Here is a 57,554-nt window from a genome sequence, read left to right on the forward strand (position 1 = left end):
CCATAAGATTCTTTCTAATGATGGTTTGGTCGCTTTTCATTATAGGTCTTATGGGACTTTTTTTCTACAACAAAATAGGCTCCATAATTCCTATGGTGGTTTTACCCACTACAGAAATTATAGAGCCTAAAAAATAAGATGGAAAAGTGAGACTTTTCCATCTTATTTTTTGATTTGATAATAAATTTTATCAGCTATATATCCTTTTCGTTCAACTGCATTTAGAATCGTCTTCCAAAAAGTCATACCCGCCTTTTCCATAACACGACCAGATGCTGGGTTTAGACTTACATAGCAAGCATCAACCTCTTTAAATCTAATCTCATCCAGACAGAATGATAAAACTGACTTCAAGGCTTCTGTCATGATTCCTCGTCCCCAGTAGTCCATCCCTAAGATATATCCTATCTCACAGCTAGAGTTTTCTTCATCCACACTGACCAGACTAATATCTCCAATGACATGTGTTGGACTTTCTTTGAGACAAATAGCCCATTTGTAATAATCTGGATCGTCATAGGATTTTACCCAATTGCCTATAGAATTTCGAGTCTGTTCGACATTTAGGTGTGGATCCCAAGTCACATAGGTCAGATTTTCTGAGCGTGAAGCCCAATTATCAAACATGTCTTGAGCATCATCTTCCACAAATCTCCTTAATATCAAACGTTTTGTCTCAATAGTTTGTGTCCCTACTACTCTCATAATGGTAACTCTCTTTCTATTTTATGGATGGCTTCAAACTTGCATTGACATATCTCAGTCTCCTATTTCAAGTTATAAAGCGAAAAAGGTCCTCCGGACCTTCTTCGCTTTATCATTCTAGGCTCAGGGTTAAAACACTACACTCATAAACATTGAGAAAACAACAGTTTCCTCTAATTTCATGACGCAGTCGCTGTCTGGCTCGAAATGCACTTTAGCAAGTTTTTTCAAGCCTAGTCAGCCTTGCGGGGGTGAGACAACGAAATCGAACTCTTCGAGTTACCGATTTCTGTCTCACTCCCAAAACTTATCAAATACGGTGATTGGTAGGTGGCGTTTGTGTTGGCCTTTGTACCACCATTTTTCAATGGTTGCTTGGGCTTCTAGGCTTACTTGTTTACCTTCGAGGTAATCATCAATTTCATTGTAAGTGACTCCCAAGGCTACTTCGTCTGCAATGCCTGGTTTTTCTTCTTCCAAATCTGCTGTAGGAACTTTTTCATAGAGGGCTGGATCAGCTCCAAGCTCCTTCAAAAGTTGTTTTCCTTGGCGTTTATTGAGGCGATAAAGCGGGAGAATATCTGCACCACCGTCACCAAACTTGGTAAAGAAACCTGTGATATTTTCCGCAGCATGATCTGTCCCGATAACAGCTCCGCTATGAGCACCTGCAAGGGCATATTGGGCAATCATACGACTACGAGCCTTGATATTTCCCTTGTTGAAATCGGAAACTGCACTTCCTGTTGCTTCAACAGCTGCGGCCATAGCATCAGCAGATTCCTTGATATTCACTACCAGACTGACATCTGGCTGTATAAAAGCTAGGGCTTTTTGAGCATCTGCTTCATCAGCTTGCACTCCATAAGGCAGGCGAACTGCGATAAATTTATAACTATCATCCCCTGTTTCAGCTCTCATTTCTTCTATAGCTAGTTGAGCCAAGCGTCCTGCCAAGGTCGAGTCTTGTCCTCCAGAAATACCCAATACAAAAGTTTTTAGGAAAGGATGTTTCTTTAAATATCTTTTTAGAAAGTCAATCGAACGACGGATTTCTTCTTGGGCATCAATGACTGGTTTAACACCTAATTGTTGGATAATGGTCTCTTGCAAACTCATTCTTCTTCTCCTTCGCCTAGGGCTTCTTTACGCATCTTATCAATCAAGTCCATCTTGTCTTGCCATACATCACGAGCCAAGTCCACAGGATAATGTTGTGGGTTAAGAACACGTTTGTACTCGTCCCAGAGCTTGTCAAATTCCTTACGAGCATAGGCTTGGATTTCAGGCAGACTCGGTAAATCATAGACCAGCTTACCGTCCTTGAAGATGTTTACCAAGAGAGGAACGGCATCAAAATTTCGGACAGTTTTCTTGATGTAAGTATAGGTCGGATGGAACATCTTAATCTCCGTCATACTAGTAACATCTACACCATCGTATGTAATGTAGTCACCTTCAGACTTGCCTTTTTCACGGCTGGTGATACGCCAAACTTGTTTCTTACCTGGTGTTGAAACCTTCTCTGCATTGTTTGAAAGTTTGATAGTATTGCGCATCTGACCATTTTCATCTTCAATGGCAACAACCTTATAAACTGCTCCTAGAGCTGGTTGGTCATAGGCTGTAATGAGCTTAGTCCCAACACCCCAGACATCAATCTTAGCTTTTTGCATTTTGAGGTTAAGGATGGTATTTTCATCAAGGTCATTGGATGCATAAATCTTAGCATCCGTAAATCCTGCCTCGTCCAGTTGTTGACGAACTTTTTTAGAAATATAGGCGATATCACCAGAGTCAATACGAACTCCCTTAAAGTTAATCTTGTCACCTAATTCTCTTGCAACCTGAATGGCAGCAGGAACACCGATGCGAAGAGTATCGTAGGTATCCACTAGGAAGACACAGTTTTTGTGAGTTGAGGCATAAGCCTTGAAAGCCTGATAGTCATTCCCATAGACTTGAACCAAGGCATGGGCGTGAGTCCCTAAAACCGGAATTCCAAAGAGCTTACCAGCACGTACATTACTAGTCCCATTGGCACCACCAATGACAGCGGCACGAGTTCCCCAGATAGCTGCATCCATCTCTTGCGCACGACGTGTTCCGAACTCCATCAAAGGCTCATCTTCAATGACCGAGCGAATACGAGCAGCCTTGGTCGCAATCAAGGTTTGAAAATTAACAATATTTAAAAGAGCTGTTTCAACCAATTGACACTGTGCCAAAGGACCTTCCACTTGAACAATCGGTTCATTGGCAAATACCAAGTCCCCTTCCTGAGCAGAACGTACGGTCAACTCTAGCTTGAGATTACGAAGATATTCCAAAAAGTCTCCATGATAACCCAGTGACTCTAGATAAGCAATATCGCTATCAGAAAAGCGTAGGTTTTCTAAGTAGTTCACAATTCGTTCCAAACCTGCAAAAACAGCGTAGCCGTTTTTAAACGGTTGTTGGCGGAAATAAACTTCAAAAACCGCTTTCTTGTTATGAATCCCTTGGTCAAAGTAAACCTGCATCATGTTAATTTGATACAAATCCGTGTGCAATGTTAAACTATCATCTGGGTACATATACTGTCCTTCTTCCTTATTTGTAAAAAGATGAAAATGTTTCTTCTTTTCTCATAAATTAGTACTATTATAACACATTTTTTCGATATTGATAAAAAGCTAACAAGCTATTCTATGCTCTCAAGTTCATCCATATCCTGCTCAAACTTTTTCTGAGCCCATTCACCATAACTTTTTAAGCCTAAGTTTCCAATAAAGACCCAAGGAAGATAAAGGAGATATGTAATGACCCAAGCAGACAGGTATTTAACGTTCAAAGGATTGTGCTGATAAATTTCGATATTGAACTGGTAGTTTTGGAGCATCAAGATAGCTGTAATCACTAGAGTTAATAACAGGCAGCCTAAAATTGTAAAATGAAAACGACTATAATAGGTCACACCTAGACTTCGAGCACGGTTGAAAAAATAAAAAGTCCCAATAATGATAATGATGAGCATCATACTCGGATTAAAAAGACTTGGTGCTAACACTGATATGAAATAAGCTAGAAACAACAATCCGATAGAAATATGAAAACTCTCTGCGCCAGCTTTATGAAGTTGTTGCTCTTCTCTTTCGTCTAATAATTGATAATAATAAAATCTATTTTTCATCTTCTTCCTCCCAAAATAGTTGATCTAGAGTTTTTCCCAAGCATCTACAGATAGACTGGCAAAGGGATAGACTAGGATTATATTTCCCAGCTTCTATCAAGCCGATAGTCTGTCTAGTCACACCTACAGCTTCTGCCAAGTCACCTTGGGTCATATCAAGCTCCACTCGAGCGAGTTTTAATTTTAAATTCTTAGCCACTTCTTACCTCCTTTTAGATTTTAAAAAGTTGCACTTCTTTCCAAGTTCATTATATCATATATTTTACATTATGCAATATATATCTAACGTTTTGTGCGATTTTTTTAACAAAAATTCTCTACCAACTAAATGATAGAGAGTTTTCTACTTATTCAAATTTTTTCAAAATATCTACAACATCACTTCTATGTTTGACTTGGTAGGGTTTGATGCCTAAAGTCTCAGCCATCTTAGTATTGTCTGCTATATCATCAAGAAAGACACAATTTGCTGGATCCAACTGATATTTACGGAGAATTTCTTCAAACATTTTTCGATCAGGTTTGACAGCCTTGATATCACAAGAAAGAACGAATCCATCTAAGATTTCATTTAAAGGAGAGAGTTGTTCCTCTAATAATTCATAAAAAACTGGTGATGTATTTGACAAAACAAAAATACGATGGCCTTTTTCCTTTAAACGTACAAGAAGAGGAAAGACTTCCTTGTAAATATCAATGTAAGCAGGCCAATTCCAAATCACTTCTTCGACCTTTTCCCGATAACAATCCCCTAATAAAGAAAGAACCTTATCAACCAGTTCTTCCCGAGTCAAAGTCCCTAAGTCCAATCTTTCCCAGAGCCCCGACTGGAAAATAGACTTGTCTAAGATCAGATAATCTTTCTGAGTTTTAGCTACAGCTTTCAAAATCTTATCCTTGTTCCATTCCAGTAGAACATTACCCATATCTAGTATGATATCCATTAAGCCAACTCCATTATGATGTGTCGATTTCTTCGATCGTTCATTTTCCATTTACAACTCTTTTTGATAATAGTGCCTTTGTCCAGTGTAGGGATAATCTTTTAAGGTAAAGACTTCCTTGTAGCCCTTCTTTTGATAAAAGGCTGGCGCTTGAAACTGATAAGTATTCACAAAAGCAAAGCGACAGTTTCTCTTTTTAGCTTCACTCTCTGCTTGCTGCAATAGTTGGGAACCAACTCCTTGTCCTCGCAAATCCTCTTTCACAAATAAATACTCAATTTCTAGCCAATTTCCAAAGGTCTCTGCTACTAAACCAGCCATGAGTTGACCGCTATCATCTTCGACATAAAGGTTAAGTGGCTCACTTTCAGCTGCTTCTCTCTTAGAACGATTATAGGAGCGAATCAAATTCCCTATTTCCTGTGCTTTCTGAGACTCTGTATTCTCCAATCTAATGTGCATCAAAACCTCCTCAAAGACACTCACGCCTTGATTATATTCCTATTTTGAAGAACTGTCAAACTAAAAAACTCACCAACCTAAGTTGATGAGAGTAAAACTTATTTTCTAAATTTCCATTGGCTATAAATACCAAATGCGACAATCCAGATAGCTGAACCTCTAGCTCCCATTACAGTTGATTCTTGTAAGAAGAGTGTTCCAAATACAAAGATAAAAAAGAGCATGGTCAGAGGGTTTAGCAAGCGGTATTGAGGCATGAGATAGCCATTTGCCATAAAGTCTTTAGACTTGCGATACTTGAGATGGGCTACCATGATCAAGATGTAGATGGCGATATAAACACCTGATGAAGAAGCTGTAATCAAAGCAAAGGCATCTGATACGCCAGGAAGTACATTGATGAAGGCTGCAAAACCAATCAATACGGCAGAAGCAATGATTGCATTCTGAGGAACGTTGTGACGTGAGAGCGTGTCTGCCTTAATAGCTTTCAAGAAACGATTTGGTGAATCATGCGCAATTTGGTACAAGTGACGACCTGTTGAGTAAAGGGTTGAATTCAAGGCTGACGCTGCTGAAGTCAAGACAACAAAGTTAATCAAGGCTGCTGCCCACTTAAGACCAACAAGTTCAAACACTGTCACAAATGGTGAATCTGTCGCAGAAAGCTCACGCCAAGGAATAATAGACATGATGGCTAAGAGAGCTCCACCGTAGAAAAAGATAATTCGCAAAGGAATTTCCTTAACAGCCTTAGGCAATACTTTTCGAGGATCCTTGGTTTCAGATGTTGTAACACCGATAAATTCAATCATCAAGTATGCAAAGAAAACCATCTGGAAGGCCATGACAAAGTTCATACCTCCATTTGGGAAAAGGGAGAAATGATCACTGATATTGGCAAGGCTTGCTGAACCATAAGGCGTTTCAAAGCCAGTCAAAACTAGAAAAACACCTGTTGCAATCATGGCAAGAATGGCCACAATTTTAATCATAGCAAACCAAAATTCCACCTCACCAAAGATTTTAACAGCAATCAAGTTCACCAAGCCGAGTATTGTCAGAAATACAACCTGAATCAACCAAGAGGGCCAAGATGGAAACCAAAACTGAACGTAGTGAGCAATAGCTGTAATCTCGGCCATTCCGATAAAGACTACTGAGAGCCAATATGACCAGACTGAGAAGTAACCCCATCCCTGACCAAGATAACGCGTAATAAAGTTGATAAAGGTGTGTTGCTCCGGATCTTGGTACAACATTTCCCCGATAGCGCGCATCATAAGATACATGAAGCCACCCGTAATCATATATACCAGTACAATCGAGGGTCCTGTTAAACTAATGGAGCGACCTGCCCCGAGAAATAATCCTGTCCCGATTGTACCAGCAATGGCCATAACCTGAACATGGCGATTGGTTAACCCACGTTCCATTTTATTTTTCTTTTTGTGCTTATTTTCTGAATTCATATAGTCTCCTCTAGTTTTTAGAATTAAGAAAAGGAGTGATGGGAAGCGCTTTCCCTGTATCTACTCCTTCTTTTCATTCCTATTAAACTGTTTTTTCTACTTTTAAGATTTTAACATCATAGCTTCCTACAGGTGTTTCAATCGTAGCAGTATCACCTGTTTTCTTACCAATCAAGGCTTGCCCAATTGGGCTTTCATTTGATACTTTACCTGCAAAGGCATCTGCACCCGCTGATCCCACGATGATATATACTTCTTCGTCGTCTTCACCAATTTCTTGGATAGTGACTGTTTTCCCGATAGCAACTTCATCTTGAGCAACCGCATCGCTATTGACAATTTCAGCATAACGAATTTTTGTTTCCAAGCTAGAGATTTGTCCTTCAACGAAGGCTTGCTCGTCCTTAGCTGCTTCATACTCACTATTTTCTGACAAGTCACCGTATGAACGCGCAATCTTGATGCGTTCTACAACTTCTGGACGACGAACTAGTTTCAACTCTTCTAATTCTTTTTCGAGTTTTTCCTTTTCTTCAAGGGTCATTGGATATGTTTTTTCTGCCATTTTTCTCAACTTTCTTTTGAATAAATTTAAATTTCTTTAGATAGTAAAGCAAAATTATGTGGTAAACCACATAATTTCACAATGAAGACAAAGTCTTTTTAAAGCTTTCCTTAAATGATTTTAGTCAGTATCGATCTTTTAAAATCTGTGCCTAAACCTAATGATTCTATCACTTCTAGACTCAGGTTCAAACAAGAGGTAAGTTTTTACTTTTGCAATTTCCGAACGCCTAAAACTTATAGATTTCAGGCGTTTCTGATCATAGTGGAAAGACCGATGTGACTTGCTATTCCTGTAAAAAGAAGAGATTCTCTTCTTTTTACGGATTTATTAGCAAATCTTGTTCTAAGAGTTAGTTTGAACTACTTGATTGTGTCAGTTTACTGTTGACATGCTCTGCAACGTTTCGATCATGTTCTTCTCGTGTCGTTGCAAAGTAAACCTTGCCATCTTGTACGTTGGCTACAAAGTAAAGATTGTCACTCTTAGTTTGATTGATACTTGCTTCAATTGCATCCAGACTTGGACTGTCTACTGGACCAGGCATTAAGCCAAGGTTTGTATAAACATTATATGGTGAATTGATTGTTGTATCAATTGCTGCATCATCTGCCAAGCTAATATTTTGTCCTAGCTTACCTTCTGCATAGAGAATAGCAATGTTACTTTGAAGTGGCATACCAAGGTTCAAACGATTATAGAAGACTCCAGCGATCAGTTTGCGATCGTCAGTTTTCAATCCTTCTTTTTCCACAAGTGATGCGATGGTGAGGAGTTCATTCACTGTCAAGTTCTTTTCTTTGATTGCAGTGTAATGTGCTGACAAGTTTTTGTCCATAGTTGCCACCATTTCATCAATCAAGCTTTCAATAGTTGTGCTTTCTTTGATAGCATAAGTTGCTGGGAATAGGTACCCTTCTAAACGATAACGAACACCACTTTCTTTAGTTGGTAGACTTCCGAGAAGGGTTGGGTACTTAGCAACTAATTGAGAGATGAAGGTTTCATCTTGCACTTTTGCCAAGAAGGCATCAGCAGTCAAAGGTTCTTTAAAGTCTCCTTGAAGCTGACCAACTGTTTGTGCGATTTGATCAAGGGTATATCCTTCAGGGATTGTAAGATTTGCAAGTGCAACTTCTTGAGGTTGAGGCGTTCCACCCTTTTGCAATTCTTTGATGATATCATCTGTACTCATGCTCTTTTGCAAATTATAGTAACCAGATTTCAAATCATTGTAGTCTTTATACTTAGCATAAAGGCTAAAGATAAAACCGTGTTTTACCAATTCAGATTTTTCTAAGGTATCACCAATTTGCTGAAGATTGGCCCCTTCTGGAATCTGAACCGTAACATACTGTTTTGAATTAGCATCAACCGGTTGGAGTGCAGATTCGACATAACGGTAACCAAAGAATCCACCCACACCTAGTAAAATCAATAAAACAAATACTGTTACGAAAAATCCTTTCAAGCGTGATTTTTTCTTTTTCTTGATTGGTTTCACTGATTCTTTACGACTTCTTCTAGGAAGTTCAGTTCTAGTTTCAACTGGAGCAACTGGTTCTTGACTTGGAGTTTCTTTTGCAAGAACTGTTGGTTTCGGTTGAGGTTTAATATTCTTTCGAGCAGGACTTGGTTTGGTCTGATTCGTACGATAAGAAACTGGAATCCTTGTCGAATTAGCATTGAACTCTTTCTCTTCTTGAACCGGCTGAGCAGGTACATGAGATTCAACTCGATCTACAGTAGGTACTACTGGTTCTGTAGCTACTGCGGATTCTGTAGGTGTAACTTCTGCTGGAACTACAGCTGGTTCTGCAGGTGTAACTTCTGCTGGAACTACAGCTGGTTCTGCAGGTGTAACTTTTTCTGGAGCCACAGCTGGTTCTGCAGGTGTAACTTCTGCTGGAACTACAGCTGGTTCAACAGGTTCTTCTGATGATAAAGATGGACGTGGTGGAACTGTTGGAGCATTAGCAAATAGTTCATCCACTAGTGAAACTGAATCTTCCATCAAATCTTCTACAGACGGCTCTTTCACTAATTCATCTGTCTTTGAAAGATTACTGAAATCAGAGAAAAGCTCATCCTTACCACTCTCGGTAGCGTTAACCTCTTCTTCTCTTTTCAATCTTTCTAAATCTCGTAAAATTTGTTCTTTAAAACTTAACTTTTCTTCTTCTCGAGAATTTTCGCTCAAAGGTATTACCTCCTTGTTGATAATCCATAATATTATATCTCAAAAACTAAAGAAAAGCAACCATAGATGCCTTTCTGATGCCTAATTCGTGTTTTCCCAGACCATATCATACCATTCTTCACCAGCAAAAGTCGACTTGGATTTTCCTTCATTCACAAAACCATGTTTCTCATAATAGCCAATGAGATAGTCATGGCAAGTCAGATTGATTCCCTCACGCTCATGCTCAAGAGCGAGATCTTTTAAAGCGGTCAATAATTTTCGTCCGACACCTAACGCTTGAGCTTTCTTAGCAATGGATAGACAAGTCACAGAGATATAGCCACCTTTTTGACGGCTGTAATCTTTAATGTCTTCTGTAAAGGACTGGTCTTGTAAATGTCGATGAGGAACTACTGGTCCCTCAATATAGCCTAGTATTTCCCCCTCTTTTTCAGCCACTAAAAAACTGGTCTTGATTTCCTTCAGATGAGCTTCAAAAACAGGACGAGGAATGGCTTCTTCAATTGAAAAATTTTCTAGTTCAATTTCAAAGATACGATCTAAATCTGTCAATCTAGCTTGTCTAATAATCATAGTTCCTCCTGATAATAGGGATTCTGCCATCGCATGAGAAAGGCAACTTCACTGCTCCTTTCTCCATCTACGATCCCTTGTTCCACAAATCCATTCATTTCAAAGTAGGCCAGCAACTCATCCTCACAAAGCAAATAAATACCTGGTCTATTTTGCTGACGGGTAACTTCCTTCAAAGCTGCTAGCAACAAGGTTCCAAAGCCTTGCCCTTGGTAATCTGGATGAACAGCTAAATCTTCAAGGATGATTGCGTTCTCACTAATGAATTCCTCATCTCCGATCTCAAGCATCCATTGTCTTAAAGAGGGAATAGGAGGTGTCGTCGCAGCGATATAAGCAATCTCTTGGTCATCCAGGCTAGCTAAGAGAAACGTACCCGCATGGTTGCGGATACGTTCTTCTATTATTTCTCTATTCAATACTTCTAGGGAGTTTGAAATACTTTCTTGTATCAAGCAAATCTGATTTATATCTGATTGCTGTGCTTCCCTGATTTTAATTGGAAATTCCATGCTCTTCCTTACTGAACATTACTTGTCAAATTAGACAAGAGACGTTCGAATGAATATTCATAAGTTTGGATATCGCCAGCTCCCATGAAAACATAAACAGCATTGTCATGGTCTAGGAGTGGAGAAACATTTTCAACTGTGATAACTTGATGTTTCTTATTGATTTTATTGGCAAGGTCTTCTACCTTGACATCACCATGGTCCACCTCACGAGCTGAACCGTAGATTTGTGCGAGGTAAACTGCATCAGCCTGATTCAAGGCTTGGGCAAAATCATCCAACAAGGCGATGGTACGAGTAAAAGTATGCGGTTGGAAGATAGCCACGATTTCCTTGCTTGGGTATTTTTGACGTGCAGCATCAAGAGTCGCTACGATTTCAGTTGGATGGTGAGCAAAATCATCGATGATAACAGTGTCATTGACAATCTTTTCTGTAAAGCGACGTTTCACTCCACCAAAAGTCTTCAAGTGTTCACGCACTAAATTCAAATCAAAGCCAGCAGTATAAAGCAAACCAATCACTGCTGTGGCATTCATGATGTTGTGGCGACCGAAAGTTGGAATGTGGAATTGGCCCAACTCTTGACCACGGAAGTGAACGGTAAAAGTTGAACCTGTTGTGGAACGAAGCAAGTCACTTGCTACAAAGTCATTACCTTCTGTTTCAAAACCGTAATAATAGATTGGGGCATTTGCTGTAATCTTACGCAACTCAGCATCTTCACCGTAAACGAACAAGCCTTTAGTAATTTGTTTGGCATAATCATTGAAGGCGTTGAAGACATCTTCCAAGCTTGTGAAATAGTCAGGGTGGTCAAAATCGATGTTAGTGATGATAGAGTACTCTGGGTGATAGGGCATGAAATGGCGCTCATACTCGTCTGATTCAAAGACAAAATACTTGGCATTTTCAGAACCACGACCTGTACCATCTCCGATCAAGTAGCTAGTATCAGTGATGTGTGACAAGACGTGAGAAAGCATCCCAGTTGTTGAAGTCTTACCGTGTGCACCAGCAACTCCCATACTGATAAAGTCACGCATAAAACTACCAAGAAACTCATGATAACGTTTATAGCTGATACCATTTTGGTCCGCATAAGCAATTTCAACATTGTTATCTGGACGGAAGGCATTACCAGCGATAATTTCTAAGTCACCTTGAAGATTTTTTTCATCAAAAGGTAAAATTGTAATCCCTGCTTGCTCTAGTCCACGTTGTGTAAAGTAGTACTTTTCAACGTCAGAACCTTGCACCTTGTGCCCCATTTGATGCAACATCAAAGCCAAGGCACTCATACCTGATCCTTTGATTCCGATAAAATGATAGGTTTTTGCCATTTTCTTCCCCTCTATTCGCTCATTCTAGTCAAGTTAAGCTCTTGAGCCACTTGACGTTCTTGTTCTTTTTGTTTACTTTTTTTGTTATAAATTTGGCTTTTCTTTAAAAAGTCATAATTGTTTTTCTTGGAATGACTTGTTTCACCATCTGAAATTGGATGTTCCACTTGAGAAACTGTTTCTGCCAAAATATAGTGAGATTGACCTAACTTCTGACTATATTTCGCAAATTCTCCTGGATTTTCCTTTTGAAAAGGTGCTGTCGGTTGATTTGCTGGACGCACATGGCTTGTCTTCGGTTGACGTCTCGTATGACTTACATCCTGAGTCAAATATCTAGCCGAGCGCTTCTTTTTCAAATCCGCGCGCGCTTCTTCACGCGCTAATTCAGCATAGGATTTTTCTTTTTTCTCACTCTGTTTTACAAGAGGCTTGGCTTCCTCTTGCTTTTTTTCTTCAGTGATTGGAGACCATTCCAAGTAGTTTTTGTCTTGGTAATCACCTTTTATATTACTGATGAAATCAGACTCATCGTAGAGATTCATAACTGGCATTTCTGTCAACATGACTTCATCATCTGCCACTATTGGAAATCGTTTTTGTGTCATATTTATTTCCTTTCAATACTCCATTATAGCGTAATGTCTTGATTTTTCAAGTATAGGCTCATGAAATCCCTAAAATTTCTCGTATTTCAGCTAGACTCAGACTGCCACGAGACTCTGTTCCATCCAAGATTTCAGAAACAAGATTTTTCTTTTTCTCTTGTAATTCTTGAATCTTTTCTTCAATTGTACCTCGAGTCACAAGGCGATAAACTTCAACAGCCTGCTCTTGCCCCATACGATGGGCTCGACCGATAGCCTGAGATTCAACTGCAGGATTCCACCATAAGTCTACTAGAATGACCGTATCCGCACCAGTGAGATTGAGCCCTACCCCACCAGCCTTTAGAGAAATCAAGAATACATCGCGCTCTCCTTGGTTAAAAGCCTTGGTCATTTCCTGACGTTCTTGAGAAGGAGTTGAGCCCGTAATTTTAAAGGAAGTCAAGCCTAAGTCAGGTAGCTCTTGCTCAATCCGATCCAACATACCTCTAAATTGTGAGAAGATGAGTACACGATGACCTCCTTCCGCAATCTGAACCAGCAAATCTCGTAAACTATCCAGCTTCCCGCTCTCTCCTTGGTAGTCCTCCATAAAGAGCGCAGGTGTATCACAAATCTGACGCAGACGCATGAGACCAGTAAAAATTTCGACGCGATTTCGTTGAAATTCCGAATCGCTTACCTGTCCCAGACGCTCCTGCATCTGTTGTAGCTGAGCAAGATAGATAGCTTTTTGTTGATCCTCCAGTTCATTCTTATAGACGACTTCAATCAAGTCAGGCAACTCTGTCAAAACCTCCTCTTTCTTACGTCTCATGACAAAGGGTTTGATAAATTGAGCCACTCTTTCAGTTGATAGTTTCATAAACTCCTTCTTAGCAGGTAAGAGGCCTGGTAAGACAATCTGAAAAATCGACCAAAGCTCTCCTAGGTGGTTTTCAATTGGAGTTCCTGAGAGGGCAAAAACAGATGGAACTACAAACTGTCGCAAACTTTGTGCTATCTTGGTCTGTGCATTTTTCATCACTTGAGCTTCATCTAGAAAAAGAAAATCAAAAGGTAGGTTTCGATAAATCTCACTGTCCTGACGGAAAGTAGCATAGCTTGTAACATAAATCTGATGATTTTCTGCCAAAATTGACTCTCGATGAGATTTTAAGCCATGCACAACCGCTACATCCAAATCTGGAGCAAACTTTTGAAATTCATCAGCCCAGTTATAGATTAAGCCAGATGGAGCAAGGATTAGGACACTAGTATCTGCTTGAACCTGACTACTTAAAAAGGCAATGGTTTGCAAGGTCTTCCCAAGCCCCATATCATCTGCTAAAATCCCACCAAAGCCATAATGGTGAAGCATCTGCAGCCACTGAATTCCCTTTTTCTGATAGTCTCTAAGTTCTGCTTGGATATTCAGCTCTTTCATCGGAAAATCTTCTGGATGCGTCAAATCATGGGCCAGATTGCGAAATTCTTCGGTGAAAGAAATTTGATCCTGATTCTTAAATAGATGAGATAGGGTATAAGCTAGGGATTTACGAGCTCGAAAAGCTCCATCTTGTAGGTCCTCTATCCCTAATTCTTCTAAATCCTGACGGATACGCTTGGTCTGATCATCGAAATAGTAAACCTGATTCGAAGAGCTGATATAATAATCCTGCTTCTCAACTAGAGCTTTCATCGCTCGATCGATTTCTTCTTGATCTATATTTTGAAAATCAAATTGAATTTCTAATAGGCTTCCCTTGGATGAGATGTGAACTTGAGGCTTCTGAACCTGATAAAGGTCTTGCAAGCTCTCAGAAATCCTTAATTCTCCAAGCGCTTCAAAGGATGGCAAAACTTCCTGAAAGAAGGCATGAACTGCATCAGCTTTCAAACTTTGACGCCATGAACGAAAATCTGCTTCAAATCCAGCAGATAGAGCCAACTGAAAGATTTGCTTCTCCAGTTGAATATCACTAGCAAAAGGAAGACTCTCTAGTTCATTGCGATTCGTTACTAAGCAAGTTTCATACTGAAACTGCATATCCAAACGGATAGAACCGTCCTCTTCTCCTTCCATGTAGAACGAAGGACGGAAAGTCTGAATTTGAAGCGTATCAGGAGCTTTTACCTCTCCTATGTCTTTAAACTGCGACAAGGTCGAAGCTAAAAGATCTCGATCACTAGTATCAAATTGTAAAATCTTTCTACCACTTTTATCAATAGGGACTTTTTTTAATTTTTCTATAAGTCTAGCTTGTTCTTTAGACAGAAGATAAAATGTACCTTTAGTAAACAAGACTTGTCCCTTATAAAACGAATTAAGTCCTACCTGTTGAAAAATTTCCATCTCATAATAGTTGGATTTTTCTTCAATTTGAAAGGTAAATAAGCCTGCTTGACCATCAAAATCTTGAAATACAAGATGAGAGTAGCTTGAAATCTGATGGTCAAATTGGAATTCATCTAATCCCATCAGCAGACTAACACCCTGCTCAAAAAAAGACAGCGGGAAATAGAGATGACGACCTTGATTTTGGAAAAAGAGGGCATTTTCAACCTCATCTTCTACAATTCCCTGAAGGAAATTCAGAACAAATTGGCTACTTTCATCAAACTGACGAATATTCAAGGAAGTTTCATATAACTTTCCAATCATATAGGGTTTACTAGTTTCTAACACCTTCAGAAAAAGGGGGATATCTCGGATTACATAAAATTTCTGCGTCTGGATAAGACTGACTCTCAAAGTCCAAATAATGCGATTAGTCCCTGCTTCAATCTGCCCCTGAGCAGACAACTGATAGATTTCAGAAAGGCTAGGAATTTGAATGGATTCTAAAAACTTTCCTCCAAAAGTAACCTGAGTTTCAACTTCTTCTTTCTGTTCGTGCACATTTTCTAGATTTTGTAAAAGTTCTTGACCCAGTTGATCATTTTTTAGGTAATGTTCTAGCGCTGCCAAATGGACACAGAACCCTCTTTTTTGAAAAAAGTCACAAGCACAAAAAACCAGTTCATCATCAAGACTGTAACGAATTTCAGCCTCCCCTACACGAGCATAGAGACGATGATCTTTCTCTTTGATAATTTCAATCTGACTAGTTTCGTAGAGTTGAGCTCCCTCCATTCGAAGCTTTCCTGGAATCAATTTAGCCATATTTTCCCCTTTACTTTATCTCTTAATTATACCACATTTCTTCTTACGAAAATAGCCTCCTAGGGTACTTTTCCCCAGAAGGCTGGCTTCTTAAAATTTAGCGAAAGTAGCAATGATTCGTTGACAAACTTCTTCCAAGACAGATGTCGGCATGGAGACATTGAGGCGGGCATGGAGACTTCCTTCCTCCCCAAAATCCAAACCACGATTGAGAATAACCTTGGCTTCATTTCTCAAAAGCTCTTGCAATTTTTCATCAGTCAGGTCATAGGCTGAAAAATCAAGCCAAATCAAGTAGGTTCCCTGCGGTTTCATAACCTTGATTTTCGTTTCTTTTCCAAACACATCGACTACATAATTGATGTGTTTCTCAATCAGTTCTTTGAGTTCTGTCAACCAATCTTCACCATAGCGATAGGCAGCTTCTGTTGCTAAGTATCCTAATCCTGAAATTTCATGTTGATTATTAGCTAGCTGGCGTTTTTGGAAAGCAACTCTTAACTTAGGATTCTCGATGATAGCATAGGAATTCTTTGTTCCAGCAATGTTGAAGGTCTTGGTAGCGCTGCTTAAAATCAGTGAGAATTCTTTAAAATCAGGGTTGACAGTATTGAAAGACTGGTGTTTGTGACCAAAGAGGGCCAAATCTTGGTGAATCTCATCAGACACTAGCAAAACTCCATGTTTTTGACACAGTTGTCCAATCTTCTCCAACACTTCCTTTTCCCACACACGTCCACCAGGATTGTGAGGATTGCAAAGGATATAGAGTTTGACACCCTCTTCTACCAAATCCTTCTCCAGTTGGTTAAAGTCAATCTCAAACAGACCATCCTTTTCCACCAAAGAATTGGTAATCAATCTGCGGTTATTCAACTTGACATTGCGAGCAAAAGGTGGATAGACAGGTGTATTAATCAAAACTGCTTCACCTTCTTTTGTAAAGGCTTGAATGGCTGTTGAGATGGCTGGTACCACACCCTCGATAAAGACAAGGGCCTCTTTGTCAAAGTGATAACCGTGTTGTGAGGCTTCCCACTTTTGAACTTCCTTAATTAACTCTTCACTGGCATAGGTATAGCCATAAACCAGTTGATTAGCGTAAGTCTGCACAGCTTGGCGGATTTCAGGCAAGACTACAAAGTCCATATCCGCTATCCAAGCTGGTAGGACTTCACTATCCGTTTCTGCCTCTTTCCATTTATAGGTATGGTGCCCTAAACGATTGGGCAGAGTCGTAAAATCATATTTTCCCATAGTCTTATCCTTCCAAGGCTTGACGCAAATCTTCAATCAAATCCCTAGCATCCTCAATACCAATAGACAAGCGTAAAAGGTCATCTGTTAATCCATAAGAATGACGAACCTCTGCCGGAATGTCTGCATGGGTTTGAGTGGTTGGATAGGTAATCAGACTTTCTACTCCACCTAAACTTTCAGCAAAAGAGAATACTTTCAAAGTATTCAAGATATGAGGGATTCGTTTTTCATCTGCCACTTTAAAGGAAATCATTCCCCCTCGTCCTGTATACAAAACTTCTTTGACTGCAGGTGATTGTTCTAAAAATGCTACGATTTCTTGAGCATTAGCTGTTGAGCGCTCCATACGAAGTGACAAGGTCTTGAGACCACGAATCAATTGATAACTATCAAATGGTGACAAAACAGCCCCTGTCGTATTGAGATTGTAAAAGAGTTTTTCGTACAAATCAGCATTATCTGTCACAACTACACCAGCTAGAACATCATTATGGCCTGCAAGGTATTTTGTTGCTGAATGAAGAACAATATCTGCTCCATCTTCAATTGGACGTTGGTAAATCGGACTATAGAAGGTATTGTCGACGACAACTTTAGCGCCCTTAGCATGAGCTAATTGAGCCAATTTTTTAATATCAAATTCCAACATCAAAGGGTTGGTTGGTGTTTCGATATAAAGTACATCCACATCCTTTTCTAGCTCGGCAATTAGCTCTTCTTCTGTGTTGGCATAGGTAAAGTGGAATCTTCCTTCCTGCTCCACTTGATTGAACCAGCGGAAAGAACCACCGTAAAGGTCACGGACAGCCAAAACCTTGCTTCCTACTGGAAAAATGCTAAAGGCTAACACAATCGCAGACATACCTGAACTAGTCGCCAAAGCATACTTGGCTGATTCAATTGCTGCCAAAACTCCCTCTGCCTTGCTACGAGTTGGGTTTTTAGTGCGTGTATAGTCAAATCCAGTTGATTGACCAAATTGTGGATGCTGATAAGTCGTTGAAAAGTGAATTGGTGTTACCAAAGCACCTGTCGCTTTATCTGACTTGATACCTGCTTGTGCTAAAATTGTGTTGATGTGAAATGATTTGCTCATACTTTACCTCCAAATCTATAGTAACTATTGTACCACTTATTTTGGATCCTTCGTTTTCTTGTTTTCAAGAGCTAGTTATAGTTTCAAACTATACAAAAACGATAGCTTCCTGAGAAACTATCGTTTTTCCTGTTGAATAGACTGATTATTTAATGTGTTTAGCTAATTCTTCTTGGGCTTTTTTATTAGATTCTTCTTTTTCTTTCAGCCATTTTTGTCTAGCTTTTTCATACTCATCAGCCGTTACAGTCTTATCTTGCAACTTGAGGTACTTGTATGATTCCACCCCCTTATTTCCAGCTTGTGAGAATGGTGATGAGAATGGAACTGTCTTTCTCAAGGTCGGTATTCCACCAAGGGAAACGTTTGGAATTGCAAGGGCGCTATCAACGAGCCAAGCTTGAACTTCAGCATATTTTTCATAACGTTTCGCTGGTTCTTGCTCCTTGTTCGCTTCTTCTAACATTTGAGTGTAAGTATCGAGTCCAACTGCCTTAGCCTTGTCATTGACCTCACCTGGTTCTAGACCAATGTTTTGCAACATACCACCGTTATTGACATTTAAGATATCAAGATAACTTGATGGATCCAAGTAGTCAGCACTCCAACCACTATTATAGATGTCAAAGTCTTTTTGAGCTGCGGTTTGAGCGAGGTAGCTAGAGTTATCAAAGTCGTCTGTTGATAATTGTTGGATATCGATAACCACATTCTCAGCCCCTAGAACAGATTCGATGGATTGTTTCAAAGAACTTGCTTCAAGTACACCTTTTTTAGATGATTGGTCAACTGATACATCCAAGTGGATTGGGAACTGCACACCCTTAGCTTCCAATTCTTTCTTAGCTTCTGCAAACTTAGCCTTAGCCTTGTCAGGATTGTAGTATGGGTCTTGCGCGTCCGCAAAGTTGATTCCTTGCCATTCTTGGCCATAGTTGACCATCTTTTCTGAAACAACATCTCCAAAGTCTTTCCCGTTGATGGTTACAAATGTAGGAGGTACAACCAGGTTACGAATAATCTTCGTTGCTCCGTCTTCCCCTTGAGATTGAGCTCCATATGCTGTACGGTTATAAGCATAGTTGAAGGCTTGACGGAAGTTTTTATTCAGAACTGCTTCTTGAGTTGATTTCTTTTCGATATCTGAGGATTTAGACGTGAAGTTATAAGATTTTCTGTCCAAGTTGAAGTTCAAGTAATAAGAAGTTGCGGTTTGCATACTATAAATGATGTTATCTTTGTTCTTCTCTTTAATTCCTTCAAAGCTTGAGCTATTTGGATAGAGACGTGCGTAGCTGTAGACTCCTTCTACAAAGTTACGAGCTAGTGCATCTTGGTCACTACCATCATAATAGGCCAATTTCACATCATCTACAAAGACATTTTTTTCATCCCAGTAGTTCGGATTTTTCTTGAATTCGATGACAGATTTCGAAACAAAGGATTTCATCAAGAAAGGTCCATTGTACAAAATACTAGAAGGATCCACCTTACCAAAATCATCCCCTTTTGATTTCAGGAAGTCTGCATTGACAGGGAAGAGAATGGTTGATGTTGTTTTAGAGTTCCAATAAGATTCTGGTCGTGTCAAAGTGTACTGAACTGTTTGGTCGTCAATCGCCTTAACACCGACAGTTGAAAAGTCAGTTGTTTTCCCGTTGATATAGTCATCCAAACCTGCTACAGAATCTTGAACCAGGTACAAAGCTTCGGATTTTTTATCAGCAGCATATTTCAAACCAGTTACAAAATCTTGGGCAGTTACTGGAGCATATTCTTCACCTTCAGAGGTATACCACTTAGCATCTTTACGAAGTTTATAAGTGTATGTCAAACCGTCCTGAGAAACACTCCAATCCTCTGCTAAGGATGGAACGTAGTTACCGTATTGGTCATTTTCCATCAACCCATCTACCAAATTGGTAACGATGTCATTGGTTGTTGCACGGTTTTCTGCAAGATAGTTCAAACTAGACGGATCGCTAGAATAGACATAGTTGTATGTTTTAGTTGAACTAGCTGAGTTGCTACAAGCCGCCAATAGTAGACCGGCACTTAGGGCAAGGCCTGCCAGCGTCAGATATTTTGCCTTAGACTTTTTCATTTCCAGAACCTCCAAATTTAAATATTTGTATCATTATACAGCTATTGTTTTTTTTAGTCAAGCAATTTTATCTAATTTTTACCAAATTATAGATTTTTTTCTACTAATTTTATATTTTATCCTATTTTTTAAATAAAAAAATGAACAATTCAAACTTTTTCGGATAGAAAAGTTCAAATTATTCATTTTATTTATAAACTTTTATGATAGTTTTAAACGTGCCCGTAGACGATCTGCTTGAGCCTGTCCAATAACCTTATCTAAGAGACGAGTATAGAGACTCATGAATCCGTAGAGCCCACCACCGATTGTTCCGATTAGGGCGACATAGATGAAGCTCCAGAAACGACCTGATGGTTGGAAGACAAAGCCAATCATCCATTGTAAAAATCCAACCAGGATAAACATAACTAGAGTCAAAATAGTAACTAAGATTGTTCTCTTCAAGATAAGCTTACGACGAGCACCTGTCACCTCACAGATATCTCGGTACATCAAGACATTTGGAATGATGAGACCAATTGTCGTTGAAATTAAAGGACCATAACTATGGAAAATCGCTATCGATGGTAATTGTAAAACAATCTTAGCAATTGAGCCATAAACAAAATACAAGACTGCTTTACGGTTACGGAACATAGCCTGAAGCATTGGTGACAAGACCATGTACAAACCTAGGATTGTTGACTGCAAGACTGCAAAGACAAACAAGCCCATAGCCAAACTATCTGGCTTACCGTAAAAGACTGTATAGAGAGGTTCACCAACCATGACTACTCCAACAGTTGCTGGAAGTAAGAATAAGAAGAGCATGGTGATACTATCTTGAACGAGACGAGAAGCCGCTGGCAAATCACCCTTGACATAGTTCTCTGTCAAGAGAGGTAGCCCAACGCTACCAATCGAAACTCCAACCGAAATCAAAATCATGGTGATTTTATTAGGATTGGCGGAGAAATAAGAAAACATGACAACCAAGTCTTCATTACTGTAGTTGGTAAACCACTTCATACTATTGATAAAGGTCATTTGGTCCAAGATTTGGAAAAGCTGAATAGCCGAACCAGTCAAGATAAACGGAATTGCTTCCTTAATCGTATCCATTAACAGGTGTTTGCTATCAATCTTATCTCGCGTTTCAAAAACTTTTTGAAGCATCCCTTCTTTAAAAAGGAAATAAAGTAAGACAGCAAAGCTGGCTACCATTCCCACAAAGGCCGCAAAGGTAGACTGGGTGACTGCTGATAGATAATCTTTTGAACCTAGCTTCATGATAATAAAGGTCGCTAAGAGCATCCAGATGACACGGATAACCTGCTCAGCAATTTGGCTCATGGCATAGGGCTTAAGATTATTCATCCCTTGGAAAAATCCACGGATAACACTCATAGATGGGAATATCAAGACAGCCCACGCTAGACTTTGCATAATGGGGATCAAGTCCTTACCGACTCCAGAAAGGTCCGCCAACCAAGGTGCAAAGAGGTATAAAATCAAGGCAAAGGCAAGTCCTAGCACAGTCATAAAGCCTAAGAAGCTCCGAATCAGGGCAAAACTATGCTCTTCCTCATGCATGGTATTGTATTTAGCGACCTGCTTAGCGACCGCTACCGGGATACCTGCTGTTGAAATCAACAAGAACCAGGCGTAGATATTGTAGCCCATGGTGAAGAGGCCATTAGCCTTAGCTGCATAAGTCCCCATCCAGATATACCAAGGGATGATGTAGATAGCCCCGAGCAGGCGACTGATAAAGTTACTAGCCGTTAGCCAGGCAGTCCCTCGTAACATCTGGGCCTGCTGATGATTATTTTCGTTAGACATAACTTCCTCATTCAATTTTAATAACTAGGAAATGTTCCTTATCTTCCATTATAAACTTTTCCTTGTTACTTGTAAAATTCAGACTTTCGGTTTACAATAGAAAGTATGATAAAGATTGAAACCGTATTAGATATTTTAAAGAAAGACGATCTCTTCCGTGAGATTATTGACCAAGGACATTACCATTATTATCACAGTGATGTCGTTTTTGATAGCATCTGCTACGATAGCCGAAAAGCTCGAGAAAATAGTCTCTTTTTTGTCAAAGGAGCAGCCTTTAAAAAAGAATTTCTCCTTTCTGCAATTGAACAAGGACTTGAATGGTATGTAGCGGAACAGGACTATGAAGTCGGTATTCCCGTTATTGTTGTTAGCGATATCAAGAAAGCCATGAGTTTGATTGCTATGGAATTTTATGGCAACCCTCAAGAAAAACTAAAACTCCTTGCTTTCACTGGTACTAAAGGAAAAACAACGGCAGCTTACTTCGCCTACAACATCTTAAATCAACAACATCGTCCAGCTATGTTATCAACCATGAATACGACCTTGGACGGCAAGACTTTCTTTAAATCTGCCCTGACTACTCCTGAGAGTATCGACCTCTTTGACATGATGGCCCAGGCTGTTGATAATGGAAGAACTCACCTTATCATGGAAGTATCCAGTCAAGCCTACTTGGTTAAACGAGTCTACGGACTGACCTTTGATGTCGGTGTCTTCCTCAACATTAGTCCTGACCATATTGGTCCTATTGAGCATCCAACCTTTGAAGACTACTTCTACCACAAACGTCTCTTGATGAAAAATAGCAGAGCAGTTGTCATTAATAGCGATATGGACCACTTCTCTGTTCTGAAAGAACAAGTTGAGAACCAAGACCATGACTTCTATGGTAGCCAGTCAAGTAACCAAATTGAAAACTCCAAAGCCTTTAGCTTCTCAGCAACCGGTAAATTAGCTGGAGATTATGACATCCAGTTGATTGGGCACTTCAACCAAGAAAATGCAGTCGCTGCAGGACTTGCCTGCCTTCGTCTAGGTGCTAGTCTTGAAGATATCAAAAAAGGGATTGCGTCTACTCGCGTCCCTGGTCGCATGGAAGTTCTCACACAGAAAAATGGCGCAAAAGTTTTCATCGACTACGCCCACAATGGTGACAGTCTTAAAAAACTAATCTCTGTCGTTGAAACTCATCAAACTGGAAAGATTGCTTTAGTACTTGGTTCAACTGGAAACAAGGGAGAAAGCCGTCGCAAGGACTTTGGACTTCTCCTCGATCAACATCCTGAAATTCAAGTCTTTCTAACAGCTGATGATCCAAACTATGAAGATCCGATGGCCATTGCAGATGAAATCAGTAGCTATATCCATCATCCTGTTGAAAAGATTGTCGATCGCGAGCAAGCTATCAAGGCTGCTATGTCTGTTACAAGTCAAGAGCTGGATGCTGTGATTATCGCTGGTAAAGGAGCTGATTGCTACCAAATCGTCCAAGGGCAGAAAGAAGACTATCCAGGTGATGCTGCTGTTGCAGAACGTTACCTATAAGAACTTAAAGAAGGCTAGGAAAATCCCTAGCCTTTATTTTTTTATAAAGATGAATCGTTCCTTATCAAATTCTACAGCTAACTCGTATTTCCCATCTTCATTTTGAAGGATGTAACCTAATAAGACTAAACTATCGACAAAGATATCACGGCGTTTCTGCATGAGCTGGTCTTTTTTGAGAAATTTTAGCAAAAATGTTGTTATATATTTGAGAGCATACTCAGGATTGACATCACCCAAAACAGCATAGAGTTTCTGCTGATCTTCTGTCAGCGCATACTGATGCTTAACCTTATAAAAATAATTAGACAAGGTCATCTTTTCCCTAGCAAAATCCGTATACTCTTCTAGGATAGCTGCATTGGTTTGATTGCGTAATTCCGTCTGAAAATGTTTCTCCAGGATTTCTTGATAGATTGGACTATCGTCTCTCACAAAGACTTCTAGGTCTAGTTCAAGAGATTCTGTAGATTCTAGAAATGGAAGATTGAGATAATAGCGTTTATTTTCTCTCAAAATCAAACCCGCTTTAATATATTCCTCCAAAAACTTATCAATTGGTATCTTTGGAAACTGAGCCTTGATTTCACGGAGGATAACATCATCATGCTGATCAAGATAGTCTACCAAATCCCTAAAGAATGGTTGACGCGTCAAGCGAGATGGATTAAAAATCTGAATCATGAAGATTCCTTTCTTTACAAACTAAAAGTGGTGATGCTGCTAATTGACTAGGGTTAGTGCCAGGCTGATTCAAAGGTACAGGAAGCCCTAACTCTCGATAATATTCTCTCCAGAAATCACTGATTTCCTCTACGCCATCTCCAAATTTCATGGGAATGGTCTCAAAAATAGGGAGTAGTTCAGCAATGAACTGGGAACAGTAATAACCATTTCCATCCGGATAAAAGGAAGAATTGTAGGGCGAACCCAAAAGGCTCTCTGCCTGCTTTTTGACTTCTTTGTGATCGATTTTCGGATAGCGATAAAGGTCATAGACTTTCTCAACTTCAAAGAAATCTTCAGGAGATTTGGCAAGGACGCCACCTTCCACCGTTGCATGATAGACCTGTCCGTCCAAAAAGATGGCCACATGGCTATAGTTACCAGTAGATTCCTGAATAGCCTGTCCCATATCTGACAAGTCCTTTATAAAAATCAAATCGCCAGATTCTAACATGCTCTCCTCCTAGCAAAAAAGGAGTCGAGACTCCTTTTTAACAATGGGTATCCCCATTTTCTTATTACAATTAAGCATTGAAGCTTTCAGTCAATTGTGGTACTACTTGTTTCTTACGTGAAACAGCACCTGGAAGGAAGGCATGGTTGTTTTCAAGTTTGAAGTTGAAAGCTGCTTCTACCTTGTCCATATTAGCACCAAGAGCCAAAATTTCTGAGTTTGAGTTGACAATGTCTGTAATCATCAAAACAAAGTCAGAGTATCCGTTAGCTGCATTTGCTGCTTGGATAGCTGCTTCAATTTCAGCTTGGCGTTCCAAGACTTCAGCGATATCAACTGTATTGACTTGAGCCACACGAACGTTGTTTCCGTTCAATTCAAAAGTCTTGGCATCGATGTCGATCAATTCTTCTGCTGATTTGCTTGCCAAGTTGGTACCTGCTTTGAGCATTGCAAGACCGTATTCTTCCAAGTTAACTCCAGCCAATTCAGCCAATTCAGGCGCAATCACCTTATCAGATGGGTGAGTTGTTGGAGATTTCAAAAGAAGGGTATCTGAAATCAAACCTGAAAGCATCAAACCTGCAATTTCTTTTGGTACAGCTACGCCATGCTCTTTGAACATGCGGTATACGATAGAAGATGCTGATCCAACTGGTTCCAAGCGCATGTAAAGTGGGCTAGCAGTTTCAAAGTTAGCTACGCGGTGGTGATCCACCACACCGTATACTTCTACTTCAGCAATATCTGATACTGATTGTTGGAATTCATTGTGGTCAGTCAAGATAACTTGTTCTGCACCTTCTGCCTTAGCTGAAGTGATAACACGTGGTGCTTCAACACCAAAATAGTTCAATACGAAAGCTGTTTCTTCATTTGGAGTTCCAAGAGCCACCGCTTCTGTATCCAAACCATAAGCTTCTTTTGCAAGATAAGCAAAGGCTACAGATGAACCGATAGCATCTGAATCTGGATTTTGGTGACCAAATACTAGAATCTTAGACATGATAATACCTCGTTTCTTTATTCTCTTTATTGTAGCATTTTTTTTAATTTTTGACAAAAGTAAGAGGAGTCAAAGAACTCCCCACTACTCTTCTAAATGACTGAGTAAATTTTTTTCTTGGTTTTCAGATAAAAATCTTTCCTTTTGCGCTCTCTTCTTACGTTTGAGAAGTGCCTCAGCCGACATAGCTTCTTCTTTACTATCGAAACCTTGAGCATAGATGAGTTTTACTGGCAACCGAGCTCGTGTGTACTTGGCACCTTTCCCACTATTGTGGACAGCGACACGTTTCTTGACATCCGTTGTATAACCAGTATAGTAGGAACCATCCCGACACTCAACTACATACATATAAGCTTTATGATCCATAATAGATTTCTTGAATTTCTGGTGTATAGGAGCCATCACTATTATGAACAATGAGTGGTGGCAGAACCTTAAAACCACTAGTGGAGCCGTCCTTGATAGCCTCAATCAAAAGCATATTGGCTTCCTTCTCCCGTTTAGGGTAGACAAATTGCAGCCGCTTTGGAGCCAAATTGTGTTGTTGAAGCGTTTCTAAAATATCTAACAAACGATCAGGACGGTGAACCATAGCTAGACGCCCGTTAGATTTGAGTATACTTTGGGCACTACGACAAATTTCTTTTAGATTGGTCGTAATTTCATGCCGAGCCAACAAGTAGTGTTCGCTTTCGTTCAAATTAGAATTTGCATCCACCTTAAAATAGGGAGGGTTGCACAAAATCAAATCGACCTTGCTCCCCTGAATGTAGCTAGGCATATTTTTTAAATCATCACAAATAACCTGCATCTGCTCTTCTAAGCCATTTAAACGAACAGATCTTTCAGCCATATCCGCCAATCGTTCTTGGATTTCAACAGATAGAATTTTAGCCTTGGTCCGGCTGCTGGCAAAAAGGCCAACAGCTCCATTACCCGCACAAAAATCCACTATCAAGCCATTTTTAGGAAAGCGAGGAAAGCGTGACAAAAGGACACTATCCACCGAATAGCTGAAAACCTCTCTATTTTGAATAATCTTAATATCTGTAGAAAAGAGCTGGTTGATTCTCTCTCCTGATTTTAATAATTCTTCTACCATACTTCTATTATAACAAACTATATTAACATTTCAAGAGAGAAAAAATCAATTAAGACTTTTTCTTATTTAGATTAGAGATAGCTTCCTTGGTCCAGATAGGCATCATGCGAGCCAAAGGAGCAAATCCGTATTTGACACGGTCACTTGAAAAACGTCTCCGTCTCGGTAATTGATGTTTCTCTTCTTCCAAAGTCCGAATAGAAAGACTTGCTTTCCCTGTATATTCGTCCAAATCGACAACCTGGACTTGAACTTCTTCACCGATTTTCAGTACATCATAGATATTCTCAATAAATCCTGTACGAATTTCAGAAATATGAATCAAGCCTGTGATACCAGTCTCTAACTCCACAAAGGCTCCATAAGACTGAATCCCTGTAATTCGCCCTGTTAGCTTATCACCTATTTTCATCTTAATCCTCGATTTCAATCGTTTCGATGACGACATCTTCAACTGGCTTGTCCATTGCACCTGTCTCAACTCCTGCGATAGCATCCAGAACTTCATAAGAAGCTTCATCTGCAAGCTGTCCAAAAACTGTGTGACGACGATCAAGGTGAGGAGTTCCACCTTGTTCTGCATAAATCTCCGCAATTGGCTCTGGCCAACCACCACGAGCAATTTCTTTCTTAGAGTATGGCAAGTGTTGATTTTGCACGATAAAGAACTGGCTACCGTTGGTATTTGGTCCAGCATTAGCCATAGAAAGGGCTCCGCGGATATTGTAAAGTTCTTCTGAAAACTCGTCCTCAAATGACTCACCATAGATAGATTCGCCACCCATACCAGTACCAGTTGGATCTCCACCTTGAATCATAAAGTCTTTAATAATGCGGTGGAAAATCACACTATCATAGTAACCGTCTTTTGAAAGAGCAACAAAGTTGGCTACTGTTTTTGGAGCCTGTTCAGGGAAAAGCTTGATACGCAAGTCTCCATGATTTGTTTTAATAGTCGCAATCGGACCTTCTACTGTTTCAATGTCTACTTGTGGCAAATGTAATTCTTTTTCTACCATACCAAATCTTTCTAAGGCATCAAAAATGCCATCTTCTTCTAATGTTTTTGTAATATAATCTGCTTTTTCTTTGATTTTTTCATGAGATATTTCCATGGCAATGCTGATACCTGCATAATCAAAAAGCTCCAAATCGTTCAGTCCATCCCCAAAGACCATGACATTCTCAGGTTTAAGACCTAAATGTTCTACAACTTTTGCTACACCAGCTGCTTTTGAACCTGAAATTGGTACCACATCTGACGAATGTTCATGCCAGCGTACCATACGCAAAGTCGATGCTAAACTTTCAGGCAAAGTCAGGTCATCTCCCTGATCCTCAAAGGTCCACATCTGATAGATGTCTTCTTTTTCATAAAAATCAGGATCTACATCTAACTCGGGATAAATTGGATCAATGGCCTCACTAATCAACTCAGTTCTAGTGGAGAGTTTAGCAGTATGACTACCAACTAAACCATAGTCAATCCCCACTTCCTTAGTCCAAGCAATATAGCTTTCAACCTTATCTTTAGAGATTATGTTACTATCAATCACATTGCCTTTTTTATCTTCAATATAAGCACCATTCAGAGTAACAAAAAAGTCAGGTTTTAGCTCGCGAATCTCTGGCACGACACCGAAAATCCCACGACCAGTCGCAATCCCAGTCAAAATACCTTTTTCACGTAATTGTTTAAAAACAGTTGAAATTGAGGTGGGGATAAAACCAGTCTTTGAGTTTCTCAACGTATCATCAATATCAAAAAAAACAATCTTTATCTTTTTTGCCTTATATCTTAATTTCGCATCCATCTCATTGCCTCCTTCAATTCACTCTTTCCATTATACCATAAAGTAGAGAAATCCCACATCCCCAATAAAATCCTTGTCTCTTATCCGAATTCCTTTACTAGATACAAAACCAAATCATCATTATTTTGGCTAGTTGCATTCATTTCCAAGGGTTGATTTCGATACCAGACACCTGTCCCATCTGGAATGTAGCCCCGTCTGATATACAATCTCTGGGCAGGGCCATAGCCTAAGTGCAAACCTACACCAAGAGTGACCTTACTCGAAACAAACTTGACTCGTTTTTCTGCTTCTTCTAGCAGTTGATTCCCAATCCCTTGATTTCGAAAAGGCTCAAACACATTAAAATCTGATAATTCTGGATAGACTTCTGCAAAAGGACCATGTTTAGCAGAGGGCAAAATGGTAACGTAGCCCGCTACAGCACCATCAATCTCTGCAACTAAGACTTCTCTCTCCCCACTTTCCTGTTCCAGAAAATATCTAGCCAAAATTTCCTCTCTATCAGGCCAACCTTGATTCATAAATCCATGAGATAAGGATTCAATATCAGACTTAATCATATTTCTAATCGTACAATTCATCTTTGACTTACCCACCTTTACTCTTTCTATTACCATTATAGCATGCCAAGGTCAGAAAAAAACTATCTCGTAAAAAAAGACCCAACCGGGTCTTAATTCGCTTTCTTGTTTTCAAGCTCATGAAAAAGAGGTCCACCGGACCTGAAAAAAAGACCCGTCGGGGTCTTAATTCGCTTTCTTATTTTCAAGCTCATGAAAAAGAGGTCCCCTCGAACCCAAACTCGCTCTCTCATTTCAAAGCTCGTGAAAAAGAGGTCCCCCGGACCCAAACTCGCTCTCTCATTTCAAAGCTCGTGAAAAAAAGACCCGGGTGGGTCTGAAAAAGAGGTCCCCCGGACCTCTTTTTTAATCTTCGTTTACGAAAGGCATCAAAGCCATTACGCGAGCGCGTTTGATAGCTGTTGTTACTTTACGTTGGTTTTTAGCTGAAGTTCCTGTTACACGACGAGGAAGGATTTTCCCACGTTCTGAAACGAAACGGCTAAGAAGCTCAGTATCTTTGTAATCAACATATTCAATTTTGTTTGCTGCGATGTAATCAACTTTTTTACGGCGTTTGAATCCGCCACGACGTTGTTGAGCCATGTTTTTTTCTCCTTTATAGTATTAATTGTCCATTAGAATGGTAAATCATCATCTGAAATATCCAAAGGATTCGTTGTTCCGAATGGATTTTCATCACGTGAAAAGTCAGGTACTGATTGAGTAGGTGCTGAATAGTTTGAACTTGGTGCAGAATAAGATCCACCAGTATGTCCTTCACGCACACTACGGCTTTCCAACATTTGGAAATTCTCAGCCACGACTTCCGTCACGTAGACACGTTGTCCTTGCTGGTTATCGTAACTACGAGTCTGAATACGACCTGTCACCCCGATAAGTGAGCCTTTTTTAGCCCAATTAGCAAGATTCTCAGCCTGTTGGCGCCACATAACGACATTGATAAAATCAGCCTCACGTTCGCCATTTTGACTCTTAAATGTACGGTTTACTGCAAGAGTAAAAGTCGCAACTGCTACATTTGATGGGGTATAACGCAACTCAGCGTCACGAGTCATACGCCCTACAAGTACAACATTGTTAATCATAATCTACCTTCTTACGCGTCAGTTTTGACGATCATGTGACGAAGAATGTCAGCGTTGATTTTTGAAAGACGGTCAAACTCTTTAAGAGCTGCATCATCATTTGCTTCAACGTTAACGATGTGGTAAAGTCCTTCGCGGAAATCTTGGATTTCGTATGCAAGACGACGTTTTTCCCATGTTTTTGATTCAACAACAGTTGCACCGTTGTCAGTCAAGATAGAGTCAAAACGTGCTACCAAAGCGTTTTTCGCTTCTTCTTCAATGTTTGGACGAATGATATAAAGAATTTCGTATTTAGCCATTGATATGTTCCTCCTTTTGGTCTAATGACCCCAAGACATTGCAAGGGGTAAGTGAGGTTTGCTCACAATAAATTATTATACTAGAAAAAAATTTTTTTCGCAAGTAAAAACTGCTTCTATTTTATTTTTTACAGTTTTTTTGCAGAAGTTTGTGTAATTTCTTCAACCTGAATATTCTCAGATTCAAATTTCTGTTTAAAGGTAGCTAGATCAACCGTTCCCTCAATTTGAACTTCGATAACAATCTTACCATCTTTACGTGGGATATTAATGGTATGTGAAATATTCAGATTTTCTGCTGCGATGAGGGAAACAATTTTCCCGAGTACCCCAACTTCATTTTCTGTGATAAAACGAACACGGATTCCCTCTTCGCCATAACCAGAAATTTCAAGAAATGCTCTGAATACATCACGGTCAGTAATGACACCATAGACTTGTTCATTATCAATAACTGGCAAGATTCCAATCTTATTTTTCAGCATAAGATAGGTTGCATCTTCCAAACTTGCATAACCGGAGACAGTTACAACATCACGAATCATGACGTCTTTTACTTTTGTTTTATTGAGCAAGTAATTCATCTCAAAGATTGAAAGACTTGTTGCTTTTGACGGACTGGCTTCAGCAATTGTTCCTTCCGTTACTAGACCAACTAATTTATCATTTTCAATAACAGGAAGACGATGCAATCCTTGTTCGCGCATCAAGTCTGCTGCATGTGCTACAGTCGTATCTGGGCTAATATATACGACCTTTCGTGTCATAAAATCTTTAACTGCCATAGGAACTCTCCTTTATGTTTATAGCTTTATTATACACTTTTTACGAAAATCAATCAAACGCTTTCATCTCTTTTTCAAGATTCTGAAAACTCTGAAATACTATAAAAAGAGCCCTAGATTAGAGCCCTCAATCTTATGATTATATATTTTGTTTGGTAATCTTTCCCGCAGACTAAGACAACCTTCTAGACTTGATGATTCCCAAGCAATCTTTATCTGCCGACTAAAACAATCCACTGGATTGTTTTAGCCACCTAGATATGCTTTTCTGACTTCATCTGATGCTGCGAGCTCTTTACCTGTTCCTGAAAGAACGATTTTACCTGTTTCAAGAACATAGCCTCGATCTGCGATGGCAAGTGCTTTATTGGCATTTTGCTCAATTAAGAGAACGGTTGTACCTTGTTTTTGAATATCTTGGATGATATCAAAAATTTCTTGGATGAAAATTGGTGCAAGCCCCATTGAAGGTTCATCTAACAAAAGAAGTTTAGGCGTTGACATAAGCGCGCGTCCCATAGCAAGCATCTGCTGTTCTCCTCCCGAAAGGGTAGCTGCATCTTGGTTTTTACGTTCTTCCAGACGAGGGAAACGTGAAAAGACTTTCTTCAAATTTGCTTGATTCTCTTCACGATTTTTCTTAAGAAAGGCTCCCATCTCCAAGTTTTCCATAACTGTCAAACCAGGGAAGACGTGACGTCCTTCTGGTACTTGAGAAAGTCCTGATGCCACAATTTTTTGTGCAGGCATCTTTTGGATTTCTTGTCCCAAAAATTCAATTTTACCAGAACTTGGACGAACAAGTCCTGACAAGGTACGAAGGATAGTTGTTTTACCAGCACCGTTTGCACCGATAAGGGAAACAACTTCTCCTTCATTTACTTCAAAGCTCACATCGCGTACAGCTTGAATCATACCGTAGTGTACTGAGAGGTTTTCAACTTTTAACATAGACATTAGGCTTCACCTCCTAGATAAGCTTCGATAACACGTTTATTACTCTTGATTTCATCTGGTGTTCCATGAGCAATCAAACGACCGTACTCAAGAACATAGATACGCTCAGTAACTTCCATAACCAAGTTCATATCATGTTCAATCAGCATAATAGTAATATTGAATTCATCCTTGATGCGACGAATCAACTCAGTCAATTCTGCAGTTTCTTGTGGATTCATACCCGCTGCAGGCTCATCCAAGAAAAGGATTTTAGGTTCTGTAGCAAGAGCACGAACAATTTCCAAACGACGTTGTTGACCATAGGCTAAATTTTTAGCTAGAGTTTCAGCCTCTCCATCCAAATCAAAGATTTTTAGTAATTCTAAGGCTTTAGCTTTCAATTCTTTTTCATTCTTATAAAAAGCTGGTAAGCGCAAGAAACTTGCAAAAACATGTTGTTTATGATGATTACTAAATGCAATCAGAACGTTATCCAAAACTGTCAAGTCCTTAAAAAGGCGGATATTTTGGAAGGTACGCCCTAAACCAAGAGATGCGATTTTATAGGGTTGCTTGCCATTTAACAAGTGACCATCCAAGGTTACTGTCCCTTCGCTTGGTTCATAAACACCTGTCAACAAGTTGAAGAGGGTTGTTTTCCCAGCACCATTTGGTCCAATCAAACCAACAAGTTCACCTTCGTTCAATTCGAGAGTGACGTCCCCAACGGCTGTCAGACCACCAAAATGTTTGGTTAAATTTTTTACTTCAAGTAATGCCATTAGTTTTGTCCCTCCTTCTTACCTTTTTTAAAGAGACGTGATAGGCTCAATTCCCAAGTCCCAAGAAGACCACCTGGTCTGAAGATCATAACGAGCACTAAGGCCAAAGCATAGATAATCATACGAACGCTGGCTACGTCTTGAAGGAGCATGTTCAAGATTCCAAGCACGATTGCCGCAACAATTGCCCCTGTAATGGATCCTAAACCACCAAATACAACGATAATCAATACATTGATAGAGTTGATGAACGTATAATCTTTTGGAACGACTGATCCGATAAATCCTGACTGAAGACTACCAGCGATACTTGCAGTAACAGCACCAAAAACAAAAGCAATGATTTTAATTTTTGTAGTATTTACCCCTACTGACTCAGCAGCAATCTCATCTTCACGAACTGATAAGGTTAAACGTCCGATAGGACTGCGAAGGAAATTAAGAGTGGCAATCGTTGTAATCACAGCAAAGAAATATACCATTTGCCAAGTTGTAAAGTTAGGAATCCCCAAAATACCAGCAGCACCGTTTGTAAGGCTTCCACCATTAATAATGAAGATACGAATAATTTCAGCAACCCCTAAAGTTGCAACTGCAAGATAATCCCCTTTCAAACGTAGGGTTGGAATTCCAACGACCAAGGCAACCAAACCAGCAATGATAGCACCGAGCAACATAGCTCCAAAGAATGCACCATAGGTTGGAGATTTTGATCCGATAATGGCTGCTGCATAGGCACCAATAGCCATAAATCCAGCATGTCCAAGTGAAAACTGACCAGAGAACCCAACGATAAGGTTAAGACCTACTGCTAGAATAATGTTGATACCGATTTGTTCAATAATCTGAATATGGAAAAGGTTCAAGACTCCTACTGAAACCAATAGGCTAATCAAACCATATCCAAGCAACAAAAGGAATAACCATAGAATATTAACTTTTAAATTTTCTTTCATTGTTTACACCTTCTCTTTCACATTCTTACCGAGGATACCAGCTGGGCGAACAATCAAGATTAAGAGCAAGATCCCATACACGATGGCATCACGGAAATCTGACATTCCGAAGGCGGTAGCAAATGTCTCCAAAAGACCAATAACAAAGCCACCCAGAGCTGCACCAGGGATAATTCCGATACCACCAAGAACGGCAGCCACAAATGATTTAATACCTGGAGTCATTCCCATCAATGGTTCAAGAGAGTTATAGTAAAGTGCAATCAAGACACCCGCTGCACCAGCTAGAGCTGAACCCAATGCAAAGGTGAAACTGATTGTACGGTTCACGTTAATCCCCATCAACTGAGCAGCATCACTATCTACAGAAACGGCACGCATGGCTTTCCCCATCTTGGTTTTTTGTACGATGAGTTGTAAAAGAACCATCAAAACAAGTGAGACAGTCAAAATCAACAATTGAATATTTGTTAGACTGATTGGTCCTAAGTCATAACGCACTGTTTGGATTGCTTGAGGAAAGGCACGTGTATTGGCGCCTACCAGATAGACCATCCCATACTCCAGTAAGAAGGAAACCCCGATGGCTGTAATCAATACAGAGATACGAGTTGAATGACGTAATGGACGATAAGCTAGGAACTCAATGATAACACCGAGAATTGCCGTTCCAATCATCGATAAGATCAAGGCTACAAAGAAATTTAATTGCAAGGAATTAATCAAGAAATAACCCATGAAAGCACCCATCATATAAATATCACCGTGGGCAAAGTTAATGAGCTTGATAATTCCATAAACCATAGTATAACCTAGGGCTAGCAGCGCATAGACACTCCCCAAGATTAGACCATTGACAAGTTGTTGAAGCATATGGTTCACTCTTTCTAAGTTTTATTTTTTAGGATTTTTATAAAAAAATAATCCTTTCATAAACACCGAAACAGGGAGTGAGTAAAAGCTCATTCCCCATTTCCTGTATCTATAATTATGGTTTTACGACTTCTGCCGCTTCTACTTTACCATTATTCATGGTCATCATGAAGGCTGTTTTCACAGTGTTGTGATCCGCATCAAAGCTTGTTTGACCTGTAACACCTTCAAAGTTTTGTGTTTTAGCAAGATTGTTCTTGATATCAACTGAAGTTTTTGCACCTTTTGCTGCATTAGCTACAAGGTAAACTGAGTCATAAGCAAGAGCTGCAAATGTTGAAGGATCTTCGTTGTATTTTGCACGGTAAGCTTCAAGGAAGGCTTTTGCTTTTGCTGAAACCTCTACAGTAGTTGAGAAACCTGAGATGAAGTAGATATTTGATGCGCGTTCAGCTGTTGCTTGTTGAACAAACTCTGCACCGTTAAATCCGTCACCACCAATGATTGGTTTATCAATTCCCATACCACGAGCTTGGTTTACAATCTTACCAGCTTCTGTGTAGTAACCTGGCAATACGATTGCATCAAAGTCTTTATCTTTGATTTTTGTCAAAGCTGCTTGGAAGTCAGTGTCACCTGATACAAACGTTTCATCTGCTACGATTTCGCCTGAGAATGAATCACGGAATGATTTTGCAATTCCTTTAGCGTAGTCGCTTGAGTTATCAGTATACAAGACAACTTTCTTAGCGTTCAACTTGTTTGTAACATAGTTAGAAATGATTTTCCCTTGGAAGCTATCTTGGAATGTTCCGATGAAAAGGAAATCTTGACCTTTTGTCAAACCATCTTGAGTAGCACTTGGAGAAATCAATGGAACCCCAGCTTGTGTAGCATTTGCTACTGCTGCTGCAGTTGCACCTGAAGTTGCAGGTCCTACGATTGCTGCTACTTTAGATTGAGTAACAAGGTTTGTTGAAACAGAAGCAGCTTCAGCAGTTTCAGATTTGTTATCTTTGTCTACTACTTCGATTTGTTTTCCATCAATACCACCTGCAGCGTTGATTTCATCAACTGCAAGTTGAGCACCCTTTTGCTCAGATGTACCGTAAGATGCTACAGCACCAGTTTCTTCAAAGTTGAAACCGATTTTAACGACTTTCTCATCCACTGGGTTACCAGTTGAATTTGAAGCTCCTGACTTCACTTCTCCACAAGCTGCTAAAACAGCTACACTTGCAAGTGCTACAAGTGATAAGGCAAATTTTTTCTTCATCTTTTTTGTCTCCTTATTTCTTAAATAAATAGCATGTTAAGAATATACCGAATTATCTGAAAATTGTCAACACATTTATCTTAATTTTTACATGATAACGTTTTCGCTATTTCTATAGAGACTACCAACAAAGGGAGTTTCCAATTCTTGGATATGACATCGTCGCACTTTTTTGATAAATCTCTCTTTTCCTAAACGGCTAACCAGTTCTTCCACTTCTTCTGTTGGGACATACAGTTGCAGATAACGGTGTTTTTTAGAGTGGTAACAAATATCACCATAATGATCGAGTTTTTTTGCATCACGATTATAGTATAGGTAGATAATCAGACCAGACCGATTCTCTTTTTGAAACATATTACAACATCCTTCTAACAATCTTCTTACTATTATATCAAAAAAAGCAAACTCAGTCGAGTTTGCTTCAAAAGATTAATTCAAAGAATTATTAGCCATGATTTCATCAATGAAACCATATTCAAGTGTTTCTTGAGCGCTCATCCAGTAATCACGTTCAGCATCTGCATGGATTTGCTCAACTGATTTACCAGAATTATCTGCAAGAATTTGTTCCAAAGTCTTACGAGTTTTAAGCAAGTGCTCAGCCGCAATAGCCATATCTGTCTGTTGCGTACCACCACCAGTACCACCCATCGGTTGGTGAATCATGTACTCTGCATTTGGAAGCATGAAGCGTTTGCCCTTAGCACCACTTGATGCGATAATAGTTCCCATTGAGGCAGCCATACCCATAACAATCGTTTGTACGTCTGCTTTGATGAAATTCATAGTATCTACAATTGCCAAACCAGCTGAAACTGATCCACCTGGTGTATTAACATAGAGGTAGATATCTTTAGTGCTGTCTTGAGCATCCAAGAAGAGCAACTGAGCAATAACTGAGTTTGCCATATTGTCTTCAACTGGACCTGTCAGCATGATGATGCGGTCTTTCAAAAGACGAGAGTAGATATCGTAGGAACGTTCCCCACGACTTGTTTGTTCAATTACTACAGGAATCATTCATTTCTCCTTCTGATTTCAATTTTTCTTAGTCAAACGACTTGATACAGGACTATTATATCTTTTTGGTCAAAAAAGGTCAAATTTTTGCTCTATCCTAAAAACAGACACAAAAATTCAACCTCCTTTCGAGACTAAAACCAATGAACAGTTTTAGTTTATGATTAGAATTTTACTTAGTTCCGAACAAACGGTCTCCAGCGTCACCAAGACCTGGAACGATATAGCCATGTTCGTTCAAGCGTTCATCCAAAGCTGCTGTAAAGATTTCTACATCTGGGTGAGCTTCTTGAAGAGCTTTTACACCTTCTGGAGCAGATACAAGGCAGACAAATTTGATGTTTGATGCTCCACGTTTTTTGAGGGAATCAACAGCCAAGATTGCAGAACCACCTGTTGCAAGCATAGGGTCAACCACAAAAATTTGACGTTGGTCGATATCTTCAGGTAATTTAACCAAGTATTCTACTGGTTGAAGAGTTTCTTCGTCACGGTACATGCCAATATGTCCAACTTTGGCTGCTGGAACCAAGCTCAATAGCCCATCGACCATCCCGATACCTGCACGCAAGATTGGAACAATTGCCAATTTTTTACCAGCCAATTGTTTTTGAACTGTTTTTGTGATAGGTGTTTCGATTTCAACGTCTTCAAGCGGAAGATCACGAAGTACTTCATATCCCATCAACATAGCAATTTCATCTACTAATTCACGAAAAGCTTTTGTAGAAGTGTCTGTACGACGCAAGATTGACAATTTGTGTTGAATGAGTGGATGATTAATGACTTCAAGTTTTCCCATTTTCTGAATTCCTTCTTTCAATTTATTCTTCTTATTATATCAAAAAATGGTCTAAAAATCCTTCTAAACCATCTTTTTTTTAAATTTTTAAATCAAGTTAGCTTCTTGAAGAGCTGCTTGTACTGTCTCAAGTGGCAAATGTGTTAATTCTGTCCCTTTTTCTTGATAAAGGTATTGGGCATAATCGTCCATGCGGTATTGATTGATATAAACTACACGCTCACATCCTACTTGTAGTAACTGCTTGGTACAGTTAAGGCATGGAAAATGAGTGACATAGGCTGTGAAACCTTTTGGAACGCCACGTTCTGCCCCTTGTAGTATAGCATTTACCTCAGCATGAAGGGTACGAACACAGTGGCCCTCAATCACCAAACAGTCATGGTCAATACAATGCTCCGTTCCTGATACAGAACCATTATAACCTGTTGAAATAACCTTATTATCCTTGACTAAAACAGCTCCTACCTTGGCACGTTTACAAGTTGAACGATTGGCAATCAATAGGGCTTGAGCAGCAAAATACTCATCCCAAGCCAGTCTTTTTTCTGTCATAACTTCTCTTCTCCTGATCTATTTTCTGAAAAATGGTAGGCGTAAATCTGCGATTTTTTCAGCAGGAACCTTCATTCCATCCTTGATCCATTTAAGCAAAACTGATACGATGGCAGAACTCCAAAAAGAATGCAGGTAAGAGCTGACTCCTTTTGATTTTCCATAGTATTTTTCTAAAAATTCTTGCATGGCTTGCACAAAGATTTTTTCCAAGTGGTAGTCCAAGGCAAGCTGAATAACCTTAGCCTCTTTCTTGGCTTCTCTAAAGAGGCGAACCCAAACCAGATAGAGGTCCGTTTTAACATCGTAATGGCTCAATTGCTCCATAATGTTATGGACGCTTCGTTTAAAGACACTTTCTAAAATCTCTTCTTTGGAGTCATAGTTTCGATAAAAGGCTGCACGGGAAACACCAGCACGTTTGATCAACTCAGAAATGCTAATCTTTGTCAATTCCTTTTTCTCCAAAAGTTGCAAGAGAGCTGTTTCGATAGCTTCTCTGGTCAGTAAATTGGACTCTTGATTGGATTTTCTGAGATTTTTAAGTGAATTTTCAGAAATTCTTCGTTCGGCCATAACACTTCCTTTCTACTTGTGACAACAGAGTGACGAGACTTTTGTTTTAAGCACTTTCATGATATAATTGTAGAAAAAGACAGAACCTTTGTCAATGTATAAGTGACAAAGATGGAGAATTTCTATGACTTGGAAGATTGTGGCAGATTCTGGTTGTGATTATCGTCAATTACCTACTCCTGCGATTGACACTGAATTTGTAAGTGTTCCTTTAACCATTCAAGTGGCTGATCAAGTCTTTATTGACGATGCTAGTCTTGATATTGATAAAATGATGGAAACCATGTATGCAACTTCTGAAGCTTCAAAATCAGCTTGCCCTAGCCCTGATGATTACTTGCGAGCATTCGAAGGTGCAAACCATATTTTTGTAGTGACCATTACCGGAACTCTTTCTGGTAGTCAAAACAGCGCTCAATTAGCTAAGAATCTCTATCTCGAAGAACATCCTGATACTCAGATTCATGTCATTGATAGTTTGTCTGCTGGTGGAGAAGTTGACCTTATCGTAGAAAAAATCAATGATTTGATTGACCAAGGACTTTCTTTTGAAGAAGTGGTTAATGCTATTACTGCTTACCAAGAAAAAACTAAGTTATTGTTCGTTCTCGCTAAGGTTGATAATCTGGTTAAGAATGGTCGCTTGAGTAAACTGATCGGTACAGTTGTTGGGCTCCTCAATATTCGTATGGTTGGGGAAGCAAGTGAAACTGGAACCTTGGAACTCCTCCAAAAGGCTCGTGGTGCTAAAAAATCTCTTCAAGCTACTTATGAAGAGTTAATCAAGGCTGGCTACGCTGGTGGGCGTATCGTCATGGCTCACCGCAGTAATGATAAATTCTGCCAACAACTCTCAGAACTCTTGCGCGAGAAATTCCCACAAGCTGAAATTAAGATTATCCCAACCTCTGGACTCTGCAGTTTTTATGCAGAAGAAGGTGGACTCCTTATGGGATATGAAATTGACTAATTTATATAAGACAGAGGTCGGGATTCAATATCCCGACCTCAATTTTTATCAGCAATTATCTTTTCTAATGTAACTGAGTAGACTTTTGTACTGACAATTTCATCTTGTCAATACATAAGTTTGAAGAACCCACGGGTTTGATAAAAATTTACGGGACTAGGTACTATCATGCGAAACTTGGTCTACCGATTTCTGTCCCTCCGTCTTTTTTATGGTACAATACTTTTATGAAACATTTTGACACTATTGTAATCGGGGGAGGACCTGCTGGTATGATGGCTACCATTTCAAGTAGCTTTTATGGGCAGAAAACCCTTCTCATCGAAAAAAATCGAAAACTCGGAAAAAAATTAGCTGGTACTGGTGGTGGTCGCTGTAACGTGACCAACAATGGAACTCTAGATGACCTATTAGCTGGCATCCCTGGAAATGGGCGCTTTCTTTACAGCGTCTTCTCCCAGTTTGATAACCATGATATCATCAACTTTTTTACGGAAAATGGCGTCAAACTCAAGGTTGAGGACCATGGCCGCGTCTTTCCAGCCAGCGACAAATCTCGAACCATTATCGAAGCTTTGGAAAAGAAAATCATGGAGCTAGGTGGGCAAGTTGCCACTCAAACAGAGATTGTTTCTGTTAAAAAGATTGACGACCAGTTTATCCTTAAGTCTACAGATCAAACCTTCACTTGTGATAAACTCATTGTCACAACAGGTGGAAAATCCTATCTTTCTACTGGCTCTACTGGTTTTGGTCATGAAATCGCCCGACATTTCAAACACACTATTACCGAACTCGAAGCTGCTGAAAGTCCATTGTTGACTGATTTCCCGCATAAGGCCTTGCAGGGAATTTCCCTAGACGATGTAACCCTAAGCTATGGCAAGCGCGTCATCACCCATGACCTGCTCTTTACCCACTTTGGTTTGTCAGGTCCTGCTGCACTACGCATGTCTAGCTTTGTCAAGGGTGGAGAAATTCTCTCCCTGGATGTCTTGCCACAACTTTCAGAAGGTGACTTAGTAGACTTTTTAGAAGAGAACCGTGAGAAATCCTTGAAAAATGCCTTAAAAACCTTGCTCCCTGAACGCTTGGCAGAATTTTTCGTGCAAGGATATCCTGAAAAAGTCAAACAACTAACAGAAAAGGAACGCGACCAACTTGTCCAGTCCATCAAGGCTCTTAAAATCCCTGTAACTGGCAAAATGTCATTGGCTAAATCCTTTGTAACTAAAGGTGGCGTTAGTCTCAAGGAAATCAATCCTAAAACGCTGGAAAGTAAGCTAGTACCTGGACTCCACTTTGCTGGCGAAGTACTAGATATCAATGCCCACACTGGTGGCTTTAACATCACTTCCGCCCTCTGCACTGGCTGGGTGGCAGGCTCAAACTAGAACTATAAATGATATAGTATCTAAAGATATTGGATAAGAAAGGAGCTATTTTGGAACATATTATTTTACTGAGAGGTGTTACACCGAATGGACAAAACGCTATCCCTAAAATGTCTTATCTGGTAGATATCTTAACAGAGGCTGGTTTTCAACACGTTCGAACTTATATTCAAAGTGGAAATATTATTCTTGAAAGCGACTTAGCCATAGAAGAAATACGAGAACAAGTCCATACTCTAATAAAAGAAAAAATCGGAGCCGACTTGAAAATGGTCATTAAAAATAAGAGTGATTTTACAAAAATTGTCCAAGAAAATCCGTTTGGAGAACACTATCTTTATGACCGTATACATATAATTCTTTTCCAGAATGCTATCCAAAGTCTACCATTTGAAAAATTGGATAGTGACTATGGTGAAGAAGAAATTTGTATCGGCAACCATTGTCTTTACCTCTATCTCCCTAGAACTGCAAAACGAAAAAAGCTTAATACCAACTATCTCGAAAAGCTGTTCGGCGTTGATCTGACCATGCGAAAGTTAAACGTGGTAGAAAAATTACTAACAAAATAGGAAAAATAAGATGAACAGAATAGAATCAGTCGAATTTGTCAACATGTGCTTGATTAAAAATGGGGATAAGGTCCTAGTTCAAGATCGAGTTAGTCCTAACTGGCCTGGCATTACTTTTCCTGGCGGTCATGTTGAGCGTGGCGAGTCCTTTGTCGATGCTGTCATTCGTGAAGTGGAGGAAGAAACTGGTCTGACCATTTCTAAACCTCAGCTCTGTGGTATCAAAGATTGGTATGATGATGCAGATTATCGCTATGTTGTCCTCTTTTACAAAACTGAACACTTTACTGGGGAGCTCCAATCTTCAGACGAAGGAAAAGTCTGGTGGGAGGATTTTGAAAATCTATCTCATCTTAAACTAGCTACTGAGGATATGTCTGATATGCTTCGTGTTTTTCTTGAAGAAGATCTCAGTGAGTTCTTTTACTACAAGGATGGTGAAGACTGGTCTTACCAACTCAAATAACAGCAAATCGGCAGAGGTCTCTCCGCCGATTTTATCTTATCTAATCTTCAAGCTAGGTCTGTGTCCTACTACTAATACTCAATGAAAATCAAAGAGCAAACTAGAAAGCTAGCCGCAGTTTGCTCAAAGCACTGCTTTGAGGTTGTAGATAAGACTGACGAAGTCAGTCACATATATAATCCAAGGTGAAGCTGACGTGGTTTGAAGAGATTTTCGAAGAGTATAAATTTCTGTTACTAGCTTTGTCAGCCTTAGCTTAGTCTGTGAGTTTTATCGAGTTTGTGTGCTTACATAGTGGGTAATGACATCTGATGTGTACTGGGCTGTTCCCTGTCCAAACTTATCAATGTTTTCCTTGAACTCTGGATTATAGACATAGCCTTTTCCGATATGACCAAAGACCTCGATAGAGCAGTCAAATCCATAAGTACGGATGGCTTGCAAGAGTTTACCTGCTTCTTCTTGGTTTTCAGATGCTGTTATCGGTAGACCATCTTTGAGATTTTGAGCTAAGCTTTGAAAGACTTGATTAAAGGCTGTTGTAGCTTCATCCTCTCGTCCTTTTTGACGCTCGAGAGCCTGGTCCATGACTTCCTGACCATATTTCTCTACTGCCTCTTGGTGGTATTTTTGATGGTCTTGATAGCTAAATCCAGTGAATTTTTCTTGAATGGTCATTTTTATTTCTCCTTTTTGTTCTTGAATAGTTTTTTGTAAGGTTGAAATCAAGGTATCCAGATGTTGTCTTTCTCGAGTCAGGTAATCCAACTGCCTCGTCAAATGTGGTAACAAGTCCGTCTTTTCTTCCTTCAATAGCTCTGCTATTTTTTCTAAAGAAAAGCCTAGATACTTGTAATAAAGGATAACCTGAAGTCGTTCTAAATCTTCTTGACTGTAGGTTCGATAGCCATTTTCTGACTTTAATGGGACCAAAAGTCCTATCTTATCATAATGGTAAAGTGTTTTGATAGAAACGCCTGAAAGCTGCGCAGCTTCTTTGATATGGTACATGATTTCCTCCTCACATAAATAGTATATACCCTCCCCTTTGGGGAGAGTCAAGTATTTTATTAAGATTTATGAAAACGTAAAATTGATTTTCTTGACAGACTTCAAAAATCATGATAGGATAATCAAGTCTATCAATCAAATAAAAAGCTCATAAAGAGTCATTGAGAGAAGGCTATTTGACAACTCAAGTAGCCTTTTCTTATTTTAAAAAATAGATCGGAGTTTTACTATGTCTGAAAAATCGCAATGGGGCTCGAAACTGGGCTTCATCCTTGCGTCTGCTGGTTCTGCTATTGGTCTTGGAGCTGTTTGGAAGTTTCCATACATGACTGCAGCCAATGGTGGAGGTGGATTTTTACTTGTCTTTCTCATCTCGACACTATTGATTGGATTCCCCCTCTTGCTCGCTGAATTTGCCCTTGGGCGGAGCGCTGGCGTGTCAGCAATCAAAACCTTTGGAAAATTGGGCGATAACAAGAACTACAATTTTATCGGTTGGATTGGTGCCTTTGCCCTTTTCATCCTCTTATCTTTTTACAGTGTTATTGGGGGATGGGTTTTAGTCTATCTAGGTATCGCTATTGCTAAAGCCTTCCAAGTTGGGATTAGCAGTGATTATGCCCAGCTCTTCACAGACATTATTTCAAATCCATGGATTGCCCTTGGTTCCCAAGCCCTCTTTATCTTCCTCAACATCTTTATCGTATCTAAGGGAGTTCAAAAAGGGATTGAAAGAGCATCGAAAGTTATGATGCCCCTGCTCTTTATCATCTTTGTCATTATCATTGGGCGCTCTCTCAGCTTGCCAAATGCCATGGAAGGTGTAGTTTATTTCCTCAAACCTGACTTTTCAAAACTGACAAGCGCCGGACTCCTCTATGCTCTGGGACAATCTTTCTTTGCTCTATCCCTCGGGGTTACAGCTATGTTGACCTATGCTTCTTACTTGGATAAGAAAACCAACCTAGTCCAATCAGGTATGTCCATCGTTGCCATGAACATCTCTGTATCCATCATGGCAGGATTAGCTATTTTCCCAGCTATGTCAGCCTTTAACATCCAGTCTGAAGGTGGTCCAAGTCTCCTCTTTATTGTCTTGCCACAACTCTTTGACAAGATGCCTTTTGGAAGTATTTTCTACATCCTCTTCCTCTTGCTCTTCCTCTTTGCTACGATAACTTCTTCTGTCGTGATGCTGGAAATCAATGTAGGCAACATCACCAATCAGGACAATCGTAGACGTGCTAAGTGGAGTATGATTTTAGGTGTTTTAACTTTTGTATTTGGTATCCCTTCAGCCCTATCCTACGGAGTCATGGCAGACGTTCAAATCTTGGGGAAGACCTTCTTTGATGCCATGGACTTCTTGGTTTCTAATCTCCTCATGCCATTTGGTGCACTCTGCTTGTCTCTCTTTACAGGCTATGTCTTCAAAAAAGCATTGGCTATGGAGGAACTCCAGCTTGATGAAACACCGTGGAAACAAGGACTTTTCCAAGTCTGGCTCTTCCTTCTTCGTTTTATCATCCCAATTATCATCATCGTGGTCTTTATCGCCCAGTTTATGTAACTATAAAAATGGACTTGAGTTTTTTCCTCAAGTCCTTTCTTTTTACGGATGACTAACAATCAATTCCAAATCTTGTCCTTCGAGTGTCCAAGTTTCAACATCACTTGGTAAGATAAAGTGGCTACCTTTTTGAATTGGATAATCTTTACTGTCCACAGTTAGTTTCCCTTGACCAGCTAAGACACTCAACAAGCTATACTCAGCTGTTTTTTCAAAGTCAACTTTTCCAGTGATTTCCCACTTGTAGACTGCGAAGAATTCATTGGATACAAGGAGAGTTGAACGCAAATCGTCTGCTTTAACAGTTACAGGACGGCTGTTAGCAGGCTCACCAATATTTAAAACATCAATGGATTTTTCAAGATGAAGCTCGCGCAAGTTACCATTATCATCCTTACGGTCAAAGTCATAGACACGGTAGGTTGTATCACTAGACTGTTGCGTTTCAAGGATCAAGATACCTGCTCCAATAGCATGCATGGTTCCACTTGGAACATAGAAGAAATCTCCAGCTTTTACAGGAACTTTTGTTAACAAGGCATCCCAGTTTTTATCTTCGATTTGCTGGCGGAGTTCTTCTTTTGACTTAGCGTTATGGCCGTAAATAATTTCTGAACCCTCATCTGCAGCAATAATGTACCAACATTCTGTTTTTCCGAGTTCGCCCTCATGCTCTAGTCCATAAGCATCATCTGGGTGAACTTGAACACTGAGCCAGTCATTGGCATCAAGGATTTTGGTCAAGAGCGGAAATACAGGTTCTGGACGGTTGCCAAACAACTCACGGTGTTCTGCATACAAAGTAGCGAGGTCTGTTCCTTGATAGCGGCCATTAGCTACCTTAGACACTCCATTTGGATGAGCTGAGATGGCCCAATACTCACCAATCTTTTCATTTGGAATGTCGTAGCCAAACTCATCACGTAGTTTAGTACCACCCCAGATTTTTTCTTGCATTACAGAATTTAAAAATAACGGTTCTGACATGTTGATCTCCTGTCTGATTTTTCTCCCTTCATTATAGCAAAAAAAGAGTTCTAGTTGAACTCTTTTTCATATCTTATAAAGTAGGGAGAAGATTTTGTAAAAATAGTGAATAAATGTGTTCTACTCAATGCTTGCACCATTACTGGCAATGACCTCCTTGTACCAGTAGAAGGACTTCTTCTTGCTACGTTTGAGACTTCCATGACCTTCATTATCACGATCCACATAGATAAAGCCATAGCGTTTGTTCATTTCGCCTGTTCCAGCTGAAACTAGATCGATACAACCCCAAGTTGTATAACCAAGCAAGTCTACTCCATCTTGGCATATGGCATCTCGCATAGCCTTGATGTGGGCCTCTAGATAAGCAATCCTATAGTCATCTGCTACATAACCATTCTCATCCGGTGTATCAATAGCACCGAGGCCATTCTCTACGATGAACATGGGCTTTTGGTAACGATCCCAGATGGCATTGAGGGTGATTCGAAGCCCAAGTGGGTCAATCTGCCATCCCCATTCTGAAGATTCAAGATAAGGATTTTTGAGAGAGGCAAAAACATTTCCAGCTGTTAATTCTTTAACTTCTGGATCACCTGAGGCCACTCGACTTGCATAGTAAGAGAAGGAAACAAAGTCAACAGTGTAATTCTTCAACAAATCTAGATCCTCTGCCGTCATTTCAATCTCAATTCCTTCACGCTCCCACTGCTTCTTAGCGTAGCTTGGGTATTCCCCACGCGCTTGAACATCAATGAAAAAGTAACTCTTGCGATCTTCCTCCATAGCAGCCCAGTAGTCTCTCGGATGGGCTGTGTTCGGATAATACTGTCCTGCTGCCAACATACATCCCACCTTGTTTTCTGGATCAATTTCGTGGGCAATTTTAGTCGCCATAGCCGAGGCTACTAGCTCATGGTGAGCTGCTTGGTATTTGACCTGTTCTTGATTTTCTCCTTCTTCAAAACAAATCCCTGCTCCTAAAAAGGGGGCATGCAAAATCATATTGATTTCGTTGAAGGTTAGCCAGTACTTAACCAAGCCCTTGTAACGGGTAAAAAGGGTGCGACAGAGATTTGCGTAAAAGTCCAACATACGACGGTTGCGCCAACCGCCGTATTTTTCAATCAAGTGCATAGGACAGTCGAAATGCGTGATGGTCACCAGCGGTTCGATCCCATACTTGTGGCATTCCTTAAACAAATCCTCATAAAAAGCTAAACCAGCTTCATTTGGCTCTGCTTCATCTCCTTTGGGGAATATTCTTGTCCAAGCAATGGAAAGCCGATAAGTTTTAAAGCCCATTTCTGCAAAAAGGGCAATATCTTCCTTGTAATGATGGTACATATCAATGGCTTCTTTTGCTGGGTAAAAATAGGCCTCCTCAAACGAGAACATCTTTTTCTGACCTGTGATTATGGCTTCACGGTCCTTTCCGATTGGAACAACATCAACATTCGCCAACCCACGACCGTCTATATTATAAGCACCCTCACATTGATTAGCTGCCGTAGCACCACCCCAGAGGAAACCCTCTGGAAATTGTAGTATTTCTGTCATCACTTTACCTCGCTTTTTTTACTAGTTCTAGTATACCATTATCCCCTTCTCTTTCCAAAATCCTACCAGATCTTATGAAAAACTGAACCTATTCTAAGGTAGCTGTTGCTCTCGTACAAGATAAAAAGACCGGATGGCTCCGATCTGTTTAGTCATCAAAATGTAAGAAATTTAATACCTCTTGTTACTTAATCGATTGATTGATTGTCAGCAAGCCATGGGTAATTGTTGCAGCAATATCTTCCAAACCATGAAGAATAAAACTTCCTATAATCACTCCTAAAATAATTGAACAGATAATCATGGTCACACAGATTAGATAAATATCCTTTTTTTCCATATCTTTCCTCCTAATATCTACACATTGAGATACTTTTAATCTCAAGGTTCATTGGTCATTATGGGACAATTGTAAGGTTTCCCAGAACCATAAAGTCGAGTAGTGAACCGAATGCCATTATCACTCTCTTCCTAATGAAATAATAAATCCCTCTTACTACAACTATTTAAAAAATATTTCTCCTTTCCATATCAGTCACATTTTCTATTATTACATTTTTATTATAAGATTTTCAGAAAACGCCGTCAAATATTTATATGCAATCTTTAATAAACAAAAAGACCGGATTGCTCCGATCTTTCAATAGTTCATATGCGCACATTCTTTTTTAAGAATCATTATGGTTAACTTCAAATGACTAAGCGTCCTATTTCATACGATAAAAATCAATCACTAGACCAGCAGGGCCACTTACTAGCAGGGATTCGGTTCCCCAATCAGTTACAGCTGGACCATTTAAAACCTGAATACTAAGATCTTTCAACCGTTGGTAGTTCTGCTCTACATCCTCAACTTCAACGTGAAGAATGATTCCTGACTGAAAATTTTCCAAAGGTATCAAATATTTTTGGGACAACATGAGGCAGTGACTGCCAATCGTAAACTGAGCAAAACTGTCATCAACATAGTCTGCCTTCTTATCCAAAATACGCTCCAAGCTAGCACAGACTTGGGGAACATTTGAAACGATAATATCTAATTGATTTAAATTCATTTACTATCCTCCATAAAAAGACCGGATTTCTCCGATCTTTTTAAGTTCCACGAGAGAAATTATTTAATTGCGCGTGATTGCAATCCTTCTTCTTCCAAGAAGAGGCGGAATGGTACGAGTTCTTCTGCTTCGTATTTTTCTTTGAAGGCTTTAATAGCTTCTTCTGAGTGTTGTTTTGGATCCAACTCAAGTACTTCTACTGGAAGTGGACGATGTGGAGTGATGTGAGCATCGATGACAACAGTTTTACCTTCTTTGTTCAATTTAACAGCTTCTGCTACAACTGAGTCGATATCTTCGATACGGTCAACTGTAAATCCAATAGCTCCTTGAGCTTCAGCGATTTTCGCATAGTCAGCATTAGGGAAGTCACAACCAAACAAGTGTTTGTTTGTGTCTTCGTATTTGTCCTTGATGAAGGCATATTTACCATTTGAGAAGACAACGTTGATAACTGGAAGGTCGTATTGAACGTTTGTGATAACGTCTGGGTAGCACATGTTGAAGGCTCCGTCACCCATGATGTTCCATACTTGGCGATCTGGATTGTCTTTCTTAGCAGCGATACCACCAGGAAGGGCAATACCCATTGTCGCAAAGAGTGGAGATGTACGCCACATGTTCTTAGGTGTCATGTGAAGGTGACGAGTAGATGTTTGAGTAGTGTCACCTACGTCGATTGAATAGATAGCGTCTTGATCAGCATGTTTGTTGATTGCATTGTAAACTTGATACAATTGCAATTCACCCTCAGTTTTACCTTCGAGTTTGTTCATGTAATCACGCCAGTTTTGGTTATTCTTAACGTTTGCACGCCACCATGGAGTAGATTCAACTGGATTCACTTTGTCAAGGATTGCTTTCGCTGCTTGACCTGCATCACCAAGGATTGAAGCGTCTAGGGCATGACGTTTACCAAGTTTGTAAGGGTCGATATCCACTTGGATGAATTTTTCAGTGTTTTTGAAGGCTTCGTAAACTTCAGCAAATGGGAAGTTTGAACCAAGGAAGAGAACAGTGTCTGCTTCAAAGACAACTTCGTTGGCTGGTTTCCAACCAACACGGTAAGCAGAACCTGTCAAACCTTCGTAGTTCCATTCAAAAGCTTCAAAGTTTTTACCAGTTGTGATGATTGGTGCTTTAATTTTACGTGACAATTCAGTGATCACTTCACCAGCTTTAACACCACCGTAACCAGCATAGATAACTGGACGTTCAGCATTGTTCAAGATTTCAACTGCTTTGTCAATTTCAACTTCGTTCAAAGCAGGAGCGATGAATGAACGTTCGTATGAACCTGAACCGTAGTATGAGTTTTCGTCGATTTCTTGGAAACCAAAGTTTACTGGAATTTCAACAACGGCTGGACCTTTTTTAGAAACGGCAGCACGGCAAGCTTCGTCGATTACTTTTGGTAATTGCTCTGCGTAAGCTACACGTTTATTATAAACAGCGATACCGTTGTACATTGGGTTTTGGTTTAATTCTTGGAAAGCATCCATGTTTAATTCGTTAACTGGACGTGATCCAAGGATAGCGAGGAATGGAGTGTTATCCATAGCTGCATCGTAAACACCGTTAATCAAGTGAGTCGCACCTGGACCACCTGAACCAACTGCAACACCGATAGATCCGCCAAATTTAGCCTGCATAACCGCTGCAAGAGCACCTGTTTCTTCGTGGCGAACTTGCAAGAAACGGATATCTTTGTCTTCAGCCAAAGCGTCCATAAGTGAGCTAAGTGTTCCTGATGGGATACCGTAGATAGTGTCTACGCCCCATGTTTTCAATACGTTAAGCATTGCTGCAGATGCAGTAATTTTCCCTTGAGTCATAATGATAACTCTCCTTAAAAGTTAATTTGATGAATAATAAAAGCGCTTTTATATGTTTTTTGAAAACGATTCAGTAAATTTACACTCCTAATTTATCACATTTACTTTTAGTTTCATAAGAATGTGCTCAGAAAACTTCATTCTCTATTACAGTACAGATTGAAAACGTTTTGAAAATCTGTTTTAGAATAGCAAAAAAGCGGTTAAGACCGCCTTTTTATACTCAATGAAAATCAAAGAGCAAACTAGGAAGCTAGCCGCAGGCTGTACTTGAGTACGGCAAGGTGAAGCTGACGTGGTTTGAATTTGATTTTCGAAGAGTATTAATCGACTTTAGTAAAATTAAGCATAAGAGAGCTGATCAGAACAGAGACTGAACTAAAGGCCATGGCCAATCCTGCAAGTTCTGGATTGAGCACCAAACCAAGACTTGAAAAGACTCCTGCTGCAATCGGAATACCAATGAGGTTATAGATAGAAGCCCAGAAAAGATTGAGTAGAATACGATTAAAGGTCTTCTTACTCATATCAAAAGCACGTGCCAATCCTAGTAAATTGTTGGTTGTAAGGACAAGATCTGCTGATTCAATGGCAATATCTGTCCCAGAGCCCATGGCAATTCCGACATCCGCTACACTGAGGGCCGGCGCATCATTGATCCCATCTCCAACAAAGGCCAATTTCCCATTCTTTTGAAGCTTGTGAATTTCATGTGCCTTTTCCTCTGGCAAGACATTTGCGATCACTTCTTCGATTCCAATTTGCTCTGCAATAGCATGCGCTACTCCAACATTATCTCCTGTAAGCATGACCGTTCTAAGACCACGTTTTTTTAATTTAGCAATAGCTTCTCGAGCGTTTTCCTTAGGGACATCTTGTAAGGCTAGCAAGCCTTTTAACTCACCATCCACGGATAAGAAGACAACTGTTTTCGCTTCTTTCTCAAGCAAATCAAATCGTTCTTGATAGTCACTCGGAATATCAAGGTCTGCTAAGAGTTTGGCATTCCCAAGCAAGACTTGTTTCCCATTTATTGTCCCAGTTACACCTTTCCCATGCAAGGCTTGGAAGTTTTCCACGGGATAAAGACTGATTCCTAATTCAGACGCACGATTGACAACAGCTTGAGCTAGCGGGTGTTGAGAGGCATCTTCTAATGAGGCAGCCAAACTTAACACTTCTCTTTCATCACCGATAATATCTGTCACTACTGGTTTTCCTTCTGTCAAGGTTCCAGTTTTATCAAAAACAACCGTTTGAACTTTCTGGATTTCTTGTAAAACTGTACCATTTTTGAGGAGAACCCCCATCTTAGCACTTCGGCCTGTTCCTACCATGAGTGCTGTCGGTGTCGCAAGTCCCAGAGCACAAGGACAAGCAATAATCAAGACGGCAACTCCATAGAGAAGGGAAGTCACAAAGCTTTCTCCAAGTAAAACAAACCAGACCCAAAAAGTAAGAAGTCCTAAAATGACAACTGCTGGTACAAAAATCCCTGAAATCTTGTCTGTCAAATCTTGAATAGGAGCACGACTGGTTTGAGCTTTCTTCACAAAGTCCACAATCTGAGCCAACATAGTCTCAGAACCAACTTTTTCAGCTTTAAAGATGATCGTACCACTATTATTGATGGTTGAACCAATAACAGCATCACCGGCAGACTTGTCTACTGGAATACTTTCCCCAGTCACCATTGATTCATCAATACTCGTTTCACCTTCTAACACAGTCCCATCAACGGCAATTTTTTCACCTGGTCGAACGCGAATGAGATCCCCAACTTTGACTTGTTCTAGAGGGATTTGAACATAAACATCATCACGCAAAACCTCTGCTGTTTTTGCTTGTAGGTCTAATAATTTTTCGACTGCCTGCGAAGTGTTTTTTCGCATTTTTTCCTCAAAAACTGCTCCCAAAAGAATGAAGAAGAGGATAAATGCAGCACTTTCAAAGTAAACGGGCAGACCAGTGAAGAGGGCAACTAAGCTATAGAAATAGGCCACTAGTGTTCCCAGAGCAACCAAGGTATCCATGTTGGAATTGTGCTTTTTAAAACTAGCCCAGGCGCTTCTGATATATGGAACTCCAGCTACCAGCATAATGGGTGTTGTGGCTAAAAAGGTGCCCCAACGCATGACTTGGTGACTAATTCCTCCTGTAGACATCCCAATCATGAGAATCACAAGAGGCACAGTAAAGATACTAGTAATCCAAAAACGCTGTAAAAGACTGAGAGACTTTTTAGTTTTTTCAACAACGGTGTAGGTCCCCTTTTGCATCTTCATGCCGCATGAAAATTCATGCTCACCCAGGTCTTGAGGAGTAAAACGAATGACTTTTTCCTCATCTTGAGCGATTGGTTCTAGGATCCCTTCTTCTTCGAAGAGAATCTCTTTATAACAGTTTGAAGGTGTCACACGATGAAAGGTAATCTCAGCAGGGATCCCTTTTTGCAGTTGAATGTGGGCTGGATGGTAGCCTTTGTCTGCCGTGATACGGATTTTTTGAACACCATTTTCAAGACTTGCTTTTACAATTTCAGTCATATCATTCTCCTATTCTACAATCATCTTACCGTGCATCATATTCATGCCACAAGAGAAACCATACTCACCTGCTTCTTCAGGAGTGATTTCAACCACATATTGGTCTCCCATAGGCAGATCTGCATGCACTCCAAAGTCTGGAAAAACGATTTGGTCCAAGCAAGGTGAAGGATCTTTTCGATCAAAAATAATGCGAGCAGGTTGAGATTTTTTGAGGATAATGGTTCCTGGAGTGTAGCCCCCCATGACTTCCACTCGAATTTCCTGATAGCCATTCTTTTGTTGGGCTCTCTTACCATCTTCTTGCGGTTTTTTGAAAAACCAAAAGAGGATAAAAGCAATCATTCCTAAAACAATAATAGATACAAATAGATTTAACATAGTGTCTCCTTTACATACAATTACATCTTACTTCTGTTACAGCACTTGCTTTTTTCTTTGAAATCACTTCTTCCAAGCCTTCTAAGTCGGATAGGGTAAAGTCACATTCTTCAATCAAATCAGCTAGTAACTGCTTAATCCTTCGAGAACAAAGCTTGTCTTTGATATCCTGGACAAGTAACTTCCTACTATCTTCCTGCGTCAAAAGAGCTGAATAAGTAAAGGACTTGCCCTGCTTTTCCCGAGTCAAACATTCTTTCTCCACCAAACGAGCCAAGAGTGTCTGGATCGTGGATTTGGACCAACTGAACCTTTTCTCTAATACTTTTATGAGATCAGTACTAGTCTGTTCTCCCTGCATCCAGATAATCTTCATGACCTGCCATTCTGCATCCGAAATCTGCATCAGCACACCTCCAAAATCTACATTTGTCAATTACAATTATCAGTATACTCTCAAAATCTACATTTGTCAACTAAATTTCCTAAAAATTTTAAAATTTCTCTTCCCAATAGATTTTGTCTATCATTGTGATAAAAAATACATATTATCCAAAGCTCTCTTTTAATGCTACAATAACTGTATCATTTTCCTAGATGGGAGGTTCTACTTTTGGATTGGTCCATTGTTGAACAATATCTACCACTCTATCAAAAGGCATTCTTTCTGACCTTGCATATTGCAGTTTGGGGAATTCTAGGTTCTTTTTTGCTGGGGCTCATCGTCAGTGTCATCCGGCATTACCGCCTTCCTGTTTTCTCCCAGTTGGCAACAGCCTATATCGAACTTTCACGAAATACACCCCTTTTGATACAACTTTTCTTTCTCTACTTCGGCCTACCTAGAATAGGGATTGTTCTTTCTTCAGAAGTCTGTGCAACAGTCGGGCTCATCTTCTTAGGTGGTTCCTACATGGCAGAATCCTTCCGAAGCGGGCTAGAAGCAGTCAGTCAAACCCAGCATGAAATTGGTTTAGCCATTGGGCTTACTCCATTTCAGGTTTTTCGCTACGTGGTTCTTCCACAAGCGACAGCGGTTGCTCTACCATCCTTTAGTGCCAATGTTATTTTCCTCATCAAGGAAACATCTGTCTTTTCAGCGGTTGCTCTTGCTGATCTTATGTACGTTGCTAAGGATTTGATAGGACTCTACTATGAGACAGATATTGCGTTAGCTATGTTGGTGGTTGCTTACCTTATCATGCTTCTACCTATTTCACTAGTCTTTAGTTGGATAGAAAGGAGGCTCCGTCATGCAGGATTCGGGAATGCAAGTACTCTTTCAGGGAAATAATCTCCTGAGAATTTTACAGGGATTGGGCGTCACGATTGGGATTTCAATCCTGTCTGTCTTCTTATCCATGATTTTCGGAACGGTGATGGGAATTATCATGACTTCTCATTCTAGAGTGATTCGCTTCTTGACACGCTTATATCTAGAATTTATCCGGATTATGCCTCAGCTAGTGCTTCTCTTCATCGTTTACTTTGGTTTGGCTCGAAACTTTAATATCAATATCTCAGGTGAGACTTCTGCTATTATCGTTTTTACCCTGTGGGGTACAGCTGAGATGGGAGACTTGGTTCGTGGAGCTATCACTTCCCTCCCTAAGCATCAGTTTGAGAGCGGACAAGCGCTTGGTTTAACTAAAGTGCAACTCTACTACCATATCATCATCCCGCAAGTCTTGAGAAGATTACTTCCACAAGCCATCAACCTTGTCACTCGGATGATTAAAACGACTTCCTTGGTTGTTTTGATTGGAGTTGTTGAGGTTACCAAGGTTGGACAACAAATTATCGATAGCAATCGTTTGACGATCCCAACAGCTTCCTTTTGGATTTATGGAACCATCCTAGTCTTGTATTTCGCGGTTTGCTTCCCTATTTCCAAACTATCTACTCACTTAGAAAAACATTGGAGGAATTAAATGTCTGAAACTATTTTAGAAATCAAGGAACTAAAAAAATCCTTCGGAGACAATCCTATCCTCCAAGGACTTTCTCTAGATATCAAAAAGGGAGAAGTTGTCGTCATCCTAGGACCATCTGGTTGTGGGAAAAGCACCCTTCTTCGTTGCCTCAATGGTTTAGAAAGTATTCAAGGAGGAGATATCCTGCTGGATGGCCAGTCCATCGTTGAAAATAAAAAAGATTTTCACTTGGTTCGCCAAAAAATCGGTATGGTCTTTCAAAGTTATGAACTCTTTCCTCACTTGGATGTCCTTCAAAATCTTATCTTAGGCCCTATCAAGGCTCAAGGACGCGACAAGAAAGAAGTAACAGAAGAAGCCCTACAACTACTAGAACGTGTCGGATTGTTGGATAAACAACATAGCTTTGCTCGTCAATTATCTGGTGGACAAAAGCAACGGGTAGCGATTGTTCGTGCCCTTCTCATGCATCCAGAAATTATCCTCTTTGACGAGGTAACGGCTTCACTGGATCCAGAAATGGTTCGTGAGGTTCTGGAACTTATCAATGACTTAGCTCAAGAAGGGCGTACCATGATTCTGGTAACCCATGAAATGCAGTTTGCCCAAGCCATTGCAGACCGTATTATCTTCCTTGACCAAGGGAAGATTGCTGAAGAAGGAACTGCTCAAGAATTCTTCACAAATCCACAAACCAAACGAGCACAAGAATTTTTAAACGTCTTTGACTTTAGCCAGTTTGGCTCATATCTATAATCAATAAAGGAGATTATTATGAAACTACTTAAACCAATTCTAACTGTTTTCGCTCTAGCATTTGCGCTTATCTTTGTCACAGCTTGTAGTTCAGGCGGAAGCTCTGATGCTTCATCTACGAAGGCAACTGCCAAAGCTCGCACCATTGATGAAATTAAGAAAAGTGGGGAACTTCGAATCGCAGTATTTGGAGATAAGAAACCGTTTGGTTATGTTGACAACGACGGTTCTTACCAAGGTTATGATATCGAACTAGGTAATCAATTAGCACAAGACCTTGGTGTAAAGGTCAAATACGTTTCTGTCGATGCTGCCAACCGTGCTGAATACTTGATTTCAAACAAGGTTGATATCACACTTGCCAACTTCACAGTTACTGACGAACGTAAAAAACAAGTTGACTTTGCCCTTCCTTACATGAAAGTTTCTCTCGGTGTTGTGTCACCAAAAGATAAAGTTATCAAAGACGTTAAAGAACTTGAAGGCAAAACCTTAATCGTTACAAAAGGAACGACTGCTGAAACTTACTTTGAGAAAAATCACCCAGAAGTAAAACTTCAAAAATACGACCAATATAGCGATGCCTACCAAGCCCTTCTTGACGGTCGTGGAGATGCTTTCTCTACTGACAATACTGAAGTCCTAGCCTGGGCGCTTGAAAATAAAGGGTATGAGGTAGGAATTTCTTCTCTAGGTGACCCAGATACGATTGCACCAGCAGTTCAAAAAGGTAACCAAGAACTACTCGACTACATCAACCAAGAAATCGAAAAATTAGGTAAGGAAAACTTCTTCCACAAAGCCTATGAAAAAACACTCCATCCAACTTACGGTGATGCTGCTAAAGCAGATGACCTAGTTGTTGAAGGTGGAAAAGTCGACTAATACTCAATGAAATCACAAAAAGAAATCAGGTAATCCTAGTGACTACCTGATTTTTATATACCTTAAGCATTTTGCCAATTTTCTTGGTCTTCTTTAAAGCGTTTTAGGAGGTCGAGTCCTTCTGGTGTGATATAGCCTTCTTCTTGAGCTAGGTGGATGAGCTCGCTATAGTTTGAAAGTGTCACTAGTTTGACACCAGCATCCGCAAAGTTCTTATCTGCTTTTGGTAATTGATAGCTAAAGATAGCCACAACTCCAAGAACATCAGCTCCTTCACGTTTAGCAGCTGCTACGGCTTCAAGAACTGAACCGCCAGTTGAAATCAAATCTTCGACAACGACCATCTTTTGTCCTTGGGCTACACGGCCTTCGATTTGATTTCCAGCACCATGGTCTTTTGGTTTGCTACGGATATAGGCAAATGGCAAGTTCATCTTGTCAGCGATG

The 57,554-nt window shown here is 39.9% G+C and carries 61 protein-coding genes (1 of these 61 running past the window's edge); 10 read left to right on the plus strand and 51 right to left on the minus strand.

Annotated elements, in window-relative coordinates:
* Nucleotides 1–162 precede the first annotated feature (162 nt).
* The 19 genes from QM877_RS02365 to QM877_RS02455 all read right to left on the minus strand — a co-directional run bounded on the left by QM877_RS02365 (nt 163) and on the right by QM877_RS02455 (nt 21,988).
* Nucleotides 163–705 carry a GNAT family N-acetyltransferase gene (locus QM877_RS02365; RefSeq protein ID WP_414317458.1) on the minus strand — a complete coding sequence of 181 codons (543 nt, stop codon included), beginning with the start codon at nt 703–705 and terminating at the stop codon, nt 163–165.
* A gap of 294 nt (nt 706–999) precedes the next feature.
* Nucleotides 1,000–1,824 carry an ammonia-dependent NAD(+) synthetase gene (nadE, locus tag QM877_RS02370; protein WP_414317459.1) on the minus strand — a complete coding sequence of 275 codons (825 nt, stop codon included), beginning with the start codon at nt 1,822–1,824 and terminating at the stop codon, nt 1,000–1,002.
* Entirely contained in the window at nt 1,821–3,281 is a 1,461-nt protein-coding gene (locus tag QM877_RS02375; RefSeq protein WP_414317460.1) for a nicotinate phosphoribosyltransferase, read from the minus strand. The genes nadE and QM877_RS02375 overlap by 4 nt, the downstream gene beginning before the upstream one ends.
* A 107-nt stretch (nt 3,282–3,388) precedes the next feature.
* Complete coding sequence (locus QM877_RS02380; RefSeq protein ID WP_414317461.1) at nt 3,389–3,877, minus strand: DUF6773 family protein; 489 nt, start codon at nt 3,875–3,877, stop codon at nt 3,389–3,391.
* A complete protein-coding gene (locus QM877_RS02385; protein WP_001107501.1) occupies nt 3,867–4,076 on the minus strand; it encodes a helix-turn-helix transcriptional regulator in 210 nt (69 codons plus the stop codon). The genes QM877_RS02380 and QM877_RS02385 overlap by 11 nt, the downstream gene beginning before the upstream one ends.
* 148 nt (nt 4,077–4,224) lie before the next feature.
* A complete protein-coding gene (locus QM877_RS02390) occupies nt 4,225–4,872 on the minus strand; it encodes an HAD family hydrolase (protein WP_414317462.1) in 648 nt (215 codons plus the stop codon).
* The gene (locus tag QM877_RS02395; protein ID WP_414317463.1) at nt 4,873–5,283 is read right to left on the minus strand and encodes a GNAT family N-acetyltransferase; all 411 of its coding nucleotides are present in this window, start codon (nt 5,281–5,283) and stop codon (nt 4,873–4,875) included.
* 98 nt (nt 5,284–5,381) lie between these two features.
* Nucleotides 5,382–6,755, minus strand: coding sequence for an amino acid permease (locus QM877_RS02400; protein ID WP_075227144.1), 1,374 nt, complete (start codon nt 6,753–6,755; stop codon nt 5,382–5,384).
* 82 nt (nt 6,756–6,837) lie between these two features.
* A complete protein-coding gene (greA, locus tag QM877_RS02405) occupies nt 6,838–7,320 on the minus strand; it encodes a transcription elongation factor GreA (protein ID WP_000818756.1) in 483 nt (160 codons plus the stop codon).
* A gap of 352 nt (nt 7,321–7,672) precedes the next feature.
* Nucleotides 7,673–9,520, minus strand: coding sequence for an endolytic transglycosylase MltG (gene mltG, locus QM877_RS02410; RefSeq protein WP_414317464.1), 1,848 nt, complete (start codon nt 9,518–9,520; stop codon nt 7,673–7,675).
* Nucleotides 9,521–9,601: 81 nt separating this feature from the next.
* Complete coding sequence (locus tag QM877_RS02415) at nt 9,602–10,096, minus strand: GNAT family N-acetyltransferase (RefSeq protein WP_371559372.1); 495 nt, start codon at nt 10,094–10,096, stop codon at nt 9,602–9,604.
* Nucleotides 10,093–10,608 carry a GNAT family N-acetyltransferase gene (locus QM877_RS02420; RefSeq protein WP_414317465.1) on the minus strand — a complete coding sequence of 172 codons (516 nt, stop codon included), beginning with the start codon at nt 10,606–10,608 and terminating at the stop codon, nt 10,093–10,095. Before QM877_RS02420 ends, QM877_RS02415 begins: the two co-directional genes overlap by 4 nt.
* A gap of 8 nt (nt 10,609–10,616) precedes the next feature.
* Nucleotides 10,617–11,951, minus strand: coding sequence for a UDP-N-acetylmuramate--L-alanine ligase (gene murC, locus QM877_RS02425; RefSeq protein ID WP_414317466.1), 1,335 nt, complete (start codon nt 11,949–11,951; stop codon nt 10,617–10,619).
* An 11-nt stretch (nt 11,952–11,962) separates the two neighbouring features.
* Nucleotides 11,963–12,559 carry a cystathionine gamma-synthase gene (locus tag QM877_RS02430; protein ID WP_414317467.1) on the minus strand — a complete coding sequence of 199 codons (597 nt, stop codon included), beginning with the start codon at nt 12,557–12,559 and terminating at the stop codon, nt 11,963–11,965.
* Between the two features lie 58 nt (nt 12,560–12,617).
* Nucleotides 12,618–15,704: a DEAD/DEAH box helicase gene (locus tag QM877_RS02435; RefSeq protein ID WP_414317468.1), complete on the minus strand. Its 3,087-nt coding sequence runs from the start codon at nt 15,702–15,704 to the stop codon at nt 12,618–12,620.
* 90 nt (nt 15,705–15,794) lie between these two features.
* Nucleotides 15,795–16,961 carry a MalY/PatB family protein gene (locus tag QM877_RS02440; RefSeq protein WP_414317469.1) on the minus strand — a complete coding sequence of 389 codons (1,167 nt, stop codon included), beginning with the start codon at nt 16,959–16,961 and terminating at the stop codon, nt 15,795–15,797.
* A 4-nt stretch (nt 16,962–16,965) separates the two neighbouring features.
* Nucleotides 16,966–18,060 carry a cystathionine gamma-synthase gene (locus QM877_RS02445; protein ID WP_414317470.1) on the minus strand — a complete coding sequence of 365 codons (1,095 nt, stop codon included), beginning with the start codon at nt 18,058–18,060 and terminating at the stop codon, nt 16,966–16,968.
* Nucleotides 18,061–18,205: 145 nt separating this feature from the next.
* On the minus strand, nt 18,206–20,164 hold the full coding sequence (locus tag QM877_RS02450) for a peptide ABC transporter substrate-binding protein (protein ID WP_414317471.1): 1,959 nt from the start codon (nt 20,162–20,164) through the stop codon (nt 18,206–18,208).
* 201 nt (nt 20,165–20,365) lie between these two features.
* Nucleotides 20,366–21,988: a putative polysaccharide biosynthesis protein gene (locus tag QM877_RS02455; protein ID WP_414317472.1), complete on the minus strand. Its 1,623-nt coding sequence runs from the start codon at nt 21,986–21,988 to the stop codon at nt 20,366–20,368.
* 105 nt (nt 21,989–22,093) lie between these two features.
* On the opposite strand from QM877_RS02455, the gene QM877_RS02460 reads away from it, so the two are divergent.
* The gene (locus tag QM877_RS02460) at nt 22,094–23,539 is read left to right on the plus strand and encodes a UDP-N-acetylmuramoyl-L-alanyl-D-glutamate--L-lysine ligase (protein WP_414317473.1); all 1,446 of its coding nucleotides are present in this window, start codon (nt 22,094–22,096) and stop codon (nt 23,537–23,539) included.
* A 33-nt stretch (nt 23,540–23,572) separates the two neighbouring features.
* Here QM877_RS02460 and QM877_RS02465 read toward each other — a convergent pair whose 3' ends face one another.
* The 22 genes from QM877_RS02465 to QM877_RS02570 form a co-directional block, all read right to left on the minus strand.
* On the minus strand, nt 23,573–24,223 hold the full coding sequence (locus QM877_RS02465; protein WP_414317474.1) for a DUF1803 domain-containing protein: 651 nt from the start codon (nt 24,221–24,223) through the stop codon (nt 23,573–23,575).
* Nucleotides 24,207–24,719 carry a YiiX/YebB-like N1pC/P60 family cysteine hydrolase gene (locus QM877_RS02470; RefSeq protein WP_414317475.1) on the minus strand — a complete coding sequence of 171 codons (513 nt, stop codon included), beginning with the start codon at nt 24,717–24,719 and terminating at the stop codon, nt 24,207–24,209. The genes QM877_RS02465 and QM877_RS02470 overlap by 17 nt, the downstream gene beginning before the upstream one ends.
* A 70-nt stretch (nt 24,720–24,789) precedes the next feature.
* Nucleotides 24,790–25,725: a manganese-dependent inorganic pyrophosphatase gene (locus QM877_RS02475; RefSeq protein ID WP_009731484.1), complete on the minus strand. Its 936-nt coding sequence runs from the start codon at nt 25,723–25,725 to the stop codon at nt 24,790–24,792.
* 84 nt (nt 25,726–25,809) lie between these two features.
* Nucleotides 25,810–26,094: a GIY-YIG nuclease family protein gene (locus tag QM877_RS02480; protein WP_315639652.1), complete on the minus strand. Its 285-nt coding sequence runs from the start codon at nt 26,092–26,094 to the stop codon at nt 25,810–25,812.
* Nucleotides 26,084–26,830, minus strand: coding sequence for a tRNA1(Val) (adenine(37)-N6)-methyltransferase (locus QM877_RS02485; RefSeq protein ID WP_414317476.1), 747 nt, complete (start codon nt 26,828–26,830; stop codon nt 26,084–26,086). Before QM877_RS02485 ends, QM877_RS02480 begins: the two co-directional genes overlap by 11 nt.
* 49 nt (nt 26,831–26,879) lie before the next feature.
* Nucleotides 26,880–27,242, minus strand: coding sequence for a S1 RNA-binding domain-containing protein (locus QM877_RS02490; RefSeq protein ID WP_000689622.1), 363 nt, complete (start codon nt 27,240–27,242; stop codon nt 26,880–26,882).
* 1 nt (nt 27,243) lies between these two features.
* On the minus strand, nt 27,244–28,644 hold the full coding sequence (locus QM877_RS02495; protein ID WP_414317477.1) for a bifunctional Cof-type HAD-IIB family hydrolase/peptidylprolyl isomerase: 1,401 nt from the start codon (nt 28,642–28,644) through the stop codon (nt 27,244–27,246).
* Nucleotides 28,645–28,724: 80 nt separating this feature from the next.
* The gene (locus QM877_RS02500; protein ID WP_414315287.1) at nt 28,725–29,228 is read right to left on the minus strand and encodes a GNAT family N-acetyltransferase; all 504 of its coding nucleotides are present in this window, start codon (nt 29,226–29,228) and stop codon (nt 28,725–28,727) included.
* Nucleotides 29,229–29,573: 345 nt separating this feature from the next.
* Nucleotides 29,574–29,813, minus strand: coding sequence for a 30S ribosomal protein S18 (rpsR, locus tag QM877_RS02505; RefSeq protein ID WP_000068664.1), 240 nt, complete (start codon nt 29,811–29,813; stop codon nt 29,574–29,576).
* A 32-nt stretch (nt 29,814–29,845) separates the two neighbouring features.
* Entirely contained in the window at nt 29,846–30,316 is a 471-nt protein-coding gene (gene ssbA / locus QM877_RS02510; RefSeq protein WP_223139991.1) for a single-stranded DNA-binding protein SsbA, read from the minus strand.
* A gap of 11 nt (nt 30,317–30,327) precedes the next feature.
* A complete protein-coding gene (gene rpsF, locus QM877_RS02515; RefSeq protein ID WP_001151786.1) occupies nt 30,328–30,618 on the minus strand; it encodes a 30S ribosomal protein S6 in 291 nt (96 codons plus the stop codon).
* A gap of 128 nt (nt 30,619–30,746) precedes the next feature.
* On the minus strand, nt 30,747–31,403 hold the full coding sequence (locus QM877_RS02520) for a CBS domain-containing protein (RefSeq protein ID WP_414317478.1): 657 nt from the start codon (nt 31,401–31,403) through the stop codon (nt 30,747–30,749).
* A 246-nt stretch (nt 31,404–31,649) separates the two neighbouring features.
* A complete protein-coding gene (locus tag QM877_RS02525; RefSeq protein ID WP_045763246.1) occupies nt 31,650–32,360 on the minus strand; it encodes an ABC transporter ATP-binding protein in 711 nt (236 codons plus the stop codon).
* On the minus strand, nt 32,360–33,124 hold the full coding sequence (locus QM877_RS02530) for an ABC transporter ATP-binding protein (protein ID WP_414317479.1): 765 nt from the start codon (nt 33,122–33,124) through the stop codon (nt 32,360–32,362). The genes QM877_RS02525 and QM877_RS02530 overlap by 1 nt, the downstream gene beginning before the upstream one ends.
* The gene (locus tag QM877_RS02535) at nt 33,124–34,080 is read right to left on the minus strand and encodes a branched-chain amino acid ABC transporter permease (protein ID WP_049549360.1); all 957 of its coding nucleotides are present in this window, start codon (nt 34,078–34,080) and stop codon (nt 33,124–33,126) included. Before QM877_RS02535 ends, QM877_RS02530 begins: the two co-directional genes overlap by 1 nt.
* A 3-nt stretch (nt 34,081–34,083) precedes the next feature.
* Nucleotides 34,084–34,953, minus strand: a complete 870-nt coding sequence (locus QM877_RS02540) for a branched-chain amino acid ABC transporter permease (protein WP_000941435.1) — start codon at nt 34,951–34,953, stop codon at nt 34,084–34,086.
* 115 nt (nt 34,954–35,068) lie between these two features.
* The gene (locus QM877_RS02545) at nt 35,069–36,229 is read right to left on the minus strand and encodes an ABC transporter substrate-binding protein (RefSeq protein WP_414317480.1); all 1,161 of its coding nucleotides are present in this window, start codon (nt 36,227–36,229) and stop codon (nt 35,069–35,071) included.
* An 87-nt stretch (nt 36,230–36,316) separates the two neighbouring features.
* A complete protein-coding gene (locus QM877_RS02550; protein WP_000486587.1) occupies nt 36,317–36,586 on the minus strand; it encodes a YlbG family protein in 270 nt (89 codons plus the stop codon).
* Between the two features lie 75 nt (nt 36,587–36,661).
* A complete protein-coding gene (gene clpP / locus QM877_RS02555; RefSeq protein ID WP_000613459.1) occupies nt 36,662–37,252 on the minus strand; it encodes an ATP-dependent Clp protease proteolytic subunit ClpP in 591 nt (196 codons plus the stop codon).
* A 172-nt stretch (nt 37,253–37,424) separates the two neighbouring features.
* A complete protein-coding gene (upp, locus tag QM877_RS02560) occupies nt 37,425–38,054 on the minus strand; it encodes a uracil phosphoribosyltransferase (RefSeq protein WP_000517029.1) in 630 nt (209 codons plus the stop codon).
* Nucleotides 38,055–38,141: 87 nt separating this feature from the next.
* On the minus strand, nt 38,142–38,609 hold the full coding sequence (locus QM877_RS02565; protein ID WP_414317481.1) for a deoxycytidylate deaminase: 468 nt from the start codon (nt 38,607–38,609) through the stop codon (nt 38,142–38,144).
* Nucleotides 38,610–38,627: 18 nt separating this feature from the next.
* Nucleotides 38,628–39,185, minus strand: coding sequence for a TetR/AcrR family transcriptional regulator (locus tag QM877_RS02570; protein WP_414317482.1), 558 nt, complete (start codon nt 39,183–39,185; stop codon nt 38,628–38,630).
* 124 nt (nt 39,186–39,309) lie between these two features.
* Between QM877_RS02570 and QM877_RS02575 the strand changes: the two genes are divergently transcribed.
* The 4 genes from QM877_RS02575 (at nt 39,310) to QM877_RS02590 (ending at nt 42,587) form a co-directional block, all read left to right on the plus strand.
* The gene (locus QM877_RS02575) at nt 39,310–40,155 is read left to right on the plus strand and encodes a DegV family protein (RefSeq protein ID WP_414317483.1); all 846 of its coding nucleotides are present in this window, start codon (nt 39,310–39,312) and stop codon (nt 40,153–40,155) included.
* 227 nt (nt 40,156–40,382) lie between these two features.
* Entirely contained in the window at nt 40,383–41,549 is a 1,167-nt protein-coding gene (locus QM877_RS02580; protein ID WP_414317484.1) for an NAD(P)/FAD-dependent oxidoreductase, read from the plus strand.
* 50 nt (nt 41,550–41,599) lie between these two features.
* Complete coding sequence (locus tag QM877_RS02585) at nt 41,600–42,121, plus strand: DUF1697 domain-containing protein (RefSeq protein ID WP_061862833.1); 522 nt, start codon at nt 41,600–41,602, stop codon at nt 42,119–42,121.
* A 10-nt stretch (nt 42,122–42,131) separates the two neighbouring features.
* Nucleotides 42,132–42,587 carry an 8-oxo-dGTP diphosphatase gene (locus QM877_RS02590; RefSeq protein WP_414317485.1) on the plus strand — a complete coding sequence of 152 codons (456 nt, stop codon included), beginning with the start codon at nt 42,132–42,134 and terminating at the stop codon, nt 42,585–42,587.
* Between the two features lie 270 nt (nt 42,588–42,857).
* Here the strand turns inward: QM877_RS02590 and QM877_RS02595 are convergent, their stop codons facing one another.
* Nucleotides 42,858–43,598, minus strand: a complete 741-nt coding sequence (locus QM877_RS02595) for a MerR family transcriptional regulator (protein WP_414317486.1) — start codon at nt 43,596–43,598, stop codon at nt 42,858–42,860.
* A gap of 229 nt (nt 43,599–43,827) precedes the next feature.
* Here QM877_RS02595 and QM877_RS02600 point away from each other — a divergent pair, with 229 nt between their 5' ends.
* Entirely contained in the window at nt 43,828–45,168 is a 1,341-nt protein-coding gene (locus QM877_RS02600) for a sodium-dependent transporter (protein ID WP_414317487.1), read from the plus strand.
* 42 nt (nt 45,169–45,210) lie between these two features.
* Here the strand turns inward: QM877_RS02600 and manA are convergent, their stop codons facing one another.
* The 8 genes from manA to QM877_RS02640 all read right to left on the minus strand — a co-directional run bounded on the left by manA (nt 45,211) and on the right by QM877_RS02640 (nt 53,938).
* Nucleotides 45,211–46,155 carry a mannose-6-phosphate isomerase, class I gene (gene manA / locus QM877_RS02605; RefSeq protein WP_414317488.1) on the minus strand — a complete coding sequence of 315 codons (945 nt, stop codon included), beginning with the start codon at nt 46,153–46,155 and terminating at the stop codon, nt 45,211–45,213.
* A 120-nt stretch (nt 46,156–46,275) separates the two neighbouring features.
* Nucleotides 46,276–47,715, minus strand: a complete 1,440-nt coding sequence (locus QM877_RS02610) for a 6-phospho-beta-glucosidase (RefSeq protein ID WP_414317489.1) — start codon at nt 47,713–47,715, stop codon at nt 46,276–46,278.
* A 184-nt stretch (nt 47,716–47,899) separates the two neighbouring features.
* A complete protein-coding gene (locus QM877_RS02615) occupies nt 47,900–48,055 on the minus strand; it encodes a hypothetical protein (protein WP_414317490.1) in 156 nt (51 codons plus the stop codon).
* Nucleotides 48,056–48,422: 367 nt separating this feature from the next.
* Nucleotides 48,423–48,770, minus strand: coding sequence for a VOC family protein (locus tag QM877_RS02620; RefSeq protein WP_414317491.1), 348 nt, complete (start codon nt 48,768–48,770; stop codon nt 48,423–48,425).
* Nucleotides 48,771–48,829: 59 nt separating this feature from the next.
* Nucleotides 48,830–50,605 (minus strand): pyruvate oxidase, encoded by a 1,776-nt coding sequence (spxB, locus tag QM877_RS02625; RefSeq protein WP_414317492.1) that lies wholly within the window; start codon nt 50,603–50,605, stop codon nt 48,830–48,832.
* 323 nt (nt 50,606–50,928) lie between these two features.
* Nucleotides 50,929–53,151, minus strand: a complete 2,223-nt coding sequence (locus QM877_RS02630) for a heavy metal translocating P-type ATPase (RefSeq protein WP_414317493.1) — start codon at nt 53,149–53,151, stop codon at nt 50,929–50,931.
* Nucleotides 53,152–53,160: 9 nt separating this feature from the next.
* Nucleotides 53,161–53,532 carry a cupredoxin domain-containing protein gene (locus tag QM877_RS02635; RefSeq protein WP_414317494.1) on the minus strand — a complete coding sequence of 124 codons (372 nt, stop codon included), beginning with the start codon at nt 53,530–53,532 and terminating at the stop codon, nt 53,161–53,163.
* A gap of 10 nt (nt 53,533–53,542) precedes the next feature.
* Entirely contained in the window at nt 53,543–53,938 is a 396-nt protein-coding gene (locus tag QM877_RS02640) for a CopY/TcrY family copper transport repressor (protein ID WP_414317495.1), read from the minus strand.
* A 207-nt stretch (nt 53,939–54,145) separates the two neighbouring features.
* On the opposite strand from QM877_RS02640, the gene QM877_RS02645 reads away from it, so the two are divergent.
* The 4 genes from QM877_RS02645 to QM877_RS02660 are packed head-to-tail and all read left to right on the plus strand — an operon-like array spanning nt 54,146 to nt 57,107.
* On the plus strand, nt 54,146–54,826 hold the full coding sequence (locus QM877_RS02645) for an amino acid ABC transporter permease (protein ID WP_000384100.1): 681 nt from the start codon (nt 54,146–54,148) through the stop codon (nt 54,824–54,826).
* Nucleotides 54,786–55,463: an amino acid ABC transporter permease gene (locus tag QM877_RS02650; RefSeq protein WP_049509559.1), complete on the plus strand. Its 678-nt coding sequence runs from the start codon at nt 54,786–54,788 to the stop codon at nt 55,461–55,463. The genes QM877_RS02645 and QM877_RS02650 overlap by 41 nt, the downstream gene beginning before the upstream one ends.
* A complete protein-coding gene (locus QM877_RS02655) occupies nt 55,464–56,222 on the plus strand; it encodes an amino acid ABC transporter ATP-binding protein (RefSeq protein ID WP_049525881.1) in 759 nt (252 codons plus the stop codon).
* Nucleotides 56,223–56,240: 18 nt separating this feature from the next.
* Nucleotides 56,241–57,107, plus strand: coding sequence for a cysteine ABC transporter substrate-binding protein (locus QM877_RS02660; protein WP_074324648.1), 867 nt, complete (start codon nt 56,241–56,243; stop codon nt 57,105–57,107).
* Between the two features lie 62 nt (nt 57,108–57,169).
* Here QM877_RS02660 and pyrE read toward each other — a convergent pair whose 3' ends face one another.
* A protein-coding gene (gene pyrE, locus QM877_RS02665) for an orotate phosphoribosyltransferase (RefSeq protein WP_000170888.1) crosses the window boundary here: on the minus strand, nt 57,170–57,554 show its 3' portion. Its footprint extends 248 nt past the window's final position; 385 of the gene's 633 nt are visible here — the last part of the coding sequence; the start codon falls outside the window, past its right edge; the stop codon is at nt 57,170–57,172.

Source organism: Streptococcus infantis, from assembly GCF_047463655.1.
Taxonomy (GTDB): Bacteria; Bacillota; Bacilli; order Lactobacillales; family Streptococcaceae; genus Streptococcus; species Streptococcus infantis_Z.

Excerpts from the sequence above, each read along its gene's own strand:
- QM877_RS02365 (WP_414317458.1), bottom strand. The coding sequence starts at position 705 with ATGAGAGTAGTAGGGACACAAACTATTGAGACAAAACGTTTGATATTA.
- nadE (WP_414317459.1), bottom strand. The coding sequence starts at position 1,824 with ATGAGTTTGCAAGAGACCATTATCCAACAATTAGGTGTTAAACCAGTC.
- QM877_RS02375 (WP_414317460.1), bottom strand. The coding sequence starts at position 3,281 with ATGTACCCAGATGATAGTTTAACATTGCACACGGATTTGTATCAAATT.
- QM877_RS02380 (WP_414317461.1), bottom strand. The coding sequence starts at position 3,877 with ATGAAAAATAGATTTTATTATTATCAATTATTAGACGAAAGAGAAGAG.
- QM877_RS02390 (WP_414317462.1), bottom strand. The coding sequence starts at position 4,872 with ATGGAAAATGAACGATCGAAGAAATCGACACATCATAATGGAGTTGGC.
- QM877_RS02395 (WP_414317463.1), bottom strand. The coding sequence starts at position 5,283 with ATGCACATTAGATTGGAGAATACAGAGTCTCAGAAAGCACAGGAAATA.
- QM877_RS02400 (WP_075227144.1), bottom strand. The coding sequence starts at position 6,755 with ATGAATTCAGAAAATAAGCACAAAAAGAAAAATAAAATGGAACGTGGG.
- greA (WP_000818756.1), bottom strand. The coding sequence starts at position 7,320 with ATGGCAGAAAAAACATATCCAATGACCCTTGAAGAAAAGGAAAAACTC.
- QM877_RS02415 (WP_371559372.1), bottom strand. The coding sequence starts at position 10,096 with ATGATTATTAGACAAGCTAGATTGACAGATTTAGATCGTATCTTTGAA.
- QM877_RS02420 (WP_414317465.1), bottom strand. The coding sequence starts at position 10,608 with ATGGAATTTCCAATTAAAATCAGGGAAGCACAGCAATCAGATATAAAT.
- murC (WP_414317466.1), bottom strand. The coding sequence starts at position 11,951 with ATGGCAAAAACCTATCATTTTATCGGAATCAAAGGATCAGGTATGAGT.
- QM877_RS02430 (WP_414317467.1), bottom strand. The coding sequence starts at position 12,559 with ATGACACAAAAACGATTTCCAATAGTGGCAGATGATGAAGTCATGTTG.
- QM877_RS02435 (WP_414317468.1), bottom strand. The coding sequence starts at position 15,704 with ATGGCTAAATTGATTCCAGGAAAGCTTCGAATGGAGGGAGCTCAACTC.
- QM877_RS02440 (WP_414317469.1), bottom strand. The coding sequence starts at position 16,961 with ATGGGAAAATATGATTTTACGACTCTGCCCAATCGTTTAGGGCACCAT.
- QM877_RS02445 (WP_414317470.1), bottom strand. The coding sequence starts at position 18,060 with ATGAGCAAATCATTTCACATCAACACAATTTTAGCACAAGCAGGTATC.
- QM877_RS02450 (WP_414317471.1), bottom strand. The coding sequence starts at position 20,164 with ATGAAAAAGTCTAAGGCAAAATATCTGACGCTGGCAGGCCTTGCCCTA.
- QM877_RS02455 (WP_414317472.1), bottom strand. The coding sequence starts at position 21,988 with ATGTCTAACGAAAATAATCATCAGCAGGCCCAGATGTTACGAGGGACT.
- QM877_RS02460 (WP_414317473.1), top strand. The coding sequence starts at position 22,094 with ATGATAAAGATTGAAACCGTATTAGATATTTTAAAGAAAGACGATCTC.
- QM877_RS02465 (WP_414317474.1), bottom strand. The coding sequence starts at position 24,223 with ATGATTCAGATTTTTAATCCATCTCGCTTGACGCGTCAACCATTCTTT.
- QM877_RS02470 (WP_414317475.1), bottom strand. The coding sequence starts at position 24,719 with ATGTTAGAATCTGGCGATTTGATTTTTATAAAGGACTTGTCAGATATG.
- QM877_RS02475 (WP_009731484.1), bottom strand. The coding sequence starts at position 25,725 with ATGTCTAAGATTCTAGTATTTGGTCACCAAAATCCAGATTCAGATGCT.
- QM877_RS02480 (WP_315639652.1), bottom strand. The coding sequence starts at position 26,094 with ATGGATCATAAAGCTTATATGTATGTAGTTGAGTGTCGGGATGGTTCC.
- QM877_RS02485 (WP_414317476.1), bottom strand. The coding sequence starts at position 26,830 with ATGGTAGAAGAATTATTAAAATCAGGAGAGAGAATCAACCAGCTCTTT.
- QM877_RS02490 (WP_000689622.1), bottom strand. The coding sequence starts at position 27,242 with ATGAAAATAGGTGATAAGCTAACAGGGCGAATTACAGGGATTCAGTCT.
- QM877_RS02495 (WP_414317477.1), bottom strand. The coding sequence starts at position 28,644 with ATGGATGCGAAATTAAGATATAAGGCAAAAAAGATAAAGATTGTTTTT.
- QM877_RS02500 (WP_414315287.1), bottom strand. The coding sequence starts at position 29,228 with ATGAATTGTACGATTAGAAATATGATTAAGTCTGATATTGAATCCTTA.
- rpsR (WP_000068664.1), bottom strand. The coding sequence starts at position 29,813 with ATGGCTCAACAACGTCGTGGCGGATTCAAACGCCGTAAAAAAGTTGAT.
- ssbA (WP_223139991.1), bottom strand. The coding sequence starts at position 30,316 with ATGATTAACAATGTTGTACTTGTAGGGCGTATGACTCGTGACGCTGAG.
- rpsF (WP_001151786.1), bottom strand. The coding sequence starts at position 30,618 with ATGGCTAAATACGAAATTCTTTATATCATTCGTCCAAACATTGAAGAA.
- QM877_RS02520 (WP_414317478.1), bottom strand. The coding sequence starts at position 31,403 with ATGGCAGTTAAAGATTTTATGACACGAAAGGTCGTATATATTAGCCCA.
- QM877_RS02525 (WP_045763246.1), bottom strand. The coding sequence starts at position 32,360 with ATGTCTATGTTAAAAGTTGAAAACCTCTCAGTACACTACGGTATGATT.
- QM877_RS02530 (WP_414317479.1), bottom strand. The coding sequence starts at position 33,124 with ATGGCATTACTTGAAGTAAAAAATTTAACCAAACATTTTGGTGGTCTG.
- QM877_RS02535 (WP_049549360.1), bottom strand. The coding sequence starts at position 34,080 with ATGAAAGAAAATTTAAAAGTTAATATTCTATGGTTATTCCTTTTGTTG.
- QM877_RS02540 (WP_000941435.1), bottom strand. The coding sequence starts at position 34,953 with ATGCTTCAACAACTTGTCAATGGTCTAATCTTGGGGAGTGTCTATGCG.
- QM877_RS02545 (WP_414317480.1), bottom strand. The coding sequence starts at position 36,229 with ATGAAGAAAAAATTTGCCTTATCACTTGTAGCACTTGCAAGTGTAGCT.
- QM877_RS02550 (WP_000486587.1), bottom strand. The coding sequence starts at position 36,586 with ATGTTTCAAAAAGAGAATCGGTCTGGTCTGATTATCTACCTATACTAT.
- clpP (WP_000613459.1), bottom strand. The coding sequence starts at position 37,252 with ATGATTCCTGTAGTAATTGAACAAACAAGTCGTGGGGAACGTTCCTAC.
- upp (WP_000517029.1), bottom strand. The coding sequence starts at position 38,054 with ATGGGAAAACTTGAAGTCATTAATCATCCACTCATTCAACACAAATTG.
- QM877_RS02565 (WP_414317481.1), bottom strand. The coding sequence starts at position 38,609 with ATGACAGAAAAAAGACTGGCTTGGGATGAGTATTTTGCTGCTCAAGCC.
- QM877_RS02570 (WP_414317482.1), bottom strand. The coding sequence starts at position 39,185 with ATGGCCGAACGAAGAATTTCTGAAAATTCACTTAAAAATCTCAGAAAA.
- QM877_RS02575 (WP_414317483.1), top strand. The coding sequence starts at position 39,310 with ATGACTTGGAAGATTGTGGCAGATTCTGGTTGTGATTATCGTCAATTA.
- QM877_RS02580 (WP_414317484.1), top strand. The coding sequence starts at position 40,383 with ATGAAACATTTTGACACTATTGTAATCGGGGGAGGACCTGCTGGTATG.
- QM877_RS02590 (WP_414317485.1), top strand. The coding sequence starts at position 42,132 with ATGAACAGAATAGAATCAGTCGAATTTGTCAACATGTGCTTGATTAAA.
- QM877_RS02595 (WP_414317486.1), bottom strand. The coding sequence starts at position 43,598 with ATGTACCATATCAAAGAAGCTGCGCAGCTTTCAGGCGTTTCTATCAAA.
- QM877_RS02600 (WP_414317487.1), top strand. The coding sequence starts at position 43,828 with ATGTCTGAAAAATCGCAATGGGGCTCGAAACTGGGCTTCATCCTTGCG.
- manA (WP_414317488.1), bottom strand. The coding sequence starts at position 46,155 with ATGTCAGAACCGTTATTTTTAAATTCTGTAATGCAAGAAAAAATCTGG.
- QM877_RS02610 (WP_414317489.1), bottom strand. The coding sequence starts at position 47,715 with ATGACAGAAATACTACAATTTCCAGAGGGTTTCCTCTGGGGTGGTGCT.
- QM877_RS02615 (WP_414317490.1), bottom strand. The coding sequence starts at position 48,055 with ATGGAAAAAAAGGATATTTATCTAATCTGTGTGACCATGATTATCTGT.
- QM877_RS02620 (WP_414317491.1), bottom strand. The coding sequence starts at position 48,770 with ATGAATTTAAATCAATTAGATATTATCGTTTCAAATGTTCCCCAAGTC.
- spxB (WP_414317492.1), bottom strand. The coding sequence starts at position 50,605 with ATGACTCAAGGGAAAATTACTGCATCTGCAGCAATGCTTAACGTATTG.
- QM877_RS02630 (WP_414317493.1), bottom strand. The coding sequence starts at position 53,151 with ATGACTGAAATTGTAAAAGCAAGTCTTGAAAATGGTGTTCAAAAAATC.
- QM877_RS02635 (WP_414317494.1), bottom strand. The coding sequence starts at position 53,532 with ATGTTAAATCTATTTGTATCTATTATTGTTTTAGGAATGATTGCTTTT.
- QM877_RS02640 (WP_414317495.1), bottom strand. The coding sequence starts at position 53,938 with ATGCAGATTTCGGATGCAGAATGGCAGGTCATGAAGATTATCTGGATG.
- QM877_RS02650 (WP_049509559.1), top strand. The coding sequence starts at position 54,786 with ATGCAGGATTCGGGAATGCAAGTACTCTTTCAGGGAAATAATCTCCTG.
- QM877_RS02655 (WP_049525881.1), top strand. The coding sequence starts at position 55,464 with ATGTCTGAAACTATTTTAGAAATCAAGGAACTAAAAAAATCCTTCGGA.
- QM877_RS02660 (WP_074324648.1), top strand. The coding sequence starts at position 56,241 with ATGAAACTACTTAAACCAATTCTAACTGTTTTCGCTCTAGCATTTGCG.